This window comes from Streptomyces alboflavus, from assembly GCF_000716675.1.
GTDB lineage: Bacteria > Actinomycetota > Actinomycetes > Streptomycetales > Streptomycetaceae > Streptomyces > Streptomyces alboflavus.
On record NZ_JNXT01000043.1, the window covers coordinates 1 to 57,671 of the forward strand.

Annotated in this window: 42 protein-coding genes, 1 tRNA gene, 2 pseudogenes and 1 riboswitch; of the genes and pseudogenes, 27 read left to right on the forward strand and 18 right to left on the reverse strand. The window is 71.8% G+C overall.

What is annotated here, in order from left to right; all coding sequences use genetic code 11:
- The 3 genes from OO63_RS28195 to OO63_RS28205 form a co-directional block, all read right to left on the reverse strand.
- Positions 1–1,729 (reverse strand): sodium/solute symporter (locus OO63_RS28195; RefSeq protein WP_248782219.1); only part of this gene is annotated, 1,729 nt, incomplete at its 3' end.
- Positions 1,730–1,742: 13 nt separating this feature from the next.
- Positions 1,743–2,192 (reverse strand): DUF485 domain-containing protein, encoded by a 450-nt coding sequence (locus tag OO63_RS28200; protein ID WP_030360649.1) that lies wholly within the window; start codon positions 2,190–2,192, stop codon positions 1,743–1,745.
- Positions 2,193–2,303: 111 nt separating this feature from the next.
- On the reverse strand, positions 2,304–3,932 hold the full coding sequence (locus tag OO63_RS28205) for an MFS transporter (RefSeq protein WP_106983436.1): 1,629 nt from the start codon (positions 3,930–3,932) through the stop codon (positions 2,304–2,306).
- A 493-nt stretch (positions 3,933–4,425) separates the two neighbouring features.
- Here OO63_RS28205 and OO63_RS28210 point away from each other — a divergent pair, with 493 nt between their 5' ends.
- Positions 4,426–5,214: an ABC transporter ATP-binding protein gene (locus tag OO63_RS28210; protein WP_030360651.1), complete on the forward strand. Its 789-nt coding sequence runs from the start codon at positions 4,426–4,428 to the stop codon at positions 5,212–5,214.
- Positions 5,211–7,796, forward strand: a complete 2,586-nt coding sequence (locus OO63_RS28215) for an ABC transporter permease (RefSeq protein WP_030360652.1) — start codon at positions 5,211–5,213, stop codon at positions 7,794–7,796. The genes OO63_RS28210 and OO63_RS28215 overlap by 4 nt, the downstream gene beginning before the upstream one ends.
- A 235-nt stretch (positions 7,797–8,031) precedes the next feature.
- On the opposite strand, the gene OO63_RS47030 is transcribed toward OO63_RS28215, so the two are convergent.
- Entirely contained in the window at positions 8,032–8,310 is a 279-nt protein-coding gene (locus tag OO63_RS47030; protein WP_078619407.1) for a type II toxin-antitoxin system prevent-host-death family antitoxin, read from the reverse strand.
- A gap of 179 nt (positions 8,311–8,489) precedes the next feature.
- Between OO63_RS47030 and mfd the strand changes: the two are divergent.
- Positions 8,490–11,957: pseudogene (gene mfd / locus OO63_RS28220) on the forward strand (transcription-repair coupling factor); the annotation flags it as partial.
- A gap of 24 nt (positions 11,958–11,981) precedes the next feature.
- Here the strand turns inward: mfd and OO63_RS43975 are convergent.
- Positions 11,982–13,373 carry an SGNH/GDSL hydrolase family protein gene (locus tag OO63_RS43975; protein WP_078619412.1) on the reverse strand — a complete coding sequence of 464 codons (1,392 nt, stop codon included), beginning with the start codon at positions 13,371–13,373 and terminating at the stop codon, positions 11,982–11,984.
- Between the two features lie 130 nt (positions 13,374–13,503).
- Entirely contained in the window at positions 13,504–13,956 is a 453-nt protein-coding gene (locus OO63_RS28225) for a nuclear transport factor 2 family protein (RefSeq protein ID WP_030360654.1), read from the reverse strand.
- A 197-nt stretch (positions 13,957–14,153) separates the two neighbouring features.
- Here OO63_RS28225 and OO63_RS28230 point away from each other — a divergent pair, with 197 nt between their 5' ends.
- From OO63_RS28230 to OO63_RS28245, 3 genes are all read left to right on the forward strand, one after another.
- Entirely contained in the window at positions 14,154–15,368 is a 1,215-nt protein-coding gene (locus OO63_RS28230) for a helix-turn-helix domain-containing protein (RefSeq protein WP_030360655.1), read from the forward strand.
- Positions 15,369–16,348: 980 nt separating this feature from the next.
- The gene (locus OO63_RS28240; protein WP_234311299.1) at positions 16,349–17,050 is read left to right on the forward strand and encodes an HNH endonuclease family protein; all 702 of its coding nucleotides are present in this window, start codon (positions 16,349–16,351) and stop codon (positions 17,048–17,050) included.
- 131 nt (positions 17,051–17,181) lie between these two features.
- Positions 17,182–17,925: a GNAT family N-acetyltransferase gene (locus tag OO63_RS28245; protein ID WP_030360658.1), complete on the forward strand. Its 744-nt coding sequence runs from the start codon at positions 17,182–17,184 to the stop codon at positions 17,923–17,925.
- Positions 17,926–18,034: 109 nt separating this feature from the next.
- On the opposite strand, the gene OO63_RS28250 is transcribed toward OO63_RS28245, so the two are convergent.
- Positions 18,035–18,898 (reverse strand): hypothetical protein, encoded by an 864-nt coding sequence (locus OO63_RS28250; RefSeq protein WP_030360659.1) that lies wholly within the window; start codon positions 18,896–18,898, stop codon positions 18,035–18,037.
- Positions 18,899–19,325: 427 nt separating this feature from the next.
- Here OO63_RS28250 and OO63_RS28255 point away from each other — a divergent pair, with 427 nt between their 5' ends.
- The 14 genes from OO63_RS28255 (at position 19,326) to OO63_RS28320 (ending at position 36,863) form a co-directional block, all read left to right on the forward strand.
- Entirely contained in the window at positions 19,326–21,473 is a 2,148-nt protein-coding gene (locus OO63_RS28255) for an N-6 DNA methylase (protein ID WP_030360660.1), read from the forward strand.
- A 206-nt stretch (positions 21,474–21,679) separates the two neighbouring features.
- The gene (locus tag OO63_RS28260) at positions 21,680–22,273 is read left to right on the forward strand and encodes a hypothetical protein (protein ID WP_030360661.1); all 594 of its coding nucleotides are present in this window, start codon (positions 21,680–21,682) and stop codon (positions 22,271–22,273) included.
- Positions 22,274–22,275: 2 nt separating this feature from the next.
- A complete protein-coding gene (locus tag OO63_RS28265; protein WP_397622240.1) occupies positions 22,276–23,808 on the forward strand; it encodes a serine/threonine-protein kinase in 1,533 nt (510 codons plus the stop codon).
- Between the two features lie 136 nt (positions 23,809–23,944).
- Positions 23,945–24,607 carry a SurA N-terminal domain-containing protein gene (locus tag OO63_RS28270; RefSeq protein ID WP_030360663.1) on the forward strand — a complete coding sequence of 221 codons (663 nt, stop codon included), beginning with the start codon at positions 23,945–23,947 and terminating at the stop codon, positions 24,605–24,607.
- Between the two features lie 120 nt (positions 24,608–24,727).
- Entirely contained in the window at positions 24,728–25,714 is a 987-nt protein-coding gene (locus tag OO63_RS28275; RefSeq protein ID WP_030360664.1) for a nucleoside triphosphate pyrophosphohydrolase, read from the forward strand.
- A gap of 111 nt (positions 25,715–25,825) precedes the next feature.
- Positions 25,826–27,097, forward strand: coding sequence for a cytochrome P450 family protein (locus OO63_RS28280; RefSeq protein WP_030360665.1), 1,272 nt, complete (start codon positions 25,826–25,828; stop codon positions 27,095–27,097).
- A gap of 167 nt (positions 27,098–27,264) precedes the next feature.
- Positions 27,265–28,359: a transglycosylase family protein gene (locus tag OO63_RS28285; protein WP_030360666.1), complete on the forward strand. Its 1,095-nt coding sequence runs from the start codon at positions 27,265–27,267 to the stop codon at positions 28,357–28,359.
- A gap of 203 nt (positions 28,360–28,562) precedes the next feature.
- A riboswitch (cyclic di-AMP (ydaO/yuaA leader) is annotated at positions 28,563–28,746 on the forward strand.
- 4 nt (positions 28,747–28,750) lie between these two features.
- A complete protein-coding gene (locus tag OO63_RS28290; protein ID WP_030360667.1) occupies positions 28,751–29,470 on the forward strand; it encodes a LysM peptidoglycan-binding domain-containing protein in 720 nt (239 codons plus the stop codon).
- 400 nt (positions 29,471–29,870) lie between these two features.
- Complete coding sequence (eno, locus tag OO63_RS28295) at positions 29,871–31,157, forward strand: phosphopyruvate hydratase (RefSeq protein WP_030360668.1); 1,287 nt, start codon at positions 29,871–29,873, stop codon at positions 31,155–31,157.
- 110 nt (positions 31,158–31,267) lie between these two features.
- Complete coding sequence (locus OO63_RS28300; RefSeq protein WP_030360669.1) at positions 31,268–31,762, forward strand: FtsB family cell division protein; 495 nt, start codon at positions 31,268–31,270, stop codon at positions 31,760–31,762.
- Positions 31,763–31,795: 33 nt separating this feature from the next.
- Positions 31,796–32,320, forward strand: coding sequence for a DUF501 domain-containing protein (locus OO63_RS28305; protein WP_030360670.1), 525 nt, complete (start codon positions 31,796–31,798; stop codon positions 32,318–32,320).
- Between the two features lie 246 nt (positions 32,321–32,566).
- Positions 32,567–33,511 carry a Ppx/GppA phosphatase family protein gene (locus OO63_RS28310; RefSeq protein ID WP_030360671.1) on the forward strand — a complete coding sequence of 315 codons (945 nt, stop codon included), beginning with the start codon at positions 32,567–32,569 and terminating at the stop codon, positions 33,509–33,511.
- Between the two features lie 421 nt (positions 33,512–33,932).
- Positions 33,933–35,330 (forward strand): NAD(P)/FAD-dependent oxidoreductase, encoded by a 1,398-nt coding sequence (locus OO63_RS28315; RefSeq protein ID WP_030360672.1) that lies wholly within the window; start codon positions 33,933–33,935, stop codon positions 35,328–35,330.
- Between the two features lie 234 nt (positions 35,331–35,564).
- A complete protein-coding gene (locus tag OO63_RS28320; protein ID WP_030360673.1) occupies positions 35,565–36,863 on the forward strand; it encodes an SAM-dependent methyltransferase in 1,299 nt (432 codons plus the stop codon).
- Positions 36,864–36,989: 126 nt separating this feature from the next.
- Here the strand turns inward: OO63_RS28320 and OO63_RS28325 are convergent, their stop codons facing one another.
- Positions 36,990–39,506, reverse strand: coding sequence for an ABC transporter permease (locus OO63_RS28325; RefSeq protein WP_030360674.1), 2,517 nt, complete (start codon positions 39,504–39,506; stop codon positions 36,990–36,992).
- Between the two features lie 156 nt (positions 39,507–39,662).
- Positions 39,663–40,436, reverse strand: coding sequence for an ABC transporter ATP-binding protein (locus OO63_RS28330; protein ID WP_030360675.1), 774 nt, complete (start codon positions 40,434–40,436; stop codon positions 39,663–39,665).
- Between the two features lie 473 nt (positions 40,437–40,909).
- Here OO63_RS28330 and OO63_RS28335 point away from each other — a divergent pair.
- Positions 40,910–40,993: transfer RNA gene (locus OO63_RS28335), tRNA-Leu, on the forward strand.
- 89 nt (positions 40,994–41,082) lie between these two features.
- Here OO63_RS28335 and OO63_RS28340 read toward each other — a convergent pair.
- Complete coding sequence (locus OO63_RS28340; RefSeq protein WP_030360676.1) at positions 41,083–41,880, reverse strand: VOC family protein; 798 nt, start codon at positions 41,878–41,880, stop codon at positions 41,083–41,085.
- Between the two features lie 157 nt (positions 41,881–42,037).
- Here OO63_RS28340 and OO63_RS28345 point away from each other — a divergent pair, with 157 nt between their 5' ends.
- Positions 42,038–43,213, forward strand: a complete 1,176-nt coding sequence (locus OO63_RS28345; RefSeq protein ID WP_030360677.1) for a 4-hydroxybenzoate 3-monooxygenase — start codon at positions 42,038–42,040, stop codon at positions 43,211–43,213.
- 150 nt (positions 43,214–43,363) lie between these two features.
- Positions 43,364–44,287 carry a Bax inhibitor-1/YccA family protein gene (locus tag OO63_RS28350; RefSeq protein ID WP_030360678.1) on the forward strand — a complete coding sequence of 308 codons (924 nt, stop codon included), beginning with the start codon at positions 43,364–43,366 and terminating at the stop codon, positions 44,285–44,287.
- Between the two features lie 140 nt (positions 44,288–44,427).
- On the opposite strand, the gene OO63_RS28355 is transcribed toward OO63_RS28350, so the two are convergent.
- Positions 44,428–44,658, reverse strand: coding sequence for a DUF4287 domain-containing protein (locus OO63_RS28355; protein ID WP_030360679.1), 231 nt, complete (start codon positions 44,656–44,658; stop codon positions 44,428–44,430).
- A 101-nt stretch (positions 44,659–44,759) separates the two neighbouring features.
- Between OO63_RS28355 and OO63_RS28360 the strand changes: the two genes are divergently transcribed.
- A complete protein-coding gene (locus tag OO63_RS28360; RefSeq protein ID WP_030360680.1) occupies positions 44,760–45,071 on the forward strand; it encodes a hypothetical protein in 312 nt (103 codons plus the stop codon).
- Positions 45,072–45,122: 51 nt separating this feature from the next.
- Here OO63_RS28360 and OO63_RS28365 read toward each other — a convergent pair whose 3' ends face one another.
- The 3 genes from OO63_RS28365 to OO63_RS28375 all read right to left on the reverse strand — a co-directional run bounded on the left by OO63_RS28365 (position 45,123) and on the right by OO63_RS28375 (position 48,831).
- Positions 45,123–45,947 (reverse strand): hypothetical protein, encoded by an 825-nt coding sequence (locus OO63_RS28365; RefSeq protein WP_030360681.1) that lies wholly within the window; start codon positions 45,945–45,947, stop codon positions 45,123–45,125.
- 319 nt (positions 45,948–46,266) lie between these two features.
- Entirely contained in the window at positions 46,267–47,487 is a 1,221-nt protein-coding gene (locus OO63_RS28370) for an acetyl-CoA C-acetyltransferase (protein WP_030360682.1), read from the reverse strand.
- 330 nt (positions 47,488–47,817) lie between these two features.
- Positions 47,818–48,831, reverse strand: a complete 1,014-nt coding sequence (locus tag OO63_RS28375) for an SGNH/GDSL hydrolase family protein (RefSeq protein ID WP_078619410.1) — start codon at positions 48,829–48,831, stop codon at positions 47,818–47,820.
- A gap of 267 nt (positions 48,832–49,098) precedes the next feature.
- On the opposite strand from OO63_RS28375, the gene OO63_RS28380 reads away from it, so the two are divergent.
- Positions 49,099–50,490 (forward strand): cystathionine beta-synthase, encoded by a 1,392-nt coding sequence (locus OO63_RS28380; protein ID WP_030360684.1) that lies wholly within the window; start codon positions 49,099–49,101, stop codon positions 50,488–50,490.
- A 310-nt stretch (positions 50,491–50,800) separates the two neighbouring features.
- Here OO63_RS28380 and OO63_RS28385 read toward each other — a convergent pair whose 3' ends face one another.
- The 3 genes and pseudogenes from OO63_RS28385 to OO63_RS41715 all read right to left on the reverse strand — a co-directional run bounded on the left by OO63_RS28385 (position 50,801) and on the right by OO63_RS41715 (position 53,384).
- Positions 50,801–51,226 carry a hypothetical protein gene (locus tag OO63_RS28385; protein ID WP_030360685.1) on the reverse strand — a complete coding sequence of 142 codons (426 nt, stop codon included), beginning with the start codon at positions 51,224–51,226 and terminating at the stop codon, positions 50,801–50,803.
- 86 nt (positions 51,227–51,312) lie between these two features.
- Positions 51,313–52,041, reverse strand: a complete 729-nt coding sequence (locus OO63_RS28390) for a carbonic anhydrase (RefSeq protein ID WP_030360686.1) — start codon at positions 52,039–52,041, stop codon at positions 51,313–51,315.
- A gap of 126 nt (positions 52,042–52,167) precedes the next feature.
- Positions 52,168–53,384 (reverse strand): annotated as a pseudogene (locus OO63_RS41715) (purine-cytosine permease family protein).
- A 176-nt stretch (positions 53,385–53,560) separates the two neighbouring features.
- Between OO63_RS41715 and OO63_RS28400 the strand changes: the two are divergent.
- Both OO63_RS28400 and OO63_RS28405 read left to right on the forward strand, forming a co-directional pair.
- On the forward strand, positions 53,561–55,159 hold the full coding sequence (locus OO63_RS28400) for an aromatic amino acid ammonia-lyase (protein ID WP_234311300.1): 1,599 nt from the start codon (positions 53,561–53,563) through the stop codon (positions 55,157–55,159).
- Positions 55,156–55,989, forward strand: coding sequence for a MurR/RpiR family transcriptional regulator (locus OO63_RS28405; RefSeq protein ID WP_030360688.1), 834 nt, complete (start codon positions 55,156–55,158; stop codon positions 55,987–55,989). Before OO63_RS28400 ends, OO63_RS28405 begins: the two co-directional genes overlap by 4 nt.
- 8 nt (positions 55,990–55,997) lie before the next feature.
- Here the strand turns inward: OO63_RS28405 and OO63_RS28410 are convergent, their stop codons facing one another.
- Positions 55,998–57,365, reverse strand: coding sequence for an APC family permease (locus tag OO63_RS28410; RefSeq protein ID WP_030360689.1), 1,368 nt, complete (start codon positions 57,363–57,365; stop codon positions 55,998–56,000).
- Positions 57,366–57,671 lie beyond the last annotated feature (306 nt).

The following is a 57,671-nucleotide window of genomic DNA, read 5'->3' on the forward strand; positions in this document are numbered from 1 at the left end:
GACCTGTGCCCCGCCCCCCCCCGAGCCCCCGCCAGGATGAACGGCTCCACCGCCTCGTACCGGCCCCGTTGTTCCCGTTGGGCGGTGGGGGCGGGCGGGTGGGATGCAACCCCCCGACGGAACCCGCGGTCACCGACTCGCCGGACCTGTGCCCCGCCCCCCCCCGAGCCCCCGCCAGGATGAACGGCTCCACCGCCTCGTACCGGCCCCGTTGTTCCCGTTGGACGGTGGGGCGGGACGTGATCGTGCCGAGCCAACCGAGGAGGAAGCCGAGGGGGATGGAGGCGATGCCGGGGGTGGTGAAGGGGAACCAGTTGAAGTCGTGGGTGGGGAAGGCGGCGTTGGGGGAGCCGGAGACCAGGTTGGTGCCGGTCATGAGCACGGCGCAGCCGACCGTGCCGCCGATGAGGGTCCAGAGGAGGCCCGCCCGGGTGAAGCGGCGCCAGAAGAGGGTGTAGATCAGGGCGGGGGCAAGGACCGAGGCGCCGAGGCAGAAGGACAGGGTCACCAGGGGCTGGAGGCTGCGGTCCTGGATGAGGACGGCGAGGGTGATCGCGAGGGCGCCCACGGCCAGCGCGCAGCCGCGGGCGAGCGTCATCTCCCTGCGGGGCGGCAGATCGCGGCGGCAGGCCGCGAACACGTCGTGCGCCAGGGAGTTGGCGCAGGCCAGGATCATCCCGGCCACCGAGGCGAGCAGCGTCAGGAAGATGGCGGTGGCGACCGTCGTGAAGAGGAGCGTCTCGGCGCCGGACGCGTCCGCGCCGAACACCGCCCGCGTACCCAGGAGATACGCCGTGTTGCCCTGCGCGTCGTGCGCCGACACCGCCGCCCGCCCGAGCATCGCCGTCGTACCGAATCCGATCACCGTGATGATGAGGACGAAGAGGGCGACCGAGGAGACCGCCCAGGACAGGGAGCGCCTTATCTCGGGGGCGCTGCGTGCCGTGTACATGCGCATCGTGATGTGCGGCAGGCACGCCCCGCCCAGGACCACCGTCAGCTCGGAGCTGATCATGTCCAGGCGCGGCATCGGACCGCCCTCGAACTGCAGCCCCGACCGGAGGTAGGCGGGGCCGAGTTCGCTGCCCCGCTGCGCCGCGGCGAGCAGCGCCCCGGGGTCCCAGTCGAAGCGCCGCAGGATGAGGACGGCGACCACCGTCCCCGACCCGAGCAGGATCACGATCTTGAGGATCTGGATGAGGGCGGTGCCCTTCATGCCCCCGATCGCCGCGTAGCTGATCATCAGCGCCCCGAGCGCGATCACGCACCCGGTCTTCAGGCCGGGGCTGGAGAACCCGAGGATGAAGGCGAGCAGGTCGCCCGCGCCCGCCAGTTGGACCAGCATGAGGGGGAGCAGCGCGGCCAGCGTCGCCGCGCACGCGGTCACCCGCACCACCCGGCCGGGCATCCGGCGCGCGAGCACGTCCCCCATGGTGAACTTGCCCGCGTTCCTGAGGGGTTCGGCCAGCAGGAACATCAGGAGCATCAGCGAGAGGGACGTGCTGAGGGCGAGGACCACGCCGTCGTAGCCGAGCAGCGCGATGACGCCGGTGGTGCCGAGCACGGACGCGGCGGAGATGTAGTCGCCCGCGATGGCGAGGCCGTTGCGCAGCGGGGTGAGGCCGCCGTACCCGGTGTAGAACTCGCCGAGCCCGTCGCGGTCGGGACCCGTCATCACGCACAGAAGGAGCGTCAGTGTGACGACGGCCGTGAACGCCACCAGGGTCATGTTCTGGGTCGTGTCAGCGGCGGTGATCACGGTTCGCCTCCAGTTCCGCGAGCTTGCGCAGGCGCGCGGCGAGCTGGTCGAGCCGTCGCCGCGCCGTGAACTCGTACAGCGCTATGGCTAGGCACATCACCGGCAGTTGTACGAGGCCGAGGAGCAGGCCCGTCGTCAGGCCGCCGGAGACCTCGCTGTTCATCAGGGAGGGTGCGCAGCCGGACAGGATCAGAAAGAGCGTGAAGTAGCCGAGCGCGGTGAGGGTGGCGACGCGGCGCTGTCTTCGGTAGGCGGTGCGCAGGACCCGCAGGTCGCGGTGGTTGCCGAGGGCGGGGTGGCGGGGTGCGGCGCGGGGCGGTGGCGGCGCGGGCGGCGGGGGGACGGGCTGCCAGGGGTAGGTGGCGTAGGACGGGGACGAGGTGTGGCGGTGCGGGGGGAGGTGGGGGGTCGCGTCGTGCGGTGGGTGGGTCATCCCGGTTCTCCTCTCCAAGCGCGGCTTCGGTCCGGTGCGGACCGCGAGGGAGCGAGGGCCGAGAACGCTACTTGCTGGTAAGGGGAGTGCGCGGGGTTTTCGCCATACTGGTCAGTCGGTATGGGTCTCGTCGGGTGGCGAATGGGTCAACCAGGGCTTTTGGGACGGTAGTTGAGTGTCAGGGGCACGCGCTTCGTCGGGTGTGCCGGTGACGCTGGGCGTGCCGGTCGCGTCGGGCGCGCTGGGCTCCGCCGGTGTCTCCTGGATGACGGGGAACCTGCGCGGCGCCACGAAGAGCAGCACCAGCAGGCACACCACCGCCGCGCACGCCGCGCCCACGTAGACGGCGTCGACGGCCGCGTCCACCGCGCGCCGCAGCCGGTCCGCGTCCGCCACCGAGTCCGGGTCGTCCAGGGCCTTGGCCACCGAGTCGAGGGAGCCCGCGCCGCCGAGCCTCGCGCTGAGCACCCCGTTGGCGACCGCGCCGAACAGGGCGGCGCCGACGGTCTGGCCGATCTGGCGGCAGAACAGGACGGAGGCGGTGGTCGTGCCCCGCTCCGCCCAGCCCACGGTCGACTGGACGCCGACGATCAGGGGGAGTTGGAAGAGGCCGAGCGCCGCGCCGAGCAGCAGCATCAGCAGGGCGGGCTGCCAGGCCGAGCCGGGGTAGGGCAGCAGCGGGAAGGTGAACAGGACGCAGGCCGCGGCGCCTATGCCGAGCATCGCCGTGTTGCGGAAGCCGATGCGCCGGTAGACGTGCTGGCTGAGCGCCGCCGACACCGGCCAGCTCAGGGTCATCACGGAGAGGACGAACCCGGCGGCCATGGGCGCGAGTTGCAGCACGGACTGGGCGTACGTCGGCAGGAAGACGGTGGGTGCCACCATCACCAGGCCGAGCGAGCCGAGCGCCAGGTTCACGGCGGCGATGGGGCGTCGGCGCCACACCCAGCCGGGTATGACGGGGTCGGCCGCGCGGCGCTCGATGACGACGACCGCGGCGACGCACAGCAGCCCCGCGGCGAACAGCGCGAGCGACGGCGCCGACAGCCACGCCCAGGCGACCCCGCCCTGCACAAGTGCGGTCAGGAGTACGCCCCCGGCGGCGAAGACGGCGAGCGCTCCGGGCCAGTCGACGCGCTTCCACACCTCGGTACGCGGCCCCGCCGCCGCCGTCGTACGGGTGGGCTCGTGCAGGTGGCGGACGATCAGCCAGAGCGCGACCGCGCCGACCGGCAGGTTGATCAGGAAGATCCAGCGCCAGTCCGTGTACGCGGTGATGAGGCCGCCGACCGCGGGGCCCGCGACCGCCGAAGTCGCCCACACCGTCGACAGCTTGGCCTGTATCTTCGGGCGCTCCTTGAGCGGGTACAGGTCGGCGGCGAGGGTCTGGACGGTGCCCTGGAGCGCGCCGCCGCCGAGGCCCTGGACGACGCGGAAGGCGATCAGGGCGCCCATGTTCCAGGCGAGCGCGCACAGCGCCGAGCCGAGCAGGAACAGGACGCAGCCGGCGATCAGGACGGGCTTGCGGCCGAAGGTGTCGGAGAGCTTGCCGTACACCGGCAGGGTGACCGTCGCGGCCAGCAGATAGCCGGAGAACAGCCAGGAGAAGACGGAGAAGCCGCCGAGCGTACCGACGATCTGCGGGACGGCCGTGGAGACGATGGTGGCGTCGAGCGCGGCGAGCGCCATGACGAGCATGAGCGCGGCGACGACGGCCCCGCGCTTGTCGGTCCTCGGCATCCCAGGATCCCTTCCCCCTGCACTTATTGCCTCGGGTCACTTTCTCACCGGGCCGGGCCCCCAGGGGAGGGTGGAGGGTCTCTCGGCTGGTAGGGCGGGATTCCGGTCGGCAGGAGGGTGGAGCGACCCTGAGAACCGCTCCACCGCCGGGTGGAGAACCCCTAGGGGGACCTCCGTACTACGGACAGGGAAACGTTGGTACCGACGGAGGACGAAGGCGCCTGACCTGGTCCTTAGATTGGCTTTATGCCGCGGGGCCGGGAGCACAGGCCCTCAGCACTGAGACGAACCTCAGCTTCGGGGGTGGGGTTTTCCCCAGCAAAAGACTGCGCTCCGCACCAGGGCGCCGGGGTACCCCCGCGGACCAGACTGATCCACGTGAGCAAGTGGTGCGACCGGAGGCCCGACGGGCGGCCGGGCGGGCGAACCGAGCGGTGCGGCAGCAGGCAGTGCGGCAGCGGGCTCATCTCATCACCGACATAGGAGACTTACCGTGACAACGGCTGTGACCACTCCCAGGCACGGGGGTACTGGAGGGCGTACGGCCGTGGCGGCTCGGGCACGCCAGGTCGTCAAGGCGTACGGCACCGGCGAGACCCGGGTCGTGGCCCTCGACCACATCGACGTGGACATCGCCCGCGGGCAGTTCACCGCGATCATGGGCCCGTCCGGGTCCGGCAAGTCCACGCTCATGCACTGCCTCGCCGGCCTCGACACCGTCTCCTCCGGCCAGATCTATCTGGACGAGACCGAGATCACCGGCCTGAAGGACAAGAAGCTCACGCAGCTGCGCCGGGACCGGATCGGCTTCATCTTCCAGGCGTTCAACCTCCTTCCGACGCTCAACGCCATCGAGAACATCACGCTCCCGATGGACATAGCGGGCCGCAAGCCCGACCGCGGCTGGCTGGACCAGGTCGTCGAGACCGTCGGCCTCGCCGGGCGCCTCAAGCACCGCCCGACCGAACTGTCCGGCGGCCAGCAGCAGCGCGTCGCCGTGGCCCGCGCCCTGGCGTCACGGCCGGAGATCATCTTCGGCGACGAGCCGACCGGGAACCTGGACTCCCGCGCCGGCGCCGAGGTCCTCGGCTTCCTGCGCCGCTCGGTCACCGAGCTCGGCCAGACCATCGTGATGGTCACGCACGACCCGGTCGCCGCGTCCTACGCCGACCGCGTGCTGTACCTGGCCGACGGCCGCATCGTCGACGAGATGTACAACCCCACCGCGGACCAGGTCCTGGACCGCATGAAGCACTTCGACGCCCGGGGGCGCACGTCATGACCGTCCTCAAGACCTCCCTGCGCAACTTCCTCGCGCACAAGGGACGCATGGCGCTCTCCGCGATCGCCGTGGTCCTCTCGGTGGCCTTCGTGTGCGGCACGCTCGTCTTCTCGGACACGATGTCCACCACCTTCGACAAGCTCTTCGCGGCGACGGCGTCCGACGTCACCGTCAAGCCGAAGAACGCCGGGGACGCCGGGGACGACGGGCCGAAGACGGGCAAGCCCGAGACGCTGCCCGCCGCCGCCATCGCCCAGGTCGAGAAGGCCGACGGCGTGAAGTCCGTCGAGGGCGCCATCTCCAGCGACAGCGTCACGGTCGCCGACTCCGACAACAAGAACATGGGCCCGTCCTCCGGCGCCCCCACCCTCGCGGGCAACTGGACGAAGAACGACCTGCGTTCCATGGAGATCACCTCCGGGCACGCCCCGCGCGGACCCACCGAGGTGATGGTCGACGCCGACACCGCCGACAAGCACCACCTCAAGATGGGCGAGGAGCTGCGCACCATCACCGCCGCCGGTGATTTCAAGGCGAAGATCGTCGGCATCGCCACCTTCAAGGTGACCAACCCGGGCGCGGCCGTCTTCTACTTCGACACCGAGACCGCCCAGCGCGAACTGCTCGGCGCCACCGGCCGGTTCACCCACCTGAGCGTCGCCGCCGCGAGCGGCTTCAGCGACCAGCAGGTGAAGGACAACATCAAGCGGACGCTGACCGGGGACGCCTCCGCGTACCAGGTCAAGACGCAGAAGGAGAGCGCGGCCGACGACCGCAAGTCCGTCGGCAGCTTCCTGGACGTCATGAAGTACGCGATGCTCGGCTTCGCCGGGATCGCCTTCCTCGTCGGCATCTTCCTCATCATCAACACGTTCTCGATGCTGGTCGCCCAGCGCACCCGCGAGATCGGCCTGATGCGGGCCATCGGCTCCAGCCGCAAGCAGGTCAACCGCTCGGTCCTGGTCGAGGCGCTGCTCCTCGGCGTCATCGGCTCGATCGTCGGCGTCGGCGCGGGCATCGGCCTCGCGATCGGCCTGATGAAGCTGATGTCCGGCGTCGGCATGGAGCTGTCCACGAAGGACCTCACCATCGCCTGGACGACCCCCGTGGTCGGCATGGCCCTCGGCATCATCGTCACCGTCCTCGCCGCGTATCTCCCGGCCCGCCGGGCCGGCAAGGTCTCCCCGATGGCCGCGCTGCGCGAGGTGGGCACGCCCGCCGACGGCAGGTCCAGCGCCCTGCGCGCCCTGATCGGCCTGGTCCTCACCGCCGCCGGAGGCTTCGGTCTCTACACCGCGGGGCAGGCGGACAAGGCCAGCGAGGGCTCCCTGTTCCTCGGGGGCGGCGTCGTCCTCACCCTCATCGGCTTCGTCGTCATCGGCCCGGTCCTGGCCCGCTTCGTGGTCCGCGTCATCAGCGCGGTGATCCTGCGGATGTTCGGCCCCGTCGGCCGCATGGCCGAGCGGAACGCCCTGCGCAACCCGCGCCGCACCGGTGCCACCGGCGCCGCCCTGATGATCGGCCTCGCCCTCGTGGCCTGCCTCTCCGTGGTCGGCTCCTCGATGGTCGCCTCGGCCACGGACGAGCTGGACAAGTCGGTGGGCGCGGACTTCATCATCCAGGGCGACTCGCAGAGCATCACCGCCAAGGCCGAGCAGAAGCTGGAGAAGACTCCGTACATCTCGCACTTCACCCGGAACAAGGAGATCAAGGCCGACCTCACCCTGCCCGGCGGCAAGACCAGCAAGGGCGCGGAGCTGAGCGCCGCCGACCCGACGTACGCCAAGGACCTGCGCCGCGACACCGTCGCCGGTGAGCAGTCCGCCGCCTACGGCAAGAACGCGATGTCGGTGGGCGAGGACTTCGCCAAGAAGCACCACCTGAAGGTCGGCGACAAGCTGGAGGTCGCCTTCGACCACGGTCGCACCGCCGAGCTGAAGCTCGCCGCGATCACGTCGGAGGACGGTTCGTTCGACAAGGGCGCGATGTACGTGAACATCGCCACCGTCGAGCGCTATGTGCCCGCCGACCGGATGCCGCAGACCGAGATCGCCTTCGCCAAGGCGGTCGACGGCAAGCAGGAGCAGGCGTACAAGGCGCTCAAGGACGCCCTGGCGACCTACCCGCAGTACAAGGTCCAGGACCAGACCGACTTCAAGCAGAGCCTGAAGGACCAGGTCGGCCAGATGCTGAACATGGTCTACGGCCTCCTCGGCCTCGCGATCATCGTGGCCATCCTGGGCGTCGTGAACACCCTCGCCCTCTCGGTGGTCGAGCGGACCCGGGAGATCGGCCTGATGCGGGCCATCGGCCTCTCCCGCCGCCAGCTGCGCCGCATGATCCGCCTGGAGTCGGTGGTCATCGCCCTCTTCGGTGCCCTCCTCGGCCTCGGCCTCGGGATGGGCTGGGGCGCCACGGCCCAGAAGCTGCTCGCCCTGGAGGGCCTGAAGGTCCTGGAGATCCCCTGGCCGACGATCATCACGGTCTTCATCGGGTCGGCCTTCGTGGGCCTGTTCGCCGCGCTGGTCCCGGCGTTCCGGGCGGGCCGGATGAACGTACTGAACGCGATCGCGACCGAGTAGCCACCGCGACGGGGGAACGGGGGAACGGGGGAGGGCCGGGGTCAGGGGGATGTTCCCCTGACCCCGGCCCTTGCGTGCCCCGCACAGGGGGCTGCGCCCCTGTCCCCGCCCAGTCGGCGCTCCGCGCCTCGTCCTCAATCTCCCCCAAGCTCTCAAGGAGCAGGGGGTACCCCCACGACGGGCTCTATCCAGCCCCTCCGGCGTTTGAGGAGCGGGGTCTGGGGCGGAGCCCCAGTTACGGGAAGGGGCGGGATTGGGGAGCCCCCGGCAGGGCCCCACCCGCATGCAGGGCACCATCGACCTGCGGCCGGTGGGATTCTGCTTCGAACCGGTGAAGGGCGTACTGAGCAGACGCCAGGGCGTCCTCAAGAGCCGCGAGCTCACGAGCGCTGATCAGCACAGCCACGGGCTCCCCATCAGCCGTGATGGTGATGCGCTCACCAGGGTGTGAGGCACGGTGTACGAGTTCGTCGAGGACAGCGTGGGCTTCGTCGACTGTGTACGTGTCACGCATGCGTGGAACGTACGGGCTCGGACCCAGGCGCGTCGATCGCTCGAAAAGGTGGCCGCCCAGAAGCCGTCGTACCCTGGACACCCCCGGCCCGTTCGACGAGTCGGGCTGTTCGCGTTGTCCGCACGTTCTCTGCCCCTCGTTCTCCGCCCCGTTCTCTGCCCCTGACTGGATGCCCCTTCATGAGCCTGCACGGACTGCTGGACGTCGTCGTCGAGGACGCGGCCCTCACCGAAGCGGTGAAGGCCGCGGCCGACGGCAACCGGCACCACATCGACCTCGTCGGCCCCCCGGCCGCCCGCCCCTTCGCCGTGGCGGCCCTCGCGCGGGAGGCCCGCCGCACGGTCCTCGCGGTGACCGCCACCGGCCGTGAGGCCGAGGACCTGGCCGCGGCGCTGCGGACGGTGCTGCCGCCGGAGGGGGTCGTGGAGTACCCGTCGTGGGAGACGCTGCCGCACGAGCGTCTTTCCCCGCGCTCGGACACGGTCGGCCGCCGCCTCGCGGTCCTGCGCCGCCTCGCGCACCCGCGCCTGGACGATGCGGCGGACCCGGAGACAGGCCCGGTGTCGGTGGTCGTGGCACCGGTGCGCTCTGTGCTGCAGCCGCAGGTCAAGGGCCTCGGCGACCTGGAGCCGGTGTCGCTGCGCACGGGCGACTCCGCGGATCTGAACGAGACCGTCCAGGCCCTGGCCGCGGCGGCGTACGCGCGCGTGGAGCTGGTGGAGAAGCGAGGCGAGTTCGCCGTACGAGGAGGCATTCTCGACGTCTTCCCGCCCACCGAGGAGCACCCCCTGCGGGTGGAGTTCTGGGGCGACGACGTCGAGGAGATCCGCTACTTCAAGGTCGCCGACCAGCGCTCCCTGGAGATCGCGGAGCACGGCCTGTGGGCGCCGCCGTGCCGGGAGCTGCTGCTGACCGAGGAGGTCAGGGGCAGGGCCGCGGCGCTGGCGGAGCGGCACCCGGAGCTCGGCGAGCTGCTCGGCAAGATCGCCGAGGGCATCGCGGTCGAGGGCATGGAGTCCCTGGCCCCGGTCCTGGTGGACGACATGGAGCTGCTGCTCGACGTGCTGCCGAAGGGTTCGATGGCGCTGGTGTGCGACCCGGAGCGGGTGCGGACCAGGGCCGCGGACCTGGTGGCGACGAGCCAGGAGTTCCTGCAGGCCAGCTGGGCCGCGACGGCCGGCGGGGGCGAGGCCCCGATCGATGTGGGCGCGGCCTCGCTGTGGGGCATCGCGGACGTCCGGGACCGGGCCCGTGAGCTGGGCATGATGTGGTGGTCGGTGAGCCCGTTCGCCGCCGACGAGACGCCCGACCCCGCCGACCTGGCGGACGCCGACACCCTCAAGCTCGGCATGCACGCCCCGGAGACCTACCGCGGGGACACCGCGAAGGCCCTCGCCGACACCAAGGGCTGGCTCGCCGACGGCTGGCGCACGGTGTACGTCACGGAGGGCCACGGCCCGGCCGCCCGCACCGCCGAGGTCCTGGGCGGCGAGGGCATCGCGGCCCGCCTCGACGCCGACCTGACCGAGCTGACCCCGGCCGTGGTGCACGTGGCGTGCGGCTCCATCGACTACGGCTTCGTCGACCCGGCGCTGAAGCTCGCCGTCCTCACGGAGACCGACCTCACCGGCCAGAAGGCGGCGGGCAAGGACGGGCAGCGCATGCCCGCACGGCGCCGCAAGACCATCGACCCGCTGACCCTGGAGCCGGGCGACTACATCGTCCACGAGCAGCACGGCGTCGGCCGCTACATCGAGATGGTGCAGCGCACGGTCCAGGGCGCGACCCGCGAGTACCTGGTCGTGGAGTACGCCCCAGCCAAGCGCGGCCAGCCCGGCGACCGGCTCTACATCCCCACCGACCAGCTGGAGCAGATCACCAAGTACGTGGGCGGCGAGGCCCCGACCCTGCACCGGCTCGGCGGCGCCGACTGGACGAAGACCAAGGCGCGCGCGAAGAAGGCGGTCAAGGAGATCGCCGCCGACCTGATCAAGCTGTACAGCGCGCGGATGGCGGCCCCCGGCCACACCTTCGGCCCGGACACGCCCTGGCAGCGCGAGCTGGAGGACGCCTTCCCGTACGCGGAGACGCCCGATCAGCTCACCACCATCGCCGAGGTCAAGGAGGACATGGAGAAGTCGGTCCCGATGGACCGTCTGATCTGCGGCGACGTGGGCTACGGCAAGACGGAGATCGCGGTCCGCGCGGCCTTCAAGGCGGTGCAGGACGGCAAGCAGGTCGCGGTCCTCGTGCCCACGACGCTGCTCGTGCAGCAGCACTTCGGCACGTTCACCGAGCGGTACGGCCAGTTCCCCGTCAACGTACGGGCGCTCAGCCGCTTCCAGAGCGACACCGAGTCCAAGGCGACCCTGGAGGGCCTGAAGGACGGCGCCGTCGACATCGTCATCGGCACCCACCGCCTGTTCTCCTCCGAGACCAAGTTCAAGGACCTGGGCCTGGTCATCGTCGACGAGGAGCAGCGGTTCGGCGTGGAGCACAAGGAGCAGCTGAAGAAGCTGCGCGCGAACGTCGACGTCCTCACGATGTCCGCGACCCCCATCCCCCGTACGCTCGAAATGGCCGTGACCGGCATCCGCGAGATGTCGACGATCACGACCCCGCCGGAGGAGCGGCACCCGGTCCTGACCTTCGTCGGGCCGTACGAGGAGAAGCAGATCGGCGCGGCCATCCGGCGTGAACTGCTGCGCGAGGGCCAGGTCTTCTACATCCACAACCGCGTCGAGTCCATCGACCGGGCGGCGGCGAGGCTCCGCGACATCGTGCCCGAGGCGCGCATCGCGACCGCGCACGGCCAGATGTCGGAACAGGCCCTGGAGCAGGTCGTCGTGGACTTCTGGGAGAAGAAGTTCGACGTGCTGGTGTCGACGACGATCGTCGAGTCCGGCATCGACATCTCCAACGCCAACACCCTCATCGTGGAGCGCGGCGACAACTTCGGCCTGAGCCAGCTGCACCAGCTGCGCGGCCGCGTCGGCCGTGGCCGCGAGCGCGGCTACGCGTACTTCCTGTACCCGCCGGAGAAGCCGCTCACCGAGACCGCGCACGAGCGCCTCGCCACCATCGCCCAGCACACGGAGATGGGCGCGGGCATGTACGTGGCGATGAAGGACCTGGAGATCCGCGGCGCCGGAAACCTCCTCGGCGGCGAGCAGTCGGGCCATATCGCGGGCGTCGGCTTCGACCTGTACGTCCGCATGGTCGGCGAGGCCGTCGCCGACTACCGCGCTTCCCTGGAGGGCGGGGTGGAGGAGGAGCCGCCGCTGGAGGTCAAGATCGAGCTGCCGGTCGACGCGCACGTCCCGCACGACTACGCCCCCGGCGAGCGCCTGCGCCTCCAGGCGTACCGCTCGATCGCCTCCGCCAACACGGAGGCGGACATCAAGGCGGTGCGCGAGGAACTCACCGACCGCTACGGCAAGTTGCCGGAGCCGGTGGAGAACCTGCTCCTGGTCGCGGGCCTGCGGATGCTGGCGCGGGCGTGCGGGGTCGGCGAGATCGTCTTGCAGGGCACCAACATCCGCTTCGCGCCCGTGGAGCTCGCGGAGTCCCAGGAGCTGCGCCTCAAGCGCCTGTACCCCGGCACGGTCATCAAGCCCGCCACCCACCAGGTCCTGGTGCCGCGCCCGACGGGCCTGGCGTGCCTGATGGGCTCAGAGGGTGCGCAGGTCCACGGCGGCGGCCATCGCCTTGTACCCGGCGTCGTTCGGGTGCAGGGCGTCGCCGGAGTCGTACGCGGGCGCGATGCGGTCCGGGTCCGCCGGGTCGGCGATGGCGCGGTCGAGGTCGACGACCTCGTCGTACGCGCCGGAGGTGCGGATCCAGTCGTTGACCGCGTCGCGCTTGGCCTCGTTGGCGGGAGTGTCGTAGAACGAGCCCTTGACGGGGGTCAGCGTGGCGCCGACCACCTTGATGCCGCGGGCGTGGGCCTGGCGGATCAGGGAGCGGTGGCCGTCGATGAGCTGGCGGACCGACACCTCGGGGGTGGGCCCGCCGGGGTAGGAAGGCCCGCTGCCACCGATGTCGTTAATACCCTCAAGGACGATGACGGTCCCGACGTTCGGCTCGCTCAGGACGTCCTTCTTGAAGCGGACGACGCCCTTCTCGCCGGCCCAGGAGGTGTCGTTGGTGACCTGGTTGCCGGAGATCCCGTGGTTGAGGACGCTGCGCGGCTTCCCGGCGGCGGCGAAGCGCTCGGCCAGCTCGTCGGGGTAGCGGTTGTCCGTGTCGAGGGTGGAGCCGGTGCCGTCGGTGATGGAGTCGCCGAAGGCCACCACGGAGTCCCGGCGGGCGGTCCCCTTGCCGCTGACCTCGACGCCGGAGAGGTAGTACCAGGAGTCGCTGGTCTCCGTGAACGCGGCGCCGCCCCGGTCGGCGGTGTGGTCGCCCTGGGCGCGGTAGCTGGTCGCGGAGGACTGCATGTGGAAGGTGGCGGGCCCGGTCGGCTCCGCCAGGTACAGCGTGACGGTCAGGGACTCCAACGCCTTTACGGCGAACGGGACACCGTCGCTGTAGACCTTGCCGCCCGCCGGGATCGTCACCGACCCCCCCTTGCCGAAGGCCAGCTTCCGCACCGAACCGCCCTCGACGGCCGCACCCTCGGCGGTGCGGGCGATCGTCGCGCCGACGATCCGCAGCGGCTTCGTCCCGTACCGGTTCGACAGCTCGACGCGGGCCTTCGTACCGCCCTTGCTGACGCGCACGACCTGCCGGACGGTGTGGTTCTCGAAGCCCTGCTTGGACCAGTTCGGCGTGAAGACCTCGGTCGCCGCCTGCGGCGAGGCTGCCCAACCACCTTGCCAGGACCAGCTCTTGGCCGGACCTTGCCTGCTCCCGTACGCCGTTCTGCTCTTGTACGTGGCCGAGTCGCGCTCGGCCGCCGTGGCGCCGGAGGGGCCGGTGAGCCCCTGCGCGCCGACGACGGGCAGTGCGGCCAGCGTGGCCGTCGCGAGCAGCGCGGCGCCCGCGCGGCGTGCCGAGCCCTTGGACGTGTTGGGTCCCTTGGACGTGTTGTTGCGCCCCTTGGACGTGTCGCGTCCCGTCATGTGTCCCGCCCCCAGTTTCCGTGCCCGGTTTCCGTGCCCCGTCCGGATCGTTCCGGTGAGGTCACTGCCCTCAAGCGGAGTCAGTCTCCGGCTATTCCCGGGGACCGGGGACGGGCGCCCTGCCGGTGCGTCAGGGGGTGCAGGCCGCCGCGACGGACAGGCTGTTCTCGTAGAGGTGGTGCCGGGTGATCCGCCCGCCCTCGACGGTGAGCCGCAGTGCGAACGGCCCCTCGAAGGACTTCCCCGTGGCCCGCACGGTCCCGGACAGGTGCCCCATGATGACGGCGTCCTGCCCGGTCACCAGGTACGTGTCCACGCTGGCGCGGGCGTCCTCCGCGACGGTGTACCGCGCCAGGTCCTCGGCCTGGGTGGCGCACTCGGCACCGGTGCGGCGCGGGCGTATCCAGGGGACCACCGGGTTCTCCGCGAGCAGCCAGTCCACCTCGTCGGCGAACAGCTCCGTCAGCCGCGCGGTGTCGCGCGCGGCGGTCGCGGCGAGGAAGGCGTCGGCGGTGGTGCGGGTGGCGGCCTCGACGGCGGCGGACGTGGCGGCCTCGGTGGTTTCCGTGGTTTCCGTGGACATGGACGGCTCCCTCGTCATGCGTGGCAGGGCTGCTGGTGTGCGGGCCCTTGTTGATGTTGTTGAGGATGCCGGGGGAGGGGTGGGGGCGTCGATTACTTTGGGGGTAATGGGGGTGCGGGGGCTGGTCGTTGAGGCCTGCCGGGGGCTGTCCTTCGCGCGGTCACGTGGGGCGGGGCGGGGCGGCGTACGGTGGCGACGTGGCGAACGAAGAACTGGGGCGAACCCTGCGCCGACTGCGCCGGTTGGCCTCGCTGACTCAGGAGGAGCTCGCCGAGCGGTCCGATGTGTCCGTCGACGTGATCCGTCAGCTCGAACAGCGGCGGAAGCAGTCGGCACGCCTGCCCACGCTGCACGCGCTCGCGAACGGCCTCGCCGTGGAGCTGACCACGCTGCTCGGCGACCCGCCCGCGGTTGCCTCCGGCGGTGAGAACGACGGGCCGCGCTTCGTGGCGATGCGGCGCGCGGTCATGCCCGCGCTCTGGGGGCCGGGCCCGCAGCCGACCGGCCCGGACTTCTCCCTGGACCGCCTGCGCGAACAGATCGCCGATGGCTGGTCGCAGTACCACGCAGCCGAGTTCGAGACGGTCCTGAAGGCGCTGCCCGACCTGATTGACGACGCGCGCTCAGCCACCGTCTCGGGGAGCGAGGACGACCGCAGAGCCAGTCGGGTCGCCCTGGGCAAGGCCCTGCAACTCGCCGGGCACGTCGCGGTCCGCATGGGCAAGACGGACCTCGCGCTCATCGCCCTGGAACGTGCGACAGAAGCCGCCGAACAGTCCTCCGACCCCCTGCTCCGCCCCATGCTCGTCAACTCCGTAGCCTGGACCTACCAGCGGCAAGGGCGCCTGGACGACGCGCTGAACATCGCGCTGAGCGCCGCCGACGACACCAAGAGCGGCGGGTACGCGGACACCGCCGACGGCCTGAAGGTGTGGGGCGCGCTGGTGATGTCCGCTGCCACGTCGGCCGCGCGCGGCAACGACTACCAGCGGGCCGCCGAGTTGATGGCGGACGCGGAGACCGAGGCCGCCCGCGTGGCCAAGCTGCCCTCAGGCGGCGACAACCGCATGGTCAGCGTCTTCAGCCCGTCGTCGGTACGCATCGAGCGCGTCCGCCTCGCGGTCCAGTACGGGCACCCCGAGGAAGCCCTGAAACTCGCGAAGGGCATGCGGCTGAGCAAGGACACCCCGGCGTCGTGGCGGACGTGGCTGCTCCTCGATGTGGCCCGAGCCCACACGGACCTCGGTGACGCGGCCGGGGCAGTGAAGACCCTGGAGTCCCTACGCCGTGTCGCACCGACCTGGATGCGGCACCACACGTTGGCCGTGGCGATCGTCCGCGATCTGTGGGCGCTGCCCCATCACCCGCCGGGGCTGCGGTCGTTGGCGGAGTTTCTGGGAGTCGGCGATTAGCGTCGCGAAAGTGGGACGTTGCGTCCCTGTCACCGTGAGTAGCGCACCGGTTGCATGAGTTGTGCACCGCCTGGGTGGCCGCGTGACCGGCCCCGGGCCATGACCAACCGGCAAGGAGTCGACATGGGCGAAGACGGGGCCCGCGTGCCATCACCCAGGGGCAGCTCACTGTGGCGGACCCCATTGCGTGACGACGAGCGCAGAGCCGTCTCTTGCTGGCTCGCGCAGGCCCATCCCATCCCTCACCAGGTGCACGAGGAGTGGCCGGCCTGCCTGCGTGCCCCCCTGGCCCTCGCCGGCGGCGTCGGGGTCGCCGAGTGACGGCCACGGCCCTGGAGCGGGATGCGGCCCGCCTGTACGTGGCCTACCTGCGGCATCTGCGCCACTGCCCTCGGTCCCACGCGGGGCCCGCCTGCTCCGAAGGCACCCGCCTGCGCAAGGCGTGGACGGCGGCTCAGTGGGCGTCCCTCCGTGGCCGCCCTCTGCCGATCGGGGAGGATGCCAGTAATACGTAGGCGCTGCATGCCTGTCGGCCCCGCGAAGCCGCTGGTCGTGGCCTGTGGTCCCCGCGCGTGCGGGGGTGGTCCCTACGACGACGCCCCGAAGCTGTCCTTCCCGGGGTGGTCCCCGCGCGTGCGGGGGTGGCCCCTCAACGATGGCCAGCGCTGCGAAGAGAGGCGTGTGGTCCCCGCGTGCGGGGATGGTCCGCCGATGAGCGTCCCGGCCCAGTGGAGCTGGTAGTGCTCCCCGCGTCTGCGGGGATGGCCTGAGTCGACACCCAGGTGCCAGCCCCGGCTTGGTGCTGTCCACGCGTACGCGGGGACCAGTGAAACATCCGGTTTGTGCTGCTTGCCCGTTGGGGCAGGTAGGGTCTGGGCGGGTTGGCCGCCGTGCAGGGCGGCCGTTTTCGTGCTCGGTGGTCGGGCCGGGTGAGGGAGGGGAGTGCTGTGGTTCTGGGGGGTGCGAGGCGGCGGGGTCTGGTGGGCGCTGTCGTGGTGGTCGCCGTGCTGGGCGGCGTGGTCGGGTGCGACGGTGAGGACAAGGAGGGCGGGAAGCGCGGTGCTCCCGGCGCCCGCGGCGGCCCCGCGCTCGACGCCGTCGACTCGCTCGTCGTCAAGGGGCGGGCCCCGAAGACCGGTTACGACCGGGCGCGGTTCGGGAGTCCCTGGGCCGACACCGACTCGAACGGGTGCGGGACCCGGGACGACATACTCAAGCGGGACCTGGACGGGGTGAAGTTCCGGGGCGGTGACTGCACGGTGGTGTCGGGGAGGCTCGCACCGGACCCGTACACCGGCAAAGACGTGACGTTCACGCGCGGGCGCAGCCGTGTCGACATCGATCACGTCGTCGCCCTCTCCGACGCCTGGCAGAAGGGCGCGGGCAACTGGCGTCCGAGCAAGCGCATCGCCCTCGCCAACGACCCGTTGAACCTCCTCGCCGTCGACGCGGGCCCCAACCGGGGCAAGGGCGACGGCGATACGGCCACGTGGCTGCCCGCGAACAAGTCCTACCGCTGCGCGTACGTGGCCCGGCAGGTCGCCGTGAAGAAGAAGTACGGCCTGTGGGTGACCGCCGCCGAGCGGGACGCGATGCGGAAGGTGCTGGCGCGCTGCCCGCAGGAGGAGCTGCCGGGTGGCGGGAGTCCGACGGAGGCGCCGGGGCGGTTCCGGGCCCGGTGAGGTGCGGTGAGGTGTGGTGAGGTGCGGTGAGGGTGGGGTGCGTGGGGCGGGTGCGGTGAAGTACGGGTTTGTCTTCGGGGCGGTGGGTTAATTCGGTTTCCGGGTCGCGCCCCGGCCGTTAGCGTGCGGGCATGGACCTGAAGATCACCTCGCTCGCCGAGCGCCCCGAACTCGCCGACGCGATGTGGGCCATGGACGACACCTGGGCCGAGTTCGTGCAGTACGACCCCGTCGCGTGGTCGCTGATGACGCGGATCCCGGTGGAGTGGCCGGAGCACGTGCTTGTTGCCACCGACACCGCGGGGGAGGTCGTGGCGCGGGCGTTCAGCGTGCCGTTCGTGCTCGGGGCCGAGGGGCGCGGGGAGCTGCCCGGCGGCGGCTGGGACGCGGTCATGCTGTGGGCGTTCTCGGACCTCAAGCGGGGCCGGGAGCCCGACACCGTCAGCGCCATCGAGATCACGGTCGCCCCGGACGCGCAGGGGCACGGCGTCTCGGGGCAGGTGCTCGCGGCCCTGCGCGAGAACGCCCGCGGGCGCGGCTTCACCGAGGTCGTCGCGCCGGTGCGGCCCAACGCCAAGCACCTGGAGCCCGCGACGCCGATCGAGGAGTACGCGCGGCGCACCCGGCCGGACGGCCTGCCGCACGACCCGTGGCTGCGCGTCCACGTCCGCGCGGGCGGCATCATCGAGAAGGTGGCCCCGGCGTCGATGACGGTGTCGGGCACGCTGGAGCGGTGGCGGGCGTGGACGGGCCTGCCGCTCGACGAGGAGGGGCTCGTCGAGGTGCCGGGCGCCCTGGTGCCGGTGCACTGCGAGCCCGGGCGCGGGTACGCGGTGTACGTGGAGCCGAACGTGTGGGTGCGGCACGCCCTGTGAGGCGCACGCTCTGTGAGGTGCACGCCCGGGGAGGCGCACGCCCCGGGGAGGCGCACGCCCTGGGGGCGCGGCGGGCGGCCCGCCGGTTCGCCGCCCCACCCCGTAGAGGTCAGTTCATCTTGTCCAGGTCGAGGACGTCGCCGCTCGGGGCCGTCGTGTCCACCGGCTTGTCGTAGTCGCCGAACGTCAGCGACTCGGACCGCTTCTCGGTGTTGTTGACGATCTTCAGCAGGTACGGCTTGCCCTCGGTCGCCACGTAGATCGTGTACTTGTCCTTGCCCTCGGTCTCGTGCAGCGCGAGGGCCGGGGTGCCGTCGACCGACGTCTGCTCGCCGCGCCGCGCGGCCGAGTTGACGTCCTTGAACTCGGCCAGGATGAGGTCGAGGTCGCAGAACGTGGCCATGCCCTTGGCGTCGGACGAGGTCGCGCTGGACTTCGACCAGCGGTCGGCCATCAGCTGCACGGCCGCGGCGGTCTCGTCCTCCGGCTGGTCCTTGGTCTCCGAGCGGATGAACTCCGCGTCGGGCCGCATGTACACGGTGCTGCGGTTCACGATCAGGTCGACCGAGCCCTGGTCCTTCATGCTCATCGAACCGGCGCACTCGCCGCGGGTGTTGAGCGCGATGTCCATGTCGATGGCGCCGCCCTCGTCGTCGGGCGCGCTGCCCTTGAGGGAGAGCGACTTCGCGGCGCTCGTCGCGGTCACGGACTTCTCGACGATGTCCGGCCCCGACATGCCGGGGAAGGGGCCCTTCGGCCCGCCGCCGGACTTCTCCCCGCCGTCCCCGTCGTCCTCGCTGCCTTTGCCGTCCTTGCCGTCCTTGCCCGACTGCGAGTCGGCGGACTCCTTCACGGCGTCCCAGGGCGAGGAGCCGTCCTTGTCGCCGCCGCAGGCCGTCAGCGTGACGGCCGCCGTCGCGGTGAGACAGAGTGCGGCGAGAGTGGCGCGACGAGCGCGCGAACGGTGCTGCATGAGAGGTCCCCCCAGGGATTCGTCCGGAGCACCTATGAGAGCAGGTGTCTGTGAACCGAGTCAACACGGTTCACCGTGAAGATGTGGTTAACGCATGTGAAAGGGGTTCGTCCCGCCCGTCTGGGTAAGCTCGGTTCGCGCGCCGTCGGGGAGAAGGCGGCGTACGGGGAGCGAGCGAGACCGGACGACGAGGGGCGGGCCAGTGACGACCAGCGGGCCGACGCGGCAGGGGAACGGGGCGCCGCGCGCGCGGGGCGCGGCCGAGGGGGTGGGGGGCAGGGCGCGTACGACCGACGCGACCGGCACCCCGGACGCGACCGGCACCCCGGACGGGGCAAGCACTCCGGACGGGACAAGCACCGCCGACCCCACCGCCGCCACCCCCGCCCCCACCGCAGCCGCCCCCACCGAAGTCACCGCCGCCGGCATCGCCCGCCTCGCCGGCGTCGGCCGCGCCGCCGTCAGCAACTGGCGCCGCCGCCACGCCGACTTCCCCAAGCCCGTGGGCGGCACCGACACCAGCCCGTCCTTCGCGCTCGGCGAGGTCGAGGACTGGCTGCGCGGCCAGGGCAAGCTCTCCGAAGTACCGCTGCGCGAACGCGTCTGGCAGCAGCTCGCCGGACACCCGGCGGGCCCCGTCCCCGCCCTCCTGCACGCCGGCTGCGCCCTGCTCCTCGTGCACGACCGGCACCCCGACTGGCTGGCGGCGAGCGCCGTCTCGGACGAGCGGATGGCCCGGCTCCTCCCGGACCTCATCGAGGGCGTGCTGACCCCGCGCTTCGGCCCGCCGTCCGCCACGCGCGCCGTGCACGCCCCCGCGCCCCCCGAACTCCTGCCGTCCGCCCCCCTGCTGCGCTCCGTAGCCGAGCTCGCCGCCGAACTCGGCGCCCCCACCGCGTACGAGTTCCTGCTCGGCCGCCACCTGGACGCCAACCCCCGCCAGTACACCCTCACCCCCGAGGGCCCCGCCGACCTGATGGCCGCGCTCGCGGGCACCGGCCGCGCCGGGCGTACCGTGCTCGACCCGGCCTGCGGCACCGGCGCCCTGCTGCGCGCCGCCGCCCCCGGCCCCGGGGACGGCGCCGACTGCCGCCTGTACGGCCAGGACAGCGCCCCCGAACTCGCCGCCCTCACGGCGCTCCGGCTCGCCCTCGGCTCCGCCGCGACCGTGCGCACCGCCGCCACCGACACCCTGCGCGCCGACACGTTCACTGACCGCGCGGCCGACGTCGTGCTGTGCCACCCGCCGTTCAACGACCGCAACTGGGGCCACGACGAGCTGGCCTACGACCCGCGCTGGGAGTACGGCTTCCCGGCCCGCACCGAGTCCGAACTGGCCTGGGTGCAGCACGCGTTGGCGCGCCTGCGCGACGGCGGCGGCGCCGTGGTCCTGATGCCGCCGGCCGCCGCGTCCCGCCGCTCGGGCCGCCGCGTCCGCGCCGACCTGCTGCGCCGCGGCGCCCTGCGGGCCGTGATCGCGCTGCCCGCCGGCGCGGCGCCGCCGTACCACCTGCCGCTCCACGTCTGGGTCCTGCGCAGGCCCGGCACCGACGCGCCGAGCGCCCCCGAGGTGCTGCTCGTCGAGGCCGGGGGCGGCACCGCGGCCGACGGCAGGCACACCGACGGGCGGGACCCGGGGGCCTGGCCGCCGGTGCGGGACGCCGTGCTCGGGGCGTTCCGCCGGTTCGAGCGCGAGGGCACGCTCCCGGAGGAGCCGGGCTTCGCGCTGTCCGTGCCGGTGCTCGAACTCCTCGACGACGAGGTCGACCTGGCGCCCGCACGCCGCCTGCCGCCCCGGGCCGCGGAAGGCGGCGCCGATGAGCTGCGCGAGGTGCGGGCCCGGCTCGACGAGACCCTGCGCCTGACCGCGGGCCTCACCCCGCCGGAGGCCGCCCCCGGCACACCGGACACGGCCCGCTGGCCGCTCACCACCATCGGCGAACTCGCCCGCGCGGGCGCCCTGTCGATCCACCCGGGCCACTCGGCGACCGCAGGGCTCCCCGCCGACGTCCCCGTCCTCACCGAACACGACGTCCTCGCCGGAACGGCGCCGTCCGCCACCACGCCCTCCGCCACAGCCCCCGCCACCGTGGCCCCCCACGCCACCGCACCCTCCGCCACCGCGCCCCCCGCCGTCGGCGCGGCCCCCCACGACCCCGCCGCCCAGGCCACCGACACCCCCGTCCGCACCGCACCCGGCGACGTCGTCGTGCCCGTGCTCGGCGGCACCGCCGCCGCCCGCGTCGTCGACGAGGCCACCGCGGGCGCCGTGCCGGGCCGCGGCCTGGTCCTGCTCCGCCCCGACCAGGATGCCCTCGACCCCTGGTTCCTCGCCGGGTTCCTGCGCGGCACCGCCAACAACCGCCAGGCCAGCAGCTATGCCTCCACCTCCGCCCGGCTCGACGTCCGCCGCCTGCAACTGCCCCGCCTCCCGCCCGCCCAACAGCGCGGCTACGGCGAGCGGTTCCGGGCCCTCGCCGCCTTCGAGGACGCGCTGCGCCTCGCGGGCCGCCTCGGTGAGCGACTGGTGCGCGGGATGCACGACGGCCTGACCGACGGCAGCGTGTCGCCGTGAGTCCGACGGGGCCGCCGTGCCGCCAGAAGTGTGCCGCCATGGCGACATGACCAGTACGGCAACGGTTCGGTACAACCCGGGACCGGTTGTCCGAGTCGGCCTATACGCTCGATTCTGCATTCGTTCGTTTGTCGGCCGTACGTCTCCGGGGCGCCCAGAGCTCCGCCCCAGGGCGCGTACGGCCGCGTCAGGTATCAGGAGCAGCCATGCACGGCCACGGCTACGGGCCGCAGCACCCTCCGGCCCCCTCCGGCGGACCGACGGTGGCGCTGCGCGTCATGTTCGTGGTGCTCGCCGTCGTGACCTGCGGCTTCCTCGCGGCGGCGCCGATCCTGCGGCTCGCGCTCGTGACCCGTCTGACGCGGGACTGGGCGGCGTTCGGTGCCGTCGTCACGCTCGACGTCGCGGCCATCGCCTTCGTCGCCAACGACCCGGGCGAGGAGATCACGACCTGGCGCGGCGAACTGGGCGTCGGCCTGCTCCTCGGCACCCTCGTGGCCGCCGTGACGTACTACCTGATCCTGGAGATCCGCCACTTCCGGCAGGCCGACGCGCAGGCCCGCCTGCTCTACCACCAGGCGCAGGCCATGGGCTACGCCACCGGCCCCCAGCAGGCCTACGGCTACCCGCAGCAGACCGGCCCCGTCCCGCACCCCGGCCCGGGCCCCCTGCCGTCCCCGCCCGCCCACACCCCGACGCCACCGCCGCCCGCGCGCCCCGCGCCCGCCCGCATCCACCAGGTCCGCGCCGAGCTGGACGAGCTCAGTGACTATCTGCGCAAGCAGGAAGGCGGCAACTGACCGTGACAGGCGGGACGGACCACCGTCTGATCGCAGGGCGCTACGAACTCTCCACGCTCATCGGCCAGGGCGGCATGGGCCAGGTGTGGACGGCGTACGACCAGCGCCTGGACCGCCGGGTCGCGGTCAAGCTCCTGCGGCCCGACAAGGTCGCGGGCGCCGAGGCCGACGAGCTGCGCCGCCGCTTCCTGCGCGAGTGCCGCGTCACCGCCCAGGTCGACCACCCCGGCCTGGTCACCGTGCACGACGCGGGCACCGAGGACGAGGACCTGTACCTGGTCATGCAGTACGTCGACGGCGCGGACCTCGGCGACCACCTCGCCGAGCACACCCCCTACCCCTGGCAGTGGGCCGTCGCGGTCGCCGCCCAACTGTGCGCCGTGCTCTCCGCGGTGCACGCCGTGCCGATCGTGCACCGCGACCTGAAGCCGCGGAACGTGATGGTCCGCCAGGACGGCACCCTCAGCATCCTCGACCTCGGCATCGCCTCGGTCATGGACACCGACACCACCCGCCTCACCCACACCGGCTCCCCGATCGGCAGCCCCTCGTACATGGCACCGGAGCAGGCCATGGGCGGCGCCGTCGGCCCCTACACCGACCTGTACGCCCTCGGCGTGCTCCTGCACGAACTCCTCAGCGGCGACGTGCCGTTCTCCGGCTCCACCGCCCTCGGCGTGCTGCACCGCCACCTGTACGAGCCGCCGCTGCCGGTGCGCAGGCTGCGCCCCGAGGTCCCCGAAGCCCTGGAGACCCTCGTCCTGCGGCTGCTCGCCAAGGACCCGCAGCACCGGCCCGCCAGCGCCCAGGACGTGTACGAGGAGCTGGCCCCGCTGCTCCCGGGCCGCTCCGTGCCGACCGGCCACCCCCTCGACCCGACCCGCCCGTTCCTGCGCCCGCACGCCCCCTGGCCCGACCGCGCCGCGACCCCCGCGCCCGCCCCGCAGACCGGTCCGCCGGGTCCCGCCCGCGGCCAGGACGTCGCCGCCGCCGTCGACGAGGTCAAGCGCCTCCTCGGCGAGGGCCGCATCACCCAGGCCGTCGACACCCTCGGCGCGATCCTGCCGGCCGCCGCCGCCCAGCACGGCGAGCACTCCCCGGTCGTGCGCACCCTGCGCAAGCAGTACGCGGCCACCCTCATGGACGACGGCCAGTACCGCCGCGCCCTGCCCGAGCTGCGCCGCCTCGCCGACCAGCGCGCCGCCGAGTCGGGACACGCCGACCCGCAGTCCCTCCAGTTCCGCTACGAGGCCGCCCAGTGCCTGGAGCAGCTCGGCGAACCGGCGGCGGCCCTCGCCGAGTACCGCACGCTGCTCCCCTATTACGAGAACCAGTACGCCACCGACGACATCCGCCAGTCCCTGGAGATCCGCCGCCGCATCGGCCAGCTCCTGCTCGCCCTCGGCGACCGCTCCGCCGCGCACGACACACTGGGCCGCCTCGTGCTCGACGCCGAGCGGGTGCACGGCATCGGACACCCGTTCCCGGCGGAGATCCGGCGGACCTTGCAGTGGCTGGGGCAGGTGCGGGGGTAGCGGCGCAGGCAGAGGAGTACCCCAACTCCTTGCGAATCGTTGGTCGAATGGGTGGCCGAGCCGACCACCACTGCCTACCATCGATCACCGCAAGACTTTGTGCAGCGAAGCACAATCTCTCCACCGGGAGGCCCACTTGCACCGCCGCCGTCGCTCCGCGCTCGTCCTCTCCGCCGCAGCCCTGCTCGCGGCCCCGCTCCTGACCGCCTGCGGCAACGATGCCCACCCCGGCGCCGCCGCGGTCGTCGGCGACCAGCGCATCACGGTCGCGCAACTGGAGAACCGGGTGAACGAGGTGCGTTCCGCACAGCGGGCCGCCCTGCCGGACGACAAGCAGTACGAGCAGGTCATCGCCAAGACCGGCGGTCTGACCCGCAGCACGCTGCACACCATGGTCCTGGACAAGGTCCTGCACCGGGCCGCGCGTGACGCCGGGGTCGGCGTCACGCGCAAGGAGATCCAGACCATGCGCGGCCAGCTGGAGAAGCAGGCGGGCGGAAGGAAGGCCCTGGAGGCGGGCTGGCTCCAGCAGTACAGCGTCGCGCCCGAGCACCTCGACGACAGCATCCGCACGGAGATCGAGGCCCAGAAGCTCGCCCGCGCGCTCGGCGCCGACATGAACGCCCAGGACGGCCAGAACACCTTCTGGGCCACGCTGTCCAAGACCTCCAAGAAGCTCGACGTCGACCTGAACCCGCGGTACGGCACCTGGGACGTCAAGACCAGCAAGCGCACCGACCTGCGCACGCCGTGGGTGCGCGAGGTGTCGGGCGGCGGCTCGACGCGGGCGGAGGCCTAGGGCCTGTCCGATGGGTCGGCGTGGCGTCGCGGCGGAAGCCGGGCGGGGCGGACGGGGAAGGCGACCGTCGTCGCCGCGACCGCTGAGGGCGATGTCAGTGGCTTGGGTTACGTTCGAGGCGTGAACGAGATCGAGACCGGCCGAGTCGTGCTGCTCACCACCAGCCACCGCGTCGCCCCCGGCCTGCTGTCCTGGACGGCCTGGCGGCTGCTGCACGACGCCGACGAGGTTCTGTGCGCCGACGCCGCCCACCCGCAGCTGCCGTATCTCCGCGAGGCGGGCGTCGAGGTCAAGCAGGCCTCGCCGACCGCCGAGGAGCTGGTGGACGCGTGCGCCGGCGGCCGCACGGTCCTGGTGATCGCCACGGCCGAGGGTGACCGCCCGCTCACCGACGGCCTGGCGCGGCTCGCGGGCTCGGGCCGGGTCGCGATGCCGGACCTGGAGCTGCTCCCCGGTTCGTACGACCTGCCGGGCGCCCGCCTCCTCGACCTGGTCCAGGTCATGGACCGCATCCGCGCCGAATGCCCCTGGTCATCGCGCCAGACCCACCAGAGCCTCGCGAAGTACGGCATCGAGGAGGCGTACGAACTCGTCGAGGCCATCGAGGACGGCGACAAGGACGAACTCCGCGAGGAACTGGGCGACGTCCTCCTCCAGGTCGTCTTCCACGCACGCATCGCCGAGGAGGACGAGGACGCCCCGTTCTCCCTCGACGACGTCGCGGCCACCATCGTGGACAAGCTGATCCACCGCCACCCCCACGTCTTCGGCGACGAGACGGCGACCACCCCCGAAGAGGTCAAGGCCCACTGGCTCCGCACCAAGGCGGTGGAGAAGCAACGCGACTCCGTCACCGACGGCATCCCCCTCGGCCAGCCCGGCCTGGCCCTGGCCGCGAAACTGTCCTCCCGAGTCCGCACGGCGGGCCTGGAGGTTCCCCTCCCCAAGGGAGAGGGCGTCGGGTACGAACTGCTGGCGATGGCCCTCCGAGCAGAGGCAGAGGGCACGGACCCGGAGGCGGCCCTGCGGGCGGCGGCACGGGCGTACCGGGACGCGATCCTGACGACGGAGGCCGAGGGGGGAAATTCCAGCCCGTCCGGCGTTTGAGGACGAGGCGCGCAGCGCCGACCAGGGGGGTCCAGGGGGCGCGGCCCCCGGTTTCGGAGAAGGGGCGGGACTGGGGCGCACCGCGCGGCCACAGCCGGATACCGTCGATCCATGCACGACCAGCCCCAGCCAGCGCCCCCCACCGCCCCGGACCTCTTCACGTGGGAGTTCGCGTCCAACCCCTACCCCGCGTACGCCTGGCTCCGCGACCACGCCCCCGTGCACAGGACCACTCTCCCCAGCGGGGTGGAGGCCTGGCTGGTCACCCGCTACGCCGACGCCCGGCAGGCCCTCGCCGACCAGCGGCTGTCCAAGAACCCCGCGCACCACGACGAGCCCGCGCACGCGAAGGGCAAGACGGGCATCCCGGGCGAGCGCAAGGCCGAGCTGATGACGCATCTGCTCAACATCGACCCGCCGGACCACACCCGCCTGCGCCGTCTGGTGTCGAAGGCGTTCACGCCCCGCCGGGTCGCCGAGTTCGCCCCGCGCGTGCAGGAGCTGACGGACCAGCTCATCGACGCGTTCCTGGACAAGCCCGAGGAGCAGGGCACCGCCGACCTCATCCACGAGTTCGCCTTCCCCCTCCCCATCTACGCGATCTGCGACCTGCTCGGCGTCCCGCGCGAGGACCAGGACGACTTCCGGGACTGGGCGGGCATGATGATCCGGCACGGCGGCGGCCCGCGCGGCGGCGTCGCACGCTCGGTGAAGAAGATGCGCGGCTACCTCGCGGAACTCATCCACCGCAAGCGCAGCGACCCCGGAGACGACCTCATCTCCGGTCTCATCCGCGCCTCCGACCACGGCGAGCACCTCACCGAGAACGAGGCCGCCGCCATGGCCTTCATCCTGCTCTTCGCCGGGTTCGAGACGACCGTGAACCTCATCGGGAACGGGACGTACGCACTCCTGACGCACCCCGACCAGCGCGCCCGGCTCCAGCAGTCCCTCGCCGCCGGGGACACCGGCCTCCTGGAGACCGGCGTCGAGGAACTGCTCCGCTTCGACGGCCCCGTGGAGCTGGCCACGTGGCGCTTCGCCACCGAGCCGCTGCGCATCGGCGGCCAGGACATCGCCGCGGGCGACCCCGTCCTCGTCGTCCTCGCCGCCGCCGACCGCGACCCGGCCCGCTTCCCCGACCCGGACCTCCTCGACCTGTCCCGGACCGACAACCAGCACCTCGGATACGGCCACGGCATCCACTACTGCCTCGGCGCCCCGCTGGCCCGGCTTGAGGGCCAGACGGCGCTCGCGACCCTGCTCCGCAGGCTGCCCGACCTGCAACTGGCCGTCGATCCGGAGGAGTTGAGGTGGAGGGGCGGGCTCATCATGCGTGGCCTGCGGACCTTGCCGGTGACGTTCACGCCGCCCGCCCGCTGACGGGGGAGCGGCACCTGCCTGACGTACCGTCAAGACTGTGACTTTCACGTGATCTGCGCTGCATCGACTTGTGACTGACGTTCGACTGCGGCTACGTTCACGACGGCTCGGCACCCCTCGGCACCACGTGTCGCAGCTGTTCTTGTCGTCGCTCGAAAGGCACGTGCATGCTCTCCGGCCAAGGCCGTCACCGCCGTCCCCGTCAGGCCCCGGCGATCGTCGTCGCGGCGGGCGTCACGGGATCCGCCATCGCCATTCCGCTGCTCGGCGCCACGGGCGCGCACGCCGCCGACGCCTCGACGTGGGACAAGGTCGCGGAGTGCGAGAGCGGCGGCGCGTGGAGCGCCAAGGGTGACGGGTACTACGGCGGTCTGCAGCTGACGCAGGAGACCTGGGAGAGCTACGGCGGCCTCGCGTACGCGCCGAGCGCCGACCAGGCCAGCCGCTCCCAGCAGATTGCCGTCGCCGACAAGGTCCTCGCCGACCAGGGCCCGTCCGCGTGGCCGAACTGCGGCCCGGCCGCGGGCCTCAGCAAGGGCGGCGCGGCCGCCGACGTCGACCCGGGCCTCCCGCCCGCCCCGTCGAAGCCCGCGGAGCCGTCCGACGAGTCCAAGGACGAGAAGGGCGGCAAGGGCGCCGAGAAGGGCGACAAGGGTACCGAGGACGCCGCCGACGCCAAGGACAAGGACCGCGGCGCGGACGCCGAGGACGGCACGGGCAAGGAAGGCGGCAAACACCGCAAGCCCGACAACAGCGGCTCGGCCGACAAGAGTGACGAACGCGACAAGGGTGGACAGAAGGGCGAGAAGGGTACGGGGGGCGCGGAAGACGGGGACGGCAAGTCCGGCGACCGCGGCACCACTTCGCCCGACGCCGAGTCCGACCCGGGCCGTGAGCCGTCCGGCGCCGACGACTCCGCGGAGGGCTCCGAGGACTCGTCCGACGCTCCGTCCGGCCGCCACCGCGGCTCCAGCGCCGACGAGGCCGACGGGGCGGAGAAGGGCGGCGCGGGCTCCGCGGGCCGCCACGCGTCGCGCGGTGAAGGACGCGACCCACGCGGCGCCACCGACCCCGCGGGCACCTACACGGTCCGCTCCGGCGACAACCTCTCGCAGATCGCCGACCGGCACGACCTTGACGGCGGCTGGTCCACTCTCTACGCGGAGAACAAGCGCACCGTGGGCGGTGACCCGGATCTCATCCTCCCCGGTCAGCGCCTCGACCTGAGCGAGGAAGAGGCCGCGGAGGCGGACCGGAAGTAAGCGTCGTGGGGCGGAAATTGACTGGCAGTTCGGGGTGAATGTCCGGTTTAAAGACGGTGAGAGGCAAGTGAGAGATGGGTCTCAGAAGCCCTGATCGTCTTTGAAATTCCGGTGATTGCCTGTCTACGGTCGTGACCGCTCGCCACAGCGGGCCCCGCCGGTCGGTACGCCGAATCCTGCCAACGGCCGGACGGGAACAGTCGTCGCTTCGAGCGCCGAAGGCAGGAGCGGGGGACCCAAGGTAAGCGCCGGGCCCACGCGTTGAGCGGCCAGCGGCCGCGCGACGCGCAGGACCGGCTAGGGGTGAAGTCGTACGGAAGCCGTACGGCCGGGCACTCACCCGCCCGAACCCGACAGCTCACCTCGCAGGCGTCGGTGAGGGGATCACTCCATGCTGCTTTCCGGCAAGGGCAAGCACCGTCGTCCGTCCAAGGCCACCCGCGCCGCCGCCGTCGTCGGTGTCACCGGCGCCGCCGTCGCCGCCCCGCTGATGGCCGCCGGTACCGCGAACGCCGCCACCGTCGACCAGTGGGACCGGGTCGCCCAGTGCGAGTCCGGCGGCAACTGGTCCATCAACACCGGCAACGGCTACTACGGCGGCGTGCAGTTCTCCGCCTCCACCTGGGCCGCTTACGGCGGTACGAAGTACGCGGCCACCGCCGACAAGGCCTCCAAGGCCCAGCAGATCGAGATCGCCGAGAAGGTCCTCGCGGGCCAGGGCAAGGGTGCCTGGCCGAGCTGTGGCGTGGGCCTCACCAGCGCCCCGTACAACGGCGGCGGTGCCGAGAAGCCGCAGCAGCAGCCGCAGCAGCAGGCCAAGCCCCAGCAGCAGCCGCAGCAGCAGGCTCAGCCGCAGCAGCAGGCCAAGCCGCAGCCGAAGCCGCAGCAGGCCGCCCCGCAGACCGAGTCGAAGAAGACCGTCCAGACCCCGACCGGCAAGGTCGTGAAGAAGGGCGACGGCGAGTACAAGGTCAAGACGGGCGACACCCTGTCCAAGATCGCCGACGAGCACGACGTCAAGGGCGGCTGGCACAAGGTGTACAAGCTCAACGGCGACATCATCTCCGACGCCGACATGATCTACCCGGGCCAGCAGCTGCACCTCAGCTGAGCCTGAGCCCGACCCGCGCCCTGTCCGGTCCGTCCGGGCAGGGCCGCCGCTCCGCCCCGCGGAGCACCCCCGTCCCCACGGGTCTCCCTCGCCCCGGTGCGCGTATCCCCCGTACGCACCGGGGCGAGGTGCTGTCCGGGGGCGGCCGTGCGGGGCTCCCCGGGCGTCCCCGAGTACGCCCAGGGCGAAGCTACCGGCCGGTAAGAACCTGCGGTTCCGTCCTGATTCCCAGGGAATTGGCCCGATGGCCGTCCCACGGGGCGGGCGGTCGGCTGGCCGAAGCTCCCGGGCCCGTTAGGCTCAGGAGACGCAGGGCCGATGAAGACCATGCAAGCCATGCGCAAGCCCGCGCCCCCAGTGGTGCACGCCATGCGCCCCTAGCGTCACATCCCAGAAGGAGATGCTCGTGCCGTCCATCGACGTCGTCGTAGCCCGGGAAATCCTGGACTCCCGAGGCAACCCCACGGTCGAGGTCGAGGTCGGCCTCGACGACGGGTCCACCGGCCGCGCCGCGGTCCCGTCGGGCGCCTCCACCGGTGCCTTCGAGGCCATCGAACTGCGTGACGGAGACGCCAACCGCTACGGCGGCAAGGGCGTCGAGAAGGCCGTTCTCGCCGTCATCGAGCAGATCGGCCCGGAGCTCGTCGGCTACGACGCCACCGAGCAGCGCCTGATCGACCAGGCGATGTTCGACCTCGACGCCACCGACAACAAGGGCTCGCTCGGCGCCAACGCCATCCTCGGCGTCTCCCTCGCCGTCGCCCACGCCGCCTCCGAGGCGAGCGACCTGCCGCTCTTCCGCTACCTGGGCGGCCCGAACGCGCACCTGCTGCCCGTTCCGATGATGAACATCCTGAACGGCGGGTCCCACGCGGACTCCAACGTCGACATCCAGGAGTTCATGATCGCCCCGATCGGCGCGGAGTCCTTCTCCGAGGCGCTGCGCTGGGGCGCCGAGGTCTACCACACGCTGAAGAAGGTCCTGAAGACCAAGGGTCTGTCGACCGGCCTCGGCGACGAGGGCGGCTTCGCGCCGAACCTGGACTCCAACCGCGCCGCCCTCGACCTCATCGTCGAGGCCATCAAGCAGGCCGGTTACGTCCCCGGCGAGCAGATCGCGCTCGCGCTCGACGTCGCCGCGTCGGAGTTCTACAAGGACGGCAAGTACGAGTTCGAGGGCAAGTCCCGCTCGGCCGCCGAGATGACCGAGTACTACGCCGAGCTCGTCGAGGCGTACCCGCTCGTGTCCATCGAGGACCCGCTGTTCGAGGACGACTGGGCGGGCTGGAAGGTCATCACCGACAAGCTGGGCGACAAGGTCCAGATCGTCGGCGACGACCTCTTCGTCACCAACCCCGAGCGCCTGGCCCGCGGCATCGAGGAGGGCTCCGCCAACGCCCTCCTGGTGAAGGTCAACCAGATCGGTTCGCTGACCGAGACCCTGGACGCCGTCGAGCTCGCCCAGCGCAACGGCTTCAAGTGCATGATGTCGCACCGCTCCGGCGAGACCGAGGACGTCACCATCGCCGACCTCGCCGTCGCCGTGAACTGCGGTCAGATCAAGACCGGCGCCCCGGCCCGCTCGGACCGCGTCGCCAAGTACAACCAGCTCCTTCGCATCGAGGAGATCCTCGACGACGCGGCCGTGTACGCGGGCCGCAGCGCGTTCCCGCGCTTCAAGGGCTGAGCGGTCCTCACGGCTGACAGCCCGAAGGCCTAGCCAGTCGTACGTACGTCCCCGTACTCGGTCCCGTACCGTGTGCGGGGACGTACGCGTGTACTGGGGAGGCGAGACACATGGCCGGGAAAGTCCGGGACAAGGACCGGTTCTCCACGGCGACCCGGCTGCGGCTGCTCGGCGAGCAGACCGCGGAGCGCGTCTACCGCTCGCAGACCAAGCGGCAGGCCCGCCGCTCCCGGCTCACCGGCCGCGCCGCGCTCCTCGTGCTCGTCGTCTGCTCGCTGGTCGTGGCGCTCGCCTACCCGATAAGGCAGTACGTGTCGCAGCGCGCCGACATCGCCGAGCAGCGGCAGAAGCAGTCCGAGCACCGCGAGAACGTGGAGCGGCTGCGCGACGAGAAGGCCCGCTGGCAGGACGACGCGTACGCCGAGCAGCGCGTCCGGGACCGGCTGCACTATGTGATGCCGGGCGAGACCGGGTTCACCGTCATCGACCCGGCGGCCGCGGAGGACCACCGCGGTGACGAGGCGGCGGCGGACCGGCCCTGGTACGCGAACGTCTGGGACGGCGTCGACGAGGCCGACGCCGCCGATCGCGCCGACGACAATTGACACTCCCCGTTCAGTACGAACCGAAAGACAGGCATGCAGACGCCCCCGCCCCAGACCGAGCCCACCGCGCCCACGGACGCCGACATCGCCGCGTTCCAGGAGCAGCTCGGACGCCCGCCGCGCGGGCTGCGCGCGATCGCCCACCGCTGTCCCTGCGGCAACCCGGACGTGGTCGAGACGGCGCCGCGGCTGCCCGACGGCACGCCGTTCCCCACGACGTACTACCTCACGTGTCCGCGGGCCGCGTCCGCGATCGGGACGCTGGAGGCCAACGGCGTGATGAAGGAGATGACGGAGCGGCTCGGCACCGATCCCGATCTTGCCGCCGCGTACCGGGCCGCCCACGAGGACTACATCGCGCGGCGCGACTCCATCGAGGTCCTCGAAGGGTTTCCCTCGGCCGGGGGCATGCCGGACCGCGTGAAGTGCCTGCACGTCCTCGTCGCCCACTCGTTGGCCGCGGGCCCCGGTGTGAATCCCCTCGGCGACGAAGCGATCGCTCTCCTGCCGGAGTGGTGGCGCAAGGGGCCGTGCGTGGGCAACGCCGACCCCGCCTGACCCGGCACCGGGGTGACCCTGCCCACCGCTCCGCGGCGGGCATTCCCCACCCGCCCACCCTTACTACCTCCGGTGCGCCGCGGCTTCACCCAGAGGGCGATGGGGGTCCCCCCTGCTCGAGCGAAGTCGAGAGCTTGGGGGAGGGTGGGCACAGCCCACGTGCCGGGCGCCCGGAGTGCAACGCCCGCTCGGCCCGCCCGGGCTCCCCGGGTGTTCCGGGCACCGTAACGACAAGGAGAACCCCCGATGACCCGCGTGGCCGCCATCGACTGCGGTACGAACTCGATCCGCCTGCTCGTGGCCGACGCCGACCCCGAGACGGGGCAACTCGTCGACCTGGACCGCCGGATGGAGATCGTCCGCCTGGGCCAGGGCGTGGACCGGACGGGGCGGCTCGCCCCGGAGGCGCTGGAGCGGACGTTCGCGGCCTGCCGCGAGTACGCCGAGGTCATCAAGGAACACGGCGCGGAGCGCCTCCGCTTCGTCGCCACCTCCGCCTCCCGCGACGCCGAGAACAGAGACGACTTCGTCCGCGGCGTCCTGGACATCCTCGGCGTCGAACCGGAGGTGATCAGCGGCGACCAGGAGGCCGAGTTCTCCTTCACGGGCGCGACCAAGGAGCTGACGGGCCACCCGGACATGGCGGGCCCGTACCTCGTCGTCGACATCGGCGGCGGCTCCACGGAGTTCGTCGTCGGCGACGACCACGTGCGCGCGGCCCGCTCCGTGGACGTCGGCTGCGTGCGGATGACGGAGCGCCACCTCGTCCGGGACGGCGTGGTCCTCGCCGACCCGCCCACCGAGGCCCAGCTGGCCGCGATCCGCGCAGACGTCGAGGCGGCCCTGGACCTCGCGGAGGAGACGGTCCCGCTGCGCGAGGCCCACACCCTCGTGGGCCTCGCGGGCTCGGTCACCACGGTCGCGGGCATCGCGCTCGGCCTGGACGCGTACGACTCCGCGGCGATCCACCACTCCCGCTTCCCGTACGCCCGCGTGGCGGAGATCGCCGACATGCTGGTGCGCTCCACGCACGCCGAGCGCGCGGCGATCCCCGTGATGCATCCGGGACGGGTGGACGTCATCGCCGCGGGCGTGCTCGTCCTGCTCGCGATCATGGAGCGGGCCGGGGCAGCCGAACTGGTCGTGAGCGAGCACGACATCCTCGACGGGATCGCCTGGTCGATCGCCTGAGGGCCTCGTACGGCGATCGGCTGAGCGTTCCGGACCCCTTCTGAGCGGCCCGGAGGGGGGTTGGAACGCTTCCTTCCGGGGCTCCGCCGAGAAAGTTCGTGAAGTTCTTCACAAGGAAATCGGCCCTGTTGGGCGAGGTTTTGAGGAGTTCGGCCCGGGAACGGGCGAGGTACGGGCCCGCGGGCGGGCGCGGGGAGTGCTTCCGGGGCGTTGCCGGGGTGTGAACCAAGGGGTGGTCCACCGGGCGCCGGAGTCAGGAGCGGCAGCTCACGAGGGGTTGACAACGACTCGCGTGGGGCGGTGGTTCCCCCGTGAGGTCATGACCTCCGTCACGTGGGCGGCGAAGTGTAGCAGAGGCCCCACCCATGCTTGTGAAGGGGCGCACGAGCGACCCCCGGGGAGGGGGTGGATACTCGATGGCATGAGCACCACGGAGCGTCCCAGGATCCTCGTAGTAGGCGGTGGGTACGTAGGCCTGTACGCAGCTCGACGCATTCTGAAGAAGATGCGCTACGGAGAGGCGACCGTCACGGTCGTCGACCCGCGCTCGTACATGACGTACCAGCCCTTCCTCCCCGAAGCCGCGGCCGGCAGCATCTCGCCTCGGCACGTCGTCGTCCCGCTGCGACGCGTGCTGCCCAAGGCGGAAGTCCTCACCGGCCGGGTCACCACCATCGACCAGGACCGCAAGGTCGCCACGATCGCGCCGCTCGTCGGCGAGGCGTACGAGCTGCCGTTCGACTACCTGGTCATCGCGATGGGCGCGGTCTCCCGCACCTTCCCGATCCCCGGCCTCGCCGAGCAGGGCATCGGCATGAAGGGCATCGAGGAGGCCATCGGCCTGCGCAACCACGTGCTCGAGCAGCTCGACAAGGCCGACTCCACGACGGACGAGGAGGTCCGCCGCAAGGCGCTGACCTTCGTCTTCGTCGGCGGTGGCTTCGCCGGTGCCGAGACCATCGGCGAGGTCGAGGACATGGCCCGCGACGCGGCCAAGTACTACAAGAGCGTGAAGCGCGAGGACATGCGCTTCCTGCTCGTCGACGTCGCCGACAAGATCCTCCCCGAGGTCGGCCCGAAGCTCGGCGCCTACGGCAAGGAGCACCTGGAAGGCCGCGGCGTCGAGGTCTACCTGAAGACCGGCATGGACTCCTGCGTGGACGGCCACGTGGTCCTCAACAACGGCCTCGAGGTCGACTCCAACACCATCGTGTGGACCGCCGGCGTCAAGCCGAACCCGGCCCTCGCGCGCTTCGGTCTGCCGCTCGGCCCCCGCGGCCACGTGGACACCCAGACGACCCTCCAGGTCCAGGGCACCGACTACATCTGGGCCGCGGGCGACAACGCCCAGGTGCCGGACGTCGTCGGCCGCAAGGCGGGCAACGAGAACGCCTGGTGCCCGCCGAACGCCCAGCACGCGCTGCGCCAGGCCAAGGTCCTCGGCGACAACGTGATCTCCGGCATGCGGGGCTTCCCGCAGAAGGAGTACAGCCACGCCAACAAGGGCGCGGTCGCGGGCCTCGGCCTGCACAAGGGCGTCGCGATGATCGTCATGGGCAAGATGAAGATCAAGCTCAAGGGCCGTCTCGCCTGGTACATGCACCGCGCGTACCACGGCATGGCGATGCCGACGTTCAACCGCAAGATCCGCGTCTTCGCGGACTGGACGCTCGGCATGTTCCTCAAGCGCGAGGTCGTCTCGCTCGGCGCCATGGAGACGCCGCGCGAGGAGTTCTACGAGGCCGCCAAGCCGGCCCCGAAGCCCGCGGCCAAGGCCGAGGTGCCGGCCGCTCCGGTCGAGGAGAAGGCCGCTTCCTGACGGCCCGCGCCCAAGGCCGTCCGACGGCCTGCAGCAAGGCCCGCAGTACAGCGTGAAAGGGTCCCCGCCATCCGTGGTGCGGGGGCCCTTTCGGCATTCCCGGGGGCCCCTAGATGCCCACTGCACGCATTTTGCATATTCGTAACGGCGCAACGGGACTGCGCGCGCCGCCCGTTGGTGTTTACGTGGTGTTGGACCGTTCCGTTCCGGGATGTGATCACGGAGGTGTGCGCCATGCAGGACGCCGCACTGCGGCTGCAGAATCTTGCCGAGCAGTTGGTGGGAACCGAGCTGCCGGTTCGAATCCGGGCCTGGGACGGTTCGGAAGCGGGGCCGCCGGGCGCCCCCACCCTCGTCGTACGCCACCGCCGTGCCCTGCGCCGCCTGTTGTGGAAGCCGGGCGAGCTGGGCCTCGCGCGGGCCTGGGTGGCCGGGGACATCGATGTCGACGGCGATCTGTACCAGGCCCTCGACCTGCTCGCCGAGTTCATCTGGGAGCGCGCCGACGACGCCCCGAGCCTCACCGAGAAGCTGCGCGACCCGCAGGTCAGAGCCGCCGCCAGGGCCCTGCTCGCGCTCGCCGCGCCGTTCCTGCCGCCGCCCGTGCCGCGCGAGGAGATGCGCAGGCCCGGCAGGCTGCACCGGCACACCAAGGGCAGCGACAAGAAGGCCATCAGCCACCACTACGACGTCGGCAACGACTTCTACGCCCTGGTGCTCGGCCCCTCGATGGTCTACTCGTGCGCCTACTGGGAGTCCCCGGACTCGACCCTCGCCGACGCCCAGCGCGACAAGCTCGACCTCATCGCCCGCAAGCTCGACCTGAAGCCCGGCATGCGGCTCCTGGACGTCGGCTGCGGCTGGGGCTCCATGGCCATCCACGCGGCCCGCGAGTACGGCGTCCGGGTCGTCGGCGTCACGCTCTCGCAGGAGCAGGCCGCGTTCGCCAGGAAGCGCATCGCCCAGGAGGGCCTCACCGACCGCATCGAGATCCGCGTCCAGGACTACCGCGACGTGCGCGACGGCCCGTACGACGCCATCTCCTCCATCGGCATGGCCGAACACGTCGGCGCCGAGCGGTACTTGGACTACGCACACGACCTGCACGCCCTCCTGAAGCCCGGCGGCCGCCTCCTGAACCACCAGATCGCCCGCCGCCCCCAGCTCGACGAGTCGGCGTACTCCGTGGACGAGTTCATCGACGCCTACGTCTTCCCCGACGGCGAGCTGGCCCCCCTCGGCACCACCGTCGGCCTCCTGGAGCGCGCGGGCTTCGAGGTCCGCGACGTGGAGTCCATCCGCGAGCACTACGCCCTCACCCTGCGCCACTGGGTCGCCAACCTGGAGGCGAACTGGCCCGAGGGCGTCCGCCTCACCAGCCCCGGCCGGGCCCGCATCTGGCGCCTCTACATGGCCGCGTCGGCCCTGGCTTTCGAGCACAACCGCATAGGGGTCAACCAGGTCCTGGCGGTGCGCACGGCCGAGGGCGGCAAGTCGGGAATGCCGCTGCGCACGAGGCAGTGGGGGGCATGAGCCCGTCCGGCGTTTGAGGACGAGCCGCGAAGCGGCAACAAGGGGGGCCAGGGGGCGAAGCCCCCGTATGACGACGGGGCCCCGGGTGCGCGCGCACCCGGGGCCCCGCTCAGCACAGCGCAAGCGTCACTCGGACTTGATCGCCTGCAAGGGGTTCAACCGCGCCGCGGACCGGGCGGGCCAGACGGCGGCCAGGACACCGACCACACCCGCGATGGCGAGGAAGATCAGGATCCGGCCGACGGGCACCTCCATGGAGTACGTGGACACGGTCCCGGAGATGGAGTCTCCGGCGACCCACCCGAGGAAGAGGCCGAGGCCGACGCCGAGCACCGCGCCGAACAGCGAGATGACGACCGACTCCAGGCGCACCATCTGCTTGATCTTCGCCCGGTCGAGCCCGATGGCGCGGAGCATCCCGATCTCGTGCTTCCGCTCGAAGACGGACATCGCCAGGGTGTTGATGACACCGAGGACGGCGACGAGGATCGCCATGGCGAGCAGGCCGTACAGCATGTTCAGGAGCATGTTGATGGCGCCGCCGACCTCGTTGCTGATGTCGTCCTTGTCCTGGATCTTGATGGCGGGGTTGTCGCCGAGGGCCTTCACGATGGCGTCCTCGGCCTTGCCGGACGCGCCGTCCTTCATCTTCAACAGGACCTGCTGGTCCTGGACCTTCGACAGGTGCGGCGTGACGATCGGGGTGGGCGTGAAGAGGCCGTCGATCATCTCGTTGGGCTTGTAGACGCCCGCGACCTTCAGCCGGGTGGTCTTGTCGTCGTCGAACTTCACCGTGACGGTGTCACCGGCCTTGAGGCCCTTGGCGTCGGCCGTCTCCTTGTCGACGAGGGCGGAGTCGCCCTTGAGCGCGGCCGCGGAGCCGCTGGTGAAGTCCAGGCCGACGAGCTTGTCGAAGGACTTGGGGTCGACGCCGGAGACCCGGGTGTCGCGGCCGTCGGCCTCGCCCCAGGTGGTGCGCAGGGCGCTGCTGGCCTCGACCTCGGGCAGCTCGGCCAGCTTGTCGTGGACCTTGGGGGTCAGCGGCTGGAAGTTGGCCATCGAGACGGCGTAGTCGGCCTTCAGGGAGTCCGTGGCCATCTTGTTGATGGCGCTGCCCATGGAGACGGCGACGACGGTCATCGCGGTGATGAGGGTCAGACCGATCATCAGGGCCGACGCGGTGGAGGCGGTGCGGCGCGGGTTGCGGACCGAGTTGAGGCGGGCCAGCTTGCCGGTGACGCCGAAGGGCTTCAGGAGCGGGCCCGAGCCGGCGATGAAGGGGCGGGAGAGCAGCGGCGTGAGGACGATGACGCCGACGAGGATCGTCGCGGCGCCCCCGGACTTCACGTAGTTGTCCTCCATGAACAGCATGACCGCGCCGAGGGCGACGAGCAGCGAGCCGATGGTGTTGCGTACGACGAGGCCGCGCATCGTGGGCGAGGCGTGCACGCTGTTCATCGCGGCGACCGGCGGGATCTTCGCGGCGCGGCGTCCTGGCAGCCAGGCGGCGAGCATGGTCACGACGACACCGATGATCAGGGCCGTGACGATCGTGGTCGGGCCGATGACCAGCGGGCCGTCGGGCAGCGAGGCGCCGCCCGCGTTCATCAGGGACTCCAGGCCGACGGCGACGCCGATGCCGAGCGCGAAGCCCGCGACGGCGGCGACCAGGCCGACGATGAACGCCTCGATGAGCACCGAGCGCGTGACCTGGCGGCGGGACGCGCCGACGGCGCGCATCAGGGCCAGCTCCTTGGTGCGCTGGGCGACCAGCATGGTGAAGGTGTTGGCGATGATGAAGATGCCGACGAACAGCGCGATGCCGGCGAAGATCAGCAGCACCTGGCTCATGGAGCTGGTGTTCTGCTCGATCATGCGGTCCTGCTCGTCCTTCAGCGAGGCGCCGGTCTCGGCCTCGGTGTCCTTCGGCAGGATCTTCTCGACGGCGCCCTTGAGGGCGGTCTCCGACGTACCGGCGGCGGCCTTCACGTCGATCTCGTCGTACTCGGACTTGCCGAGGACCTTGCGCGCGGTGTCGTTGTCGAAGACGACGAGGCTGCCGCCCGCGACGACGCTGCCGTCGTCGGTGTCGAAGATGCCGCTGACCTTGGCGGTCTTCACGGGTCCGTCGGTGGAGTAGCGGACCGTGTCGCCGACCTTGTAGCCGGTGCGGTCGGCGGTGCGGCTGTCCAGGGCGATGTCACCGGCCGACTTCGGGGCGGCGCCCTCGGCGAAGTCGTAGCGCGGGTCCTTGCCGTCCTTGCCGGGGAAGTAGTTGGCGCCCGTGGTGCCCCACTCGCCGCCGACCAGCTTGCCGTCCTTGTCGGCGAGCGCGGTGAAGCCGGAGACGCTGCCGAGGGCCGACGTGGCGCCGGGCAGCTTCCCGGCCCGCGTGAGCAGGGAGTCCGTCAGCCGGTCCGGCTGCTTGGCCTCCTGGCCGTCGTCCCGGGAGCCGCCGTCGGGCTTGATGGCGACGGAGACGTGGTCGAAGCTCTTGGCCGACTTGTTCTTGTAGGCGGAGCCGAAGGTGTCGGTGAAGACCAGGGTGCCGGAGACGAACGCGACGCCGAGCATGACGGCGAGCACGGTCATCAACAGCCTGGCCTTGTGCGCGAGCACGTTGCGCAGGGCGGTACGGAACATGGGTGAGTCCAGGTGAGTGTGCACGGTGAGGTGCAGGAGGCTGTGGGGGCGCCCCGTAGGGGCGCGGGGAACTGCGCGACCAGCCACAACAGGCCCGCAGCCCCGGCGAGAGCTCAGCCCTCGCGGCGGTGGGGCGACCGGCGGGGCCGACCAGCGCTAGCTGGTCCGGCCCTTCGCGTCGAAGTGCTTCATCCGGTCGAGCACCCCGTCAGCGGTCGGCTGCAGCATCTCGTCCACGATCCGCCCGTCGGCCAGGAAGATCACCCGGTCGGCGTACGAGGCGGCGACCGGGTCGTGGGTCACCATGACGACGGTCTGCCCCAGCTCACGCACCGAGTTCCGCAGGAAGCCGAGAACCTCGGCGCCGGACCGCGAGTCCAGGTTCCCGGTCGGCTCGTCCCCGAAGATGATCTCCGGCTGGGAGGCAAGCGCACGGGCCACGGCGACACGCTGCTGCTGACCGCCGGACAGCTCGGTCGGCCGGTGGGACAGGCGCCCGGCCAGACCCACCATGGAGATGACCTGCTCCAGCCACTGCTTGTTCGGCTTGCGGCCCGCGATGTCCATGGGGAGCGTGATGTTCTCCAGGGCGGTCAGCGTCGGCAGCAGATTGAAGGCCTGGAAGATGAACCCGATCTTGTCCCGGCGGAGCTTGGTGAGCTGCTTGTCCTTGAGGGTGGACAGCTCGGTGTCCCCGATGCGCACGGAGCCGCCGCTGAAGCTGTCCAGGCCCGCCACGCAGTGCATCAGCGTGGACTTGCCGGAGCCCGAGGGGCCCATGATCGCGGTGAACTCGCCCTGCCCGAAGTCCACGGAGACATGGTCCAGAGCGACCACCTGGGTCTCACCCTGGCCGTACACCTTGGACAGATCCGTGGCGCGTGCGGCCACCTGGGTGGCGCGGGCGGCGAAGGAAGTGGTGGTGGTCACGGGCGGATGCTCCTGTCGGGACGGCGAGTGGGGTACGTACTCCATCGTCACGGCGGAACGGCCCCGTGGAGTCAGCCGCTGTTCCGGTTCCTGGGGGCGACTCCGGTCGGACTCGGTGGGGGCATGTCATACCTGGGGATGACGGGCGGCCCCTACTCGGGATCGGGGCCGTGCTCCCTTGTACGGGTGTTCACGAGGCCTTCGGACAGGGGTCACGGCAGGGGTCATCAGGGGGCGCTAAAGGGGCGGGGAAACACGGCGCGGACGTGTCGCCCGTGGACGGCTAAATTCCGTCAATTCCCTCACCGGCGCGTGCCCCCGCCCACAGGGCCGATGGCAAGTACCACCGGCCAGTACCGCGTGCTGATGCACCCTCAGACGTCAATAAAATAAGACAACGTCGGGCTGTCGTTCCGCTGTTCGGGGGATGCCTCCCGATAAGGTCGAAGCCTTGTTGCGGAGCCCACGCACCTGCCCGGATGGTGGAATGCAGACACGGCGAGCTTAAACCTCGCTGCCCCTTAGCGGGCGTACCGGTTCAAGTCCGGTTCCGGGCACCTCCGCCCCCTTTCCCGTCACCACAGGCGCGGCGCGTCCCGTACGCGCACGGGCGGCGCGCTCCCGCGCGCCGCCGCGTGACGGATCGTCAACTCGACGGGGCCTGCTCGCTCTTGATCAGCGCGAACGGCGCGCCCGCGGGGTCGGTCAGCATGGCCATCCGGCCGATCCCGGGGGCGTCCATCGGCGGGATGAGCGTCGTGCCCCCGGCCTCAAGACCCTTGGCGTAGACCGCGTCGCAGTCGGCCACCTCGAAGTACGGATGCCACTCCGGGCCCGAGCCCGCGTCCAGGTTGTCCTGGTGGAGCTGCATCAGGCCGCCGTGGCTGTTGTCCTCCGTGCCGCCCGCCGGGGTCAGCACGGTGTACGTCATGCCCTGGCCCATGTCCATGTCGGTGAGCTGCCAGGAGAACACCGCGCGGTAGAAGTCCTTCGCCGCCGCCGCGTCCGTGGTGTACAGCTCGGCCCAGGTCAGCGAATTGGGCGTGTTCACGAGGTCCACGCCCTTGGTGTCGCCCGGCTGCCAGACGGCGAAGTCCGCGCCCGCCGGGTCGCTGAACTGGCCCATCCGGCCGAAGCTGAACACATCGTCCGGGGGCACCCGCACCGTGCCGCCCGCCTGCTCGACGGCCTTGGCGGTGGCGTCCGCGTCCGCCGTGTGGAAGTACAGCGTCCAGGCGGAGGACGCGCCCTCCTCGGTCAGCGGGCCGAGCCCGGCGACGGTCTTCTCGTCCTGCACGAAGAAGCCGTACCCGCCGCCCTGCGGGCCCGCCGACTGGAACTGCCAGCCGAAGACGGCGGAGTAGAACGACACCGCGGCGTCGGTGTCCGGTGCACCTAGATCCAGCCAGTTCGGAGCGCCGGGGACGAAGTCGGTGGAAAGCATGGTCCTGCCCTTCGAAGGTGGGTTCCTGGGCTCTTCTCAGCATGGCAGCCGCCCCTGACAACCGCGCCACGAGCGCGGGGGCACCAGGGGCGCGGAGTCGGCCCCGGCGCGCCGCCCCACCGTTGACACCCGCCCCGGGCGGCCCGACACTCCCGTGATGCGCACCACCGTCGCGATCATCGGAGCGGGCCCCGCGGGCCTCCTGCTCGCCCGTCTCCTGGACGCCGCCGGCATCGAGTCCGTCGTCCTGGAGAGCCACGACCGCGCCTACGTGGAGCGGCGCCAGCGCGCCGGGATCCTGGAGCACGGCACGGCCGACGCGCTGCGGGCCGCCGGGGCGGGCGCCCGCATGGACCGCGAGGGCCTGCGCCACACCGGCATCGAGCTGCGCTTCGAGGGCCGCAGGCACCGCGTCGACTTCCCCTCCCTGACCGGCGGCCGCTCGGTGACCGTCTACGCCCAGACGGAGGTCTGCAAGGACCTGATCGCCCTGCGGTTCCGGGGCGGCGGCCCGCTGCTCTTCGGGGCCGAGGCGCTCGCCGTCGAGGACGCCGACACCGACGCGCCACGGGTGCGCTACCGCCACGAGGGCCGTGAGAGCGTCCTGCACTGCGCGTACGTCGCCGGGTGCGACGGCTACTGGGGCGTGTCCCGGGCCGCGGTGCCCGCCGCGCTCTCCCGGACGTACGAGCGCAGGTACCCCTACGCCTGGCTCGGGGTCCTCGCCGACGCGCCGCCCTCCCACGACGAGCTGGTCTACGCGCGGCACGACCGCGGCTTCGCCCTCCTGAGCATGCGCTCGCCCACGGTCTCCCGCCTCTACCTCCAGGTCCCCGAGTCCACCCGGGCGGCCGACTGGAGCGAGCGGGCGATCTGGGACGAGCTGGACCTGCGGCTCGCCACCGACGGCGGCGGGCGGCTCGCGCGCGGCCCGATCACGGCCACCTCCGTCACCCCGATGCGCTCCCACGTCCACGAGCCGATGCGGCACGGCAGGCTCTTCCTCGCCGGTGACGCCGCCCACATCGTGCCGCCCACCGGCGCCAAGGGCCTGAACCTGGCCGTGGGCGACGTCGTCACCCTCGCCCGCGCCCTGGTCGCCCACCACACCGACGGCGACCCCACGGGCCTCGACACGTACTCCGCGACCTGTCTGCGCCGGGTCTGGCAGGCCGAGCGGTTCGCGTACGCGATGACGGCCATGCTGCACCGCGACCCCGACGCCACCCCCTTCGACGACCGGCTCCAGCTGGCCCGCCTCGACCGGATCGCCACGTCCCGGGCGGCGGCGACGGACCTGGCCGAGAGCTACACGGGTCTGCCGTTCGACTGAGCGGGCGCCCGGAGGGGGCGGAACACCGGAGCCTCGGTGAGCGTTCCTCGTAACAGATGGGGAAAGATCCTCCCTGAGCACTAGGGCTGGATCTTTGCCAGCCCATTACTCTTGAACCAAAGCCACGCACGGTGGCCATGGAGGAGTGAGATGAGGAGCAGTAACCCGGTCTTCTCGCGACGGGGGTTCAGCCGCGACAACGGCTATGCGGGCTTCAACGCGCAGCCGCAGGCCGGGGGAGCCGCAGCCGTCGGGACGCAGCCCAATCCGTACGCGCAGGGCAACCCGTACGCGGGCGCGGGCCAGCAGGCCCCCGCCAACCCGTACGCCAACAATCCGTACGCCCAGCAGGACCTCCAGGGCGCCCCGCCCCAGTCCCCGGTGACCACCGGCCGCATGACGATGGACGACGTCGTCATGCGCACGGCCACCACGCTCGGCGTCCTCGTCGTCACGGCCGCGCTCGCCTGGGCGCTGCTGCCCGTGGACGACGCCAACTTCGGCAGGTCCGTCGGCATCGCGGTCGGCGCCGGTCTCGTCGCGATGATCCTGGGCTTCGTCCAGGCCTTCAAGCGCAAGGCCTCGCCGCCGCTGATCCTGGCGTATGCCGCCCTCGAGGGTGTCTTCCTCGGCGTCATCTCCAGCGTCGTCGACAACCGCATCGCGAGCGGGGCGGCCATGCAGGCCGTGCTCGGCACGATGGCGGTCTTCCTCGGCGTCCTGGTGGCGTACAAGGCCGGCTGGATCCGCGTCAACCGCCGCTTCTACGGCTTCGTGATGGCGGCCGCCCTCGGCTTCGTCCTGCTGATGGCGGTGAACCTGCTCTTCGCCGTCTTCGGCGGCGGTGACGGTCTCGGCTTCCGCAGCGGTGGCCTCGGCATCATGTTCGGCATCATCGGCATCCTGCTCGGTGCCTGCTTCCTGGCCCTGGACTTCAAGCAGGTCGAGGACGGCATCGCGTACGGCGCCCCGCGCGAGGAAGCCTGGCTCGCCGCCTTCGGCCTCACGATGACGCTGGTGTGGATCTACATGGAGTTCCTGCGGCTCATCGCGATCCTGCAGGGCAACGACTGACGCCCGCCCCCGGGCGGCTGACGTCCTGAACACGGCCGAAGGGCCCGCGGAACGCCTTCCGCGGGCCCTTCGCCGTTGTCTGCCTGGCTTGCGTTGGCTTGCGTTGCCTGCCTGTCTTCGCGGGGGAACGGGGGTCGGGGTCAGAGCAGTTTGCGTGCGGCGCGGCGCAGGTCGTACTCGTGGATGATCGCCTTGGCGTGGCCGTACGCGAGGTTGTGTTCGCCGCGGAGCCAGCTGACCTTCTCCTCGAAACGGAAGAGAGAGGGGCCCTCGTCGACGGTGCGGAGCCAGTCGGAGACTTCACGACCTGTGCAGTGGGGGATGCGCGCGAGCAGATTTCGGTGGGTCTCCTCGGAGAAGACTTGGGACATCGGCGCCTCCGGACGCGTTCGATGTGGTCCGTCCTTCACGCCACCGTGCCTGAGCGTTCGGGTATTGGCAACAGTCCCTGCTCGACGCGTAGGGTCGCACAGTGCTCGATACGACGCCTTTGATCACGGCCGTTGACCGATTCGCGGACCGGCTGCGGGCCGCGCCGCAGTCCAGACTGCAGCGCGGGGCGGCGGCCGAAGCGCTGGAGCTCGCGAGGGAGTTGGCCCTGCGCACACAGGTGCGGGAGACACCGGGGAGCGAGCCGCGCCGGATGCCGGACGCCGGAATGTTCGCGGCGGCCGACCAAGTCACCGTCGCGGGGCGGGACCTGGCCCTGGTGCTCGCCGACGAGGGGGAACTCGAGGAGGCCGTGGAGCTGGTGGAGCAGGCCCTCGGGCGGGCCGGAATCTGACCGGATCCGGCGCCCTGGGGCTCCGGAGATCCGCTGTCGGACCTGTCGCCGTCAGACGCTCGCGATGACGCGGTCGGCGAGGATGTAGACGTTCTCCGCGCCGCACGCGAACGTCAGGGCGTACGCGCCCGACACACCGGAGCCGCCGAGCAGGACCGGGGCCTGGCCGTCGCGCAGGGCGGCGGCGAGCAGCTCCGCGGTCTCGCGGTGGCCCGGGGTCATGCAGAGCGTCGTGCCGTCCGTGAAGACGTAGACGTCCAGGGTGCCGAGGGGGCCGGGGCGGACGTCGGCGAGCGCCGTGCGGGCGTCCGCGAGCTCCTCCAGGCAGGCCACGGTGCGCTCGTGGTCGCCGTGGGCACTGGACTGGACCGGCACGAAGTCGGGGTGGGAGGGATGGCGGCGGCGGGCCGCGGCCAGCTCGGGGGAGTCCGCGGCGAACTCGTCGGCGGCCCCGGCCGGGTCGGCGAAGGGCTCGACGACCGGCTCCAGGCTCTCCGACTCCAGGCCCGCGAGATCGGCCTGGCGCGGCAGGAACAGCTCGTCCGCGATGCCCTCGGGAAGGCCGCTGAGGAGCGAGGGCGTGTCCGCGATGTCCCGGGCCTCCTGGGCGGCCCAGAAGGCGCGCGCCTCGGCCAGCTCGCGCTCGCGCTCCTCGGCGAGGGCCTCGGCGACCGCGGCGCGTATCTCCTCGGTGTCCACCGCGGTACGGGCCGCGGGTACCACGACGCGGCCGGCGGCCGCGCCGCGGCTCTCGGCCAGCTCGGTGCGCAGCTCGGTGATCTGCTGCCGCAGGCCCCGCACGGTGTGCAGGGTGGCGGTGCCCACGGCCGTGGCAGCGGCCGCGGAGAGCAGCAAGGCAAGATGCATGGCGCTCACTGACGTACTCCCGGTTTCAAGTCGACCCCCGACTTCCTACATCAGCTTGAAGCCTGCACCATCCCGCTGTCAGTGCATTACGTCACGAATTGGACAGGACTTTCGGCCCGGTGTTTATTCGCGCATCCATGCTGACCTGGGCAATTGCCCCTCCCTCAGGAGATTGGTCACATCCTGGGGGAGATTGGGTCACGAATGAGTGGAGGGGCCGAAGTGGCCGCCGCGTCCCGGCTCGTGAGACGGGCGGCCACGCAGGGTGCCGGTCCGGCCGCTTCGGGGCGTCGCTCGGGCCGACCCGCTGCACGCCTCTCGGCGCGGCTCAGCTCAGGCGCTCGATGACCATCGCCATGCCCTGGCCGCCGCCGACGCACATCGTCTCCAGGCCGAACTGCTTGTCGTGGAACTGGAGGCTGTTGATCAGCGTGCCGGTGATGCGGGCGCCGGTCATGCCGAAGGGGTGGCCGACGGCGATGGCGCCGCCGTTGACGTTCAGCTTCTCCAGCGGGATGCCCAGGTCGCGGTAGGACGGGATGACCTGGGCCGCGAAGGCCTCGTTGATCTCGACCAGGTCGATGTCGCCGATGCCGAGGCCCGCGCGCTTGAGGGCCTGCTTGCTGGCCTCGACCGGGCCGAGGCCCATGATCTCGGGGGAGAGGCCGGAGACGCCGGTCGACACGATCCGGGCCAGCGGGGTCAGGCCGAGCTCCCGGGCCTTGGTGTCGCTCATGATCACCAGGGCGGCGGCGCCGTCGTTCAGCGGACAGCAGTTGCCCGCCGTGACCAGGCCGTCGGGGCGGAACACCGGCTTGAGCCCGGCCACGCCCTCCAGGGTGACGCCCGCGCGCGGCCCGTCGTCCTTGCTGACGACCGTGCCGTCGGGCGTCGTGACCGGGGTGATCTCCCGCTCCCAGAAGCCGTTCTTCAGGGCCTCCTCGGCGAGGTTCTGGGACCGGACGCCGAACTCGTCCATGTCCGCGCGGGTGACGCCCTTCAGGCGGGCCAGGTTCTCGGCGGTCTGGCCCATCGCGATGTACGCGTCCGGGACCAGGCCGTCCTCGCGCGGGTCGTGCCAGTCGGTGCCGGTTTCCTGGGCGCGGGCCGCGGTGCGGGCCTCGGCCTCGGCGAAGAGGGGGTTGTGGGTGTCGGGCTGGCCGTCGCTCGTGCCCTTCACCGAGCGGGACACCATCTCCACGCCCGCCGAGATGAAGACGTCGCCCTCGCCCGCCTTGATCGCGTGCAGCGCCATCCGGGAGGTCTGCAGCGAGGACGAGCAGTAGCGCGTGATCGTGCAGCCGGGGAGGTGGTCCATCCCCATCTGCACGGCCACGATCCGGCCCAGGTTGTGGCCCTGCTCGCCGCCGGGCAGGCCGCAGCCCAGCATCAGGTCGTCGATGTCCTTCGGGTCGAGCGCGGGCACCTTGGCCAGGGCGGCCTGGACGATCGTGGCGGTCAGGTCGTCCGGGCGCAGCTCCTTCAGGGAGCCCTTGAAGGCGCGGCCGATGGGGGAGCGGGCAGCGGAGACGATCACGGCTTCGGGCATCACGGGCTCCTACTGGCGGGGGCGCCCTGGGTCAGGGCAGGACTCCCTGGGAAGTTACCTGCACGTATCGCTGTCGGTCACGGGGCGGGGGCTGTGACGCGGGCCGCATTTCTAAGCGGGTGCTCAGGTCGGCCTCGCGGGGGCGCCCCAGTCCCGCCCCTTCTCCGAAACCGGGGCTGCGCCCCTGGACCCCGCTTATCGGCGCTCCGCGCCTCGTCCTCAAACGCCGGACGGGCTGAAATCAGCCCGTCCGGCGTTTGAGGAGCGGGGGTCTGGGGGCGGAGCCCCCAGTTTCGGTGAAGGGGTGGGACTGGGGCGCCCCGCGAAGGCCTACGGGATCGGCGACGGGTCCGGTTCCTGGATGCGGCGGCGGCGCCTGCGCTTGAGGAGGGCCCAGGGGCCGCGGGGGCCCGTGGGCATGGCGCCGGTGACCTCGGTGCCGCCCTCGGAGGCGGCTTGCGCGGCCGCCCGGGCGACGGGGAGGAACCCCTCGCGCCGCGACACGTCGGGCCGCTCCTCCTCGGGCCACAGGCCGAGGGCCGCGCACAGCGTGGGCAGGACGGCCATCGCCGCGGTGGCGTACCCCTCCGCCGAGGGGTGGTAGTTGTCGGGCCCGAACAGCTCCCGCGGGTTCGCCGCGAACTCGGGCCCGAGCAGGTCGCTGACGGACACCGTCCGTCCCCCCTGCTCCACCACCCCGATCGTCTGCGCGGCGGCGAGCTGCCGCGAGACCCGCCGCGCCAGCCACCGCAGCGGCTGGTAGACGGGCTCGATGGTGCCGAGGTCGGGACAGGTCCCCACGACCACCTCCGCCCCGGCGGTCCGCAGCCTGCGCACCGCCGTGGACAGGAACCGCACCGACCGGGTCGCGGGCATCCGGTGGGTGACGTCGTTCGCCCCGATCATCACCACGCACACATCGGGCACCCAGCCCGTCTCGTCGGACAGGACCAACGACACCTGTCGCTCCAGGTCGTCGGACTGCGCCCCGGGCTGCGCCACCACCCGCACGTCCACCGGCCGCTCCGCCACCGCGGCGAGGCCGGAGGCGAGCAGCGCCGCCGGGGTCTGCTGCGCCCGGCGCACGCCCTGCCCCGCGGCGGTGGAGTCGCCGAGCATGGCGAACCGCAGCGGCTCCCCGCACTCGGACCGCTGGGCGAACGCCGCCCCGTACCGCCCGTTCGCCCGCGGCGGCGCCCCGTACCCGCCGTTGCCCACCGATCGCTTGGCCAGCTGCACCTCGGCGAGGACGATCCCGACCGTGGCCGCGCCGAGCAGCCCGATGCCTCCGCCGCCGTACGCCGCGCCCGCGGCGATGCGCCGCGCCACCCTCGCCCTCGACATGCTCCGCCGTCACCTCAGTCCAGTCGTGTGGAGCCCATTTCGTCCCGTACATCCAGTCATTGCCCCGTCGGGCAGGTCGGCCAATCGCGAGCGGAGGTGAACGGGGGAGTCTGAGCCGTAGGCTGGCGGCACCGAAAACCTCGTGCGGCGTCCTCGGGCGCGGGCCGGTGGGGGCCGCGCGACACCTGCGGCCCGCGCGCGGCTCGTCCGTCCCCGTGGGCGGCCACGACATCGCAGCCCGGATACCCCGGAAAAACGGAGACCACGGTGCATTTCCACGACTCGATGATCAGCCTCGTCGGCAACACCCCGCTGGTGCGGCTCAACAACGTGACCGCGGGCCTCAAGGCAACGGTCCTCGCCAAGGTCGAGTACTTCAACCCCGGCGGCTCCGTGAAGGACCGCATCGCGCTGCGCATGATCGAGGCGGCGGAGGCCAGTGGCGAGCTGCGCCCCGGCGGCACGATCGTCGAGCCGACCAGCGGCAACACGGGTGTCGGCCTGGCCATCGTGGCCCAGCAGAAGGGCTACAAGTGCGTCTTCGTGTGCCCGGACAAGGTGTCGACCGACAAGATCAACGTGCTGCGCGCGTACGGCGCCGAGGTGGTCGTCTGCCCGACCGCCGTCGACCCCGAGCACCCGGACTCGTACTACAACGTCTCCGACCGCCTCGTACGCGAGATCCCCGACGCCTGGAAGCCGGACCAGTACTCCAACCCGAACAACCCTCTCTCGCACTATCACTCCACCGGCCCCGAGCTGTGGGAGCAGACGGAGGGGAAGATCACCCACTTTGTGACCGGCATCGGCACGGGCGGCACGATCTCCGGCACCGGCGGATATCTGAAGGAGATCTCCGGCGGCAAGGTCAAGGTCGTCGGCGCCGACCCCGAGGGCTCGGTGTACTCCGGCGGGTCCGGGCGGCCCTACCTCGTCGAGGGCGTCGGTGAGGACTTCTGGCCGACGGCCTACGACCGGAACGTCACCGACGACATCGTCGCGGTGTCCGACAAGGACTCCTTCCAGATGACGCGGCGCCTCGCCAAGGAGGAGGGCCTGCTCGTCGGCGGCTCCTGCGGCATGGCGGTCGTCGCCGCGCTGCGCGTCGCGGAGGGCCTCGGCCCGGACGACGTCGTGGTCGTGCTGCTTCCCGACAGCGGGCGCGGCTACATGAGCAAGATCTTCAGCGACGAGTGGATGAACGACTACGGCTTCCTGGAGGAGGCCGGCGACCAGCCGCGCGTCGGCGACGTGCTGCGCCGCAAGGAGGGCGGCGAGCTGCCCTCCCTCGTCCACATGCACCCCGAGGAGACCGTCGGCGAGGCCATCGAGGTGCTGCGCGAGTACGGCGTCTCGCAGATGCCGATCGTCAAGCCCGGCGCGGGCCACCCGGACGTGATGGCCGCCGAGGTCATCGGGTCCGTCGTCGAGCGTGAGCTGCTCGACGCGCTGTTCGCCCAGCGGGCCTCGCTCGGCGACCCGCTGGAGAAGCACATGTCCGACCCGCTGCCGCAGGTCGGCTCGGGTGAGCCCGTCGCCGACCTGATGTCGGTCCTCGGCTCCGCCGACGCCGCCATCGTCCTCGTCGAGGGCAAGCCGACCGGTGTGGTGAGCCGTCAGGACCTGCTCGCGTTCCTCGCGGAGCAGCAGGGCTCGTAGGCGGTTCCCCGGGGCGGGCGCGGTCGGCCGCACGGCTGCCGTGTCCGCAACCGGGCGGCGGGCGGCGGAACTTCGCGGAAGCGGTACGAAGGCGACACGTCCGCGCAGCACCCGCTTAACACGCGTACGGCACCTTGGTGGGTGTCGGCGTCAGGACTTCCGGAGCGGCTCCCAGACCTCCAGCGGCGCCCGGACGCGGGGCCCGGTTCTGACCCGGCCCGCGTCCCTCGCGGGGACCGCCGTCGTCCCGTCCTCCGGGCCCGCCCGGAGGGTGCGGCGGTCCCCGCGCCACCCGCGTCTTCGCGCAGGTCTAGTCCGACCACTCCGACTTGCGGCCGCGGCGGAGCGCCGACAGCAGGCCCGTCCCCCGGGCCGCGTGCACCGCGTTGACGCCCACGATGCCGAACCAGGTCACGAACAGGCCGGGCAGGTCCGCGTTGACCACGCCGATCGCGGAGAGCGGGATGGCGAGGATCAGGGAGACCACGCCGAAGCCGAAGCGCTCGCCCCAGGAGTCGACCCCGCTCGCGGGGTTGCGCGCGCCCCGGGCCACGATCATCTGCTGCTCGGCCAGGTGCCTGCGCATCTGGCGGTCGATCGTGCTGTCGAGGCGCTTCTCGACCTTTTCGAGGAACGAGTCGACGAGCGCGGACTCGTACTCTTCGCCGAGGTCCTTGCGCGCGTGCAAGGCGGCGTCGAGTTCCTTCTTGAGTTCGGCGTCACGTGGGGCTTCCATAGCCCATACGGTACGCAGAGTCCGCCGCCCTGACAGTGGGGGTAGCCCCCCATTCGACCCTGGGCCAGGCCCTAGGGGGTCCCAGGTCAGGGCAGCACGCGCACCAGGCCGGAGTCGAGGTCGTAGCGGGCGGCGACGATCGTGGCGGGCCGGAACGCGGTGTCCGCGCGCAGCGCGTCCCGCATGCGCCGGGCGTGCGCGGCCACGGTGTGGTCCACCCAGTCGCCGGGCTCGTCCCGGCAGGCCCACGCGGACGGGCCGATGCCCTCGACGAGCCGGGCGAGGTGCCCCGGCACCTGCTTGCCGGTGCGCAGCTGCTCTATCGTCGCCGCCACCGCCCCGCACCGCTCGTGCCCGAGGACGAGCAGCAGCGGTATGCGCAGCTCCGCCACCCCGTACTGGAGGGAGCCGAGCACCGCCTCGTCCAGGACCTCGCCCGCCGTGCGGATGACCAGCAGGTCGCCGAGCCCCTGGTCGAAGATCAGTTCCGGCGGCACCCGGGAGTCGACGCAGGACAGGACCGTCGCGAACGGATGCTGCTCGTGGGCGACCTCCAGGCGCCGCGCCCGGTCCTCATGCGGGTGGAGCGAGCGGATCCTCGCCCAGCGCCGGTTCCCTTCGAGGAGGGTCGCGAGGGCCTTCTGGGCAGTGCCGGGGCGGGCGCGGTCCACGGCCGGGCGGGCGGGGGCCGGCGCGGCGGAGGCCACGGCGGTGGCGGAGGTGAGCACGGTGGCGGCCGTCGCGGTCAGGAAGGCCCGGCGGTTGGCCGGGGATCTGCGGGCGACGGCGGGGGGTATGGGCGGGGTGGTGGGCATGACGCGTCCTTCGGGGTCCGGGGCGGCCCGCCCGGGTGCGGGCGGGGGCGTGCGGCGGTTCAGGCTACGCAGCGCCCCCGAGGCATCAACTGCCCTTGATTCGGGCTTTGTTGATTTCGCGTCAGATCATGACGCGCGCGATACCGGCTCTTGAACCGGCGCCGGAGTCCCGTGCAGCGTCCGCTCCGGGATGTGTGCCGTGTTCCGGCGCGCCACGGCCCAGTACAGGAGCGCCGGGACCGCGAGCCCCACCATCCAGGAGATGTCCGCGCCCGCCATGGGGGTCCCCCCCTGCTCCTTCAGAGCCCGGGGGAGGGTCCACCAGCGGGCCGGTGTAGAAGTGCGTGACGAGGAAGGGGAGCTGGGCGAGGAGGCCGACGCCGTAGACGGTGAGGGCGTCCCAGCGCCACGCGCCGTAGCGGCCGCGGGGGTCCGACAGGGCCGGGATGTCGTAGCGCTCCTTGGAGATCAGGTAGTAGTCGACCAGACCGGTGCCGCCGAGCCCCACGACGTACTCGACCTGGTCGCCCATGAACGCCCCGCCGGCGCTCGCCGCCACCAGGACCCCGAACGTCATCGACCTCCCCCAAGCTCTTAATGAGCAGGGGGACCCCCATCGCGCCGAGCGCCGAGCCGGACAGCGTCCACCAGAACGTGGCCCGCCCCGACGTCGTCCTCGGCAGATAGCGCGAGTAGTCCGCGACGTACGGCCCGAACGCCAGCTGCCAGGACGCGGACAGGGAGACCGCGAGCAGGAACATCGGCAGGTCGAAGTGGGCGTCGGAGAGGAGCGCGGAGAGGTCGACGCGGTCCAGGAGGCGGATGCCGAGGTAGAGGAACGCGAGCGCGCAGATCACGCTGGCCACCCGGCCGAGCGCGTGGATCACGCGGTAGCCGACCGCCGCCATCACGGCCGTGACCGCCGCGAACAGCACGATGCCGGTGGTGTCGTCCGTGTGCGTCAGCTCCGCCGTGGCCTGCCCCGCGAGCACGCTGCCGCTCGCGAAGAAGCCCACGTACATGAGGATGACGAGCAGCAGCGGCACGACGGCGCCGCGCACCCCGAACTGCGCCCGGGACTGGATCATCTGCGGCAGCCCCAGCTTCGGGCCCTGCGCCGAGTGCAGTGCCATCACCGCGCCGCCCAGGACGTTGCCGAGCAGCAGGCCGACGACCGGCCACACCACGTCCCCGCCGAACACGACGGCGAGCGCTCCCGTGACCACGGCCGTGATCTGGAGGTTCGCGCCGAGCCAGAGCGTGAACTGGCTGAACGCCGTGCCGTGCCGCTCCGCGTCGGGGACGACGTCGATGGAGCGGCGCTCCACCAGGGAATCTGCCATGGCCTGCCCCTGCTTCCGCGTCTTCGTGCTGCCTGAGTGAGTCGCTTGCCCGGCTGTATATCGTCATGCAGAGTTCTCGGTACCTGAATAGGTTGTCAATGGTCTGGCGTGAATCACTGGCGACGAGCGCTCGACGGGCGAGATCCGCAGTCCGGTTTGAGGAGGAAATGCGCGTGATGCCGTCTCACATCACGGACGACGCGGCCGACGCGCCGGTCGTCGTCCTCGACGGGCTCGGCCTGCCCGTCGCCGACGTCGTCCGCCTCGCCGACCGCGCCGCCCGGCCCGTCGCGGGCACCGACGCCCTGAAGCGCGTCGAGGAGTCCTGGCACGCGGCCCGCCGGATCGCCTCCTGGGGCCGCGTGTACGGCCGCTCCACCGGCGTCGGCGCCAACCGCACCGAGGACGTCCCCACCGAGGCCGCCGCTGACCACGGCCTGCGCCTGCTGCGCTCCCACGCGGGCGCCATCGGCGCCGAACTGCCCGCCCGCGAGGTCCGCGCCATGCTCGCCGTGCGCGCCAACCAGCTCCTCGCGGGCGGCGCCGGACTGCGCCCGAGCGTCGTGACCGCGCTCTGCGAGGCCCTGGAGACCGGGGCGTACCCGGTGGTGAACGAGTTCGGCTCCGTCGGCACCGGCGACATCGCCGCCCTCTCCCAGATGGGCCTCGCCCTCGCCGGCGAACACCCCTGGCAGGGCGCCGCCCCCCGCCCCCAGCCCCTGGACAACAACGACGCGCTCGCCCTGATCAGCAGCAACGCCCTCACCCTCGGCCAGTCCGCCCTCGCCCTGCACGAACTGCGCGGCCTGCTCGGCGCGACCCAGGTGGTGGCGGGCCTCTCCCTGCTCGCGGTCGACGGCTCCTACGAGGCGTACGCGCTGCCCGTCCACGAGGCGCGGCGGCACCCCGGCTCCTACGCCGTCGCCGGGCGCATGCGCCGTCTGCTCGGCGCCGCCGACCGCCCGACACCGCCGCTCGGCCGGATCCAGGACCCGTACGGATTCCGCTGCGTCCCGCAGATCCACGGGCCCGCGCACGACGCCGCCGACGCCCTGGAGAACGTCCTGACGGTGGAGATCAACGCGGCCGCCGAGAACCCCCTGATCTCACCCGCGGACCTGGCCGCCTACCACCACGGCGGCTTCTACATGGCCCAACTCGCCCTGGCCCTCGACCACTTCAGGCTCGCGGTGACCCAGGCGGCGCGCCTGTCCAGCTCCCGCCTCTCCACCCTCAACGAACCGGCGTACACCCGCCTGCGCCCCTTCCTCGCCGACGCGGAGCCCGCCTCGTCCGGGGTGATGATCCTGGAGTACGCGGCGGGCGCCGCCCTCGGCGACCTGCGGGCGTTTTCCGCCCCCGCCTCGCTCGGCCACGCCGTCCTCTCCCGGGGCGTCGAGGAGCAGGCCAGCTTCGCCTCCCTCGCGGCGCGCCAGACGCTGCGCGCGTGCGGCGCCTACCGGCTCGTGGTCGGGTGCGAACTGGTCGCCGCCGTACGGGCGTTGCGCCAGCGCGAGCTGCGCCTTGAGCCCGGGCTCCCGGTGGCCCGGGCGTACGAACTCGCCGCCGAGGTCCTTGAGCAGGACACCGCGGACCGCCCGCTGACGGATGATGTGACGGCGGCGGCCGCCCTCCTCGACCGGTTCACGGAGCTGTGGGAGCACCTGGGCACGGGAGGCATCGGGGAATCCGGGGACTCCGGGGACTCCGCGGACGTCGAGGCCGCGGCCGACGACGAGGGGATCACGTTGACAGAGCGACGAGGTACGGCATGAGTGACAGTCCCGCGGCGCGGCTCCAGGTGCTCTTCGAGGGGCACCGGCTGACGCCCACCCAACGGCGCATCGCCCACTGCATGGTGCGGCGCGCCGCCGACGCGCCCTTCCTCTCCAGCGTCGAGCTCGCCGAACTCGCGGGCGTCAGCCAGCCGTCCGTGACCCGCTTCGCCGTCGCCCTCGGCTTCGACGGCTACCCCGCGCTCCGCCGCCACCTGCGGGAGGTCGCCCCCGCCGAGGCCGGAGCGGAGGCCGACCTCAACGAGTACCAGCAGGCCGTGCAGGCCGAGATCGAGAACCTGCGGCACCTCTCCGAACTCCTCGCCGACCCGGCGCCGGTGGAGCGGGCCGGGCGTGTCCTCGCCGCCTCCCGGCCGCTGCCCGTCCTCGGCCTGCGGGCCGCCGCGTCCCAGGCCTACGGCTTCTCCTACTTCGCGGCGAAGGTCCACCCCGACGTGCGCCTCCTCGACGAGGGCGGCTCCATGCTGACCGACCGGATCGACGCGGCCGTGCGCGCCGGGGCCTCCGCGCTGCTCTGCTTCGCGCTGCCGCGGCACCCCCGGGAGGTCGTGGAGGCGTTGGAGTACGCCCGGTCCACCGGTCTTACCGTGGTCACCGTCGCCGACTCCGCGTTCGCGCCCGTCGCCGCCCACAGCGATCTGCTGCTGCCCGCCGCCGTCGGGACGGGGCTCGCCTTCGACACGGCGTGCGCGCCGATGCTCCTTGGCCGGGTGCTCCTTGAGGCCATGTGCGACGGCCTTCCGGACGCGCAGGCGCGCCTTGAGGAGTTCGACGTGGGGGCGGCGGAGCGCGGGTTGTTCGTGGAGTAGCCGGTGGGTCAGTCCTCGGCGCGCACGCGCAGCACCACCTTGTTCACCGCCCACAGGCCGATGCCGATCGCGAGCAGCACCCCGGCGCGGATGTAGACGTCCGCCGGGCGGTCCGCGAGGGGGCTCGCGAGGATCAGGGCCGTGATCGCGCCGAGGACCGGCAGCGCGGTGGGGGTGCGGAAGTGCGGGTGGTCCACCGGGTCGCGGCGCAGGACGAGGACGGCGATGTTGACGACGGCGAACACGCACAGGAGCAGGAAGGCGGTCGTGTCGCCGAGGCCCTCGATCTCGCCCGTGGTCACCAGGCCGACGGCCAGGAGCGAGACGAAGACGATGCCCACGATCGGGGTGCGGCGGCGGGGCAGGACACGGCTCATGGCGCGCGGCAGGATGCGTTCGTTGGCCATGCCGTAGCAGAGCCGGGAGGCCATCATGATGTTGATGAGGGCCGAGTTGGTGACCGCGAACAGGGCGATCAGGGCGAAGAGTTTGTGCGGGAAGTCCACGCCCCCGGCCTTCACCACTTCGAGCAGCGGCCCGCTGGAGCCCGACAGGGTCCTGTAGTCGACGAGGAGCGACGAGACCAGCGCGACCAGGACGTAGATCGTGCCGGTGACGGCGACCCCGATGAAGATCGCCTTGGGGAACGTGCGCGTCGGGTCCTTCGTCTCCTCGGCCATGTTCACCGAGTCCTCGAAGCCCACGAAGGCGAAGAAGCCGAGCGCGGTCGCCCCGAGCACGCCGGTCAGCAGGGCGTACCCGGTGCCGTCCGCCTCGAACTCGGTGAGCCTCGCGGGCTCCCCGTCCCCGCTGAGCACCGCCCACGCGCCGATCGAGAGGATGATGAGCAGCCCGGTCAGCTCGACCACCGTCAGCACGACGTTGGTCTTCACGGACTCCGAGACGCCGCGCAGGTTCAGCGCCGCGAGGACCAGGATGAACGTGATGGCCACGAGCGTCGGCGGCAGCGCGTCCCCGGTCAGCTCGCTCAGATAGTCACCGCTGAAGGCCCGCGCCGCCGCGCTCGCCGACGCCAGGCCCGACGCCATCACCATGAACGCGATGATGAAGGTGAGGAAGGGGACCTTGAACGCCTTCTGGGTGTAGAGCGCGGCCCCGGCCGCCTTCGGGTACTTGCCCACCAGCTCCACGTACGAGGCCGCCGTCAGGATCGCCACGACGAACCCGATCGCGAACGGCAGCCACAGCGCGCCGCCGACCTTTCCCGCGACCTTGCCGGTGGTGGCGTAGATGCCGGTGCCGAGGATGTCGCCGATCACGAAGAGGATGAGCAGCTTGGGGCCGAGCACCCGTTTCAGGCCCGGATCCTCGGCTGCCGGTGGGTTGGTGGTGCCGCTGGTTCCTGACGTCGTCACAGGAGCCTCCCCCGAGTGTGACGGAGTGCCGTTTCCGGCTGGGAGGGATCTTCTTCCCGGTGTGGGGGCCGATGAAGCGGGAGTTCGAGAACAACCCGGCAAACGGCCCCCCGCGGCCCCGCCCGGATCAGGGCTTCTTGGATCAGGGGTGCGTGGATCAGAGGTGCGTGGATCAGGGTCCGTGGGTCAGGGTCCGTGGATCAGGGCTCCTTGAGGGTGACGAGGACGGCCAGGGCCAAGGGGATCAGAGGGAGCAGGCAGAGCAGGGAGAGCACGGGCATCACGGGGCTCACGGGATCGGCCGGG

Coding starts and splice junctions, on each gene's coding strand:
- OO63_RS28200 (WP_030360649.1), bottom strand. CDS start 2,192: ATGACCCACCCACCGCACGACGCGACCCCCCACCTCCCCCCGCACCGC.
- OO63_RS28205 (WP_106983436.1), bottom strand. CDS start 3,932: ATGCCGAGGACCGACAAGCGCGGGGCCGTCGTCGCCGCGCTCATGCTC.
- OO63_RS28215 (WP_030360652.1), top strand. CDS start 5,211: ATGACCGTCCTCAAGACCTCCCTGCGCAACTTCCTCGCGCACAAGGGA.
- OO63_RS47030 (WP_078619407.1), bottom strand. CDS start 8,310: ATGCGTGACACGTACACAGTCGACGAAGCCCACGCTGTCCTCGACGAA.
- OO63_RS43975 (WP_078619412.1), bottom strand. CDS start 13,373: ATGACGGGACGCGACACGTCCAAGGGGCGCAACAACACGTCCAAGGGA.
- OO63_RS28225 (WP_030360654.1), bottom strand. CDS start 13,956: ATGTCCACGGAAACCACGGAAACCACCGAGGCCGCCACGTCCGCCGCC.
- OO63_RS28245 (WP_030360658.1), top strand. CDS start 17,182: ATGGACCTGAAGATCACCTCGCTCGCCGAGCGCCCCGAACTCGCCGAC.
- OO63_RS28250 (WP_030360659.1), bottom strand. CDS start 18,898: ATGCAGCACCGTTCGCGCGCTCGTCGCGCCACTCTCGCCGCACTCTGT.
- OO63_RS28260 (WP_030360661.1), top strand. CDS start 21,680: ATGCACGGCCACGGCTACGGGCCGCAGCACCCTCCGGCCCCCTCCGGC.
- OO63_RS28280 (WP_030360665.1), top strand. CDS start 25,826: ATGCACGACCAGCCCCAGCCAGCGCCCCCCACCGCCCCGGACCTCTTC.
- OO63_RS28285 (WP_030360666.1), top strand. CDS start 27,265: ATGCTCTCCGGCCAAGGCCGTCACCGCCGTCCCCGTCAGGCCCCGGCG.
- OO63_RS28290 (WP_030360667.1), top strand. CDS start 28,751: ATGCTGCTTTCCGGCAAGGGCAAGCACCGTCGTCCGTCCAAGGCCACC.
- eno (WP_030360668.1), top strand. CDS start 29,871: ATGCTCGTGCCGTCCATCGACGTCGTCGTAGCCCGGGAAATCCTGGAC.
- OO63_RS28300 (WP_030360669.1), top strand. CDS start 31,268: ATGGCCGGGAAAGTCCGGGACAAGGACCGGTTCTCCACGGCGACCCGG.
- OO63_RS28305 (WP_030360670.1), top strand. CDS start 31,796: ATGCAGACGCCCCCGCCCCAGACCGAGCCCACCGCGCCCACGGACGCC.
- OO63_RS28310 (WP_030360671.1), top strand. CDS start 32,567: ATGACCCGCGTGGCCGCCATCGACTGCGGTACGAACTCGATCCGCCTG.
- OO63_RS28315 (WP_030360672.1), top strand. CDS start 33,933: ATGAGCACCACGGAGCGTCCCAGGATCCTCGTAGTAGGCGGTGGGTAC.
- OO63_RS28320 (WP_030360673.1), top strand. CDS start 35,565: ATGCAGGACGCCGCACTGCGGCTGCAGAATCTTGCCGAGCAGTTGGTG.
- OO63_RS28325 (WP_030360674.1), bottom strand. CDS start 39,506: ATGTTCCGTACCGCCCTGCGCAACGTGCTCGCGCACAAGGCCAGGCTG.
- OO63_RS28340 (WP_030360676.1), bottom strand. CDS start 41,880: ATGCTTTCCACCGACTTCGTCCCCGGCGCTCCGAACTGGCTGGATCTA.
- OO63_RS28345 (WP_030360677.1), top strand. CDS start 42,038: ATGCGCACCACCGTCGCGATCATCGGAGCGGGCCCCGCGGGCCTCCTG.
- OO63_RS28350 (WP_030360678.1), top strand. CDS start 43,364: ATGAGGAGCAGTAACCCGGTCTTCTCGCGACGGGGGTTCAGCCGCGAC.
- OO63_RS28355 (WP_030360679.1), bottom strand. CDS start 44,658: ATGTCCCAAGTCTTCTCCGAGGAGACCCACCGAAATCTGCTCGCGCGC.
- OO63_RS28370 (WP_030360682.1), bottom strand. CDS start 47,487: ATGCCCGAAGCCGTGATCGTCTCCGCTGCCCGCTCCCCCATCGGCCGC.
- OO63_RS28375 (WP_078619410.1), bottom strand. CDS start 48,831: ATGTCGAGGGCGAGGGTGGCGCGGCGCATCGCCGCGGGCGCGGCGTAC.
- OO63_RS28385 (WP_030360685.1), bottom strand. CDS start 51,226: ATGGAAGCCCCACGTGACGCCGAACTCAAGAAGGAACTCGACGCCGCC.
- OO63_RS28390 (WP_030360686.1), bottom strand. CDS start 52,041: ATGCCCACCACCCCGCCCATACCCCCCGCCGTCGCCCGCAGATCCCCG.
- OO63_RS28400 (WP_234311300.1), top strand. CDS start 53,561: ATGCCGTCTCACATCACGGACGACGCGGCCGACGCGCCGGTCGTCGTC.
- OO63_RS28405 (WP_030360688.1), top strand. CDS start 55,156: ATGAGTGACAGTCCCGCGGCGCGGCTCCAGGTGCTCTTCGAGGGGCAC.